Below are 54,707 nucleotides of genomic sequence, written 5' to 3' on the forward strand. Positions count from 1 at the left end.
TGCTCAAGCTCAGCCCCATGGCACCGGCCTACTATGTGGCCGGGCTGTGCGCTGTCGGTCTGTTGGTGGGGCTGTACCTGCTGGCCAAGAAGCGCTGACTGCCGCTCTATCTCCGCCCTTGCAACATCCTGTAAAGGCCATCCTGCGTGAGCAGTGATGGCCTTTCATCCAATTGTCATATTCGAGTCATAGAGTGTTCATGCGGCCTGCAGATACTTGGGCCCGATCCATCTCACACCCCAAATATTCCTGCTAGGAGCAAGGCATGAAACTGAAGCGTTTGATGGCGGCCCTGACATTCGCCGCCGCTGGCGTAGCCACCGCCAATGCGGTTGCCGCTGTCGACCCTGCAATCCCGACCTACACCAAGACCACGGGTGTATCGGGCAACCTCTCCAGCGTCGGTTCCGATACCCTGGCGAACCTGATGACCCTGTGGGCCGAGGCCTACAAGAAGGAATATCCGAACGTAAACATCCAGATCCAGGCCGCCGGCTCCTCCACTGCGCCGCCCGCCCTGACCGAAGGTACCGCCAACCTCGGCCCGATGAGCCGCAAGATGAAGGACGTCGAGCTGCAGGCCTTCGAGCAGAAGTACGGCTACAAGCCGACCGCCATCCCGGTCGCCGTGGATGCCCTGGCTGTGTTCGTGCACAAGGACAACCCGATCAAGGGCCTGACCATGGCCCAGGTCGATGCGATCTTCTCCACGACCCGCCTGTGCGGCGGCAAGAGCGACGTCAAGACCTGGGGCGACCTGGGCGTGACCGGCGACCTGGCCAACAAGCCGGTCCAGCTGTTCGGCCGTAACTCGGTTTCCGGCACCTATGGCTACTTCAAGGAAGAAGCCCTGTGCAAAGGTGACTTCAAGCCCAACGTCAACGAACAACCTGGCTCGGCTTCGGTCGTGCAGTCGATCAGCAGCTCGTTGAACGGCATCGGCTACTCGGGCATCGGCTACAAGACCGCCAGCGTCAAGACCGTGCCCCTGGCCAAGAAGGAAGGTGGCGCGTTCATCGAGGACAACGAAGCCAACGCCCTGAACGGTACCTACCCGCTGTCGCGTTTCCTGTACGTCTACGTCAACAAGGCCCCGAACAAGCCTCTGGCCCCGCTGGAAGCCGAATTCGTCAAGTTGGTCCTGTCCCAGGCTGGCCAACAGGTGGTGGTGAAGGATGGCTACATCCCGCTGCCGGCCAAGGTGGTCGACAAGACCCTGGCTGACCTGGGCCTGTCGCACAACGCCAACGTCGCGGCCAAGCAGTAAGCGGTGAAGCGGAAGGAGTGGGTGCTTTGCGCCGGCTCCTTCCACGATTTCTCGGTCCGCAGCCAGGGCTCCTGAGCGGCGGGCTTTTTTGCGTCACTGCATTGTCATGTTTTTGTCATACGGGACCGCTAGGGTGTGCGCATGAATGATCTGGCCAACTCCACAATGACCCAAAATTCTCCCCCCGTGCGGATTGACTTCAATACGCCCGAGTTGCAACGCAAGCGCCGCCTGCGTGCGCTGAAAGACCGCCTGACCCGCTGGTACGTACTGGTGGGCGGGCTTGCCGTATTGGCAGCCATCACCCTGATCTTCTTCTACCTGGCCTACGTGGTGCTGCCGCTGTTCCAGGGCGCCGAGCTTTCCAGCAAGAAGGCCCTGGAGCCGACCTGGCTGCAGCAGGATGCCGGCAAGCCGCTGATGATCGCGCTCGAGGAGCAGAACCTCGTGGGCATGCGTGTTTCCGACAAGGGCCAGGCGTTGTTCTTCGACACCAAGACCGGTGCCGAGGTCAAGCGCGTCGACCTGGCGCTGCCGGCCGGCGCCGAGGTCTCCTCGATCAGCACCGACCAGCCGGGCAGCCCGCTGGTGGTGCTGGGCCTGTCCAACGGCCAGGCGCTGGTGTTCAGCCACAGCTACAAGATCACCTACCCGGACAACAAGAAGACCATCGAGGCAGCCATCGACTACCCCTACGGCCAGGAGCCGTATGTCCTGGATGACCAGGGCCGCGCGCTGGAGCACGTGAGCGTCAACGTCAATGGCGACACCCTGCTGCTGGCCGGCTCCACCGGCTCGCACCTGCAGGTGGTCGAGCTGACCCGCGAAGAGAACATGATGACCGGCGAGGTCACCAGCGAGCAGAACCGCATCGCGCTGCCGCAGATGTCCGAGCCGGTCAAGGCGATCTTCATCGACCCGCGCCAGCAGTGGCTGTACGTGGTCAATGGCCGCGCCCAGGCCGATGTCTTCAGCCTGCGTGAAAAGACCCTCAATGGCCGCTACAAGCTGCTCGAGGACGGCAAGGCGGAAATCACCGCCAGCACCCAGCTGGTCGGCGGCATCTCGCTGATCTTCGGCGACTCCAAGGGCGGCCTGAGCCAGTGGTTCATGGCCCGTGACCCGGATGGCGAGTCGCGCTTCAAGCTGATCCGCAGCTTCCAGATGGGCAAGGCGCCGATCGCCCAGATCGATGCCGAGGAACGCCGCAAGGGCTTCATCGCCCTGGATACCGACGGCAAGCTCGGCGTGTTCCACAGCACCGCGCACCGTACCCTGCTGGTCGAGCCAGCCGCCGAAGGCGCCGGTGTGATGGCCCTGTCGCCACGGGCCAACCGCATTTTCATCGAGCAAGGCGGCAAGTTGCTGCCCCTGAACCTGGACAACCCGCACCCGGAAGTTTCCTTCAGCGCACTGTGGGGCAAGGTCTGGTACGAGAACTATGACGAGCCGAAGTACGTCTGGCAGTCCACGGCCTCCAACACCGACTTCGAGCCCAAGCTGAGCCTGTCGCCGCTGACCTTCGGTACCCTCAAGGCGGCGTTCTACGCGATGATCCTCGCCGCGCCCCTGGCCATCGCCGCTGCCATCTACACCGCCTACTTCATGGCCCCGGGCATGCGTCGCAAGGTCAAGCCGGTGATCGAGCTGATGGAAGCGATGCCGACGGTGATCCTCGGCTTCTTCGCCGGCCTGTTCCTGGCGCCCTACCTGGAAGGCCACCTGCCAGGCGTGTTCAGCCTGCTGCTGATCATGCCGGTGGGCATCCTGGTGGCGGGCTTCGCCTGGAGCCGCCTGCCCGAGTCGATCCGCCTGCGTATCCCGGACGGCTGGGAAGCGGCGATCCTGATTCCGGTGATCCTGGTGATCGGCTGGTTCGCCCTGTTCATGAGCCCATTCCTCGAGACGTGGTTCTTCGGCGGCGACATGCGCCTGTGGATCACCCACGACCTGGGCATCACCTACGACCAGCGCAACGCCCTGGTGGTCGGTATCGCCATGGGCTTCGCGGTCATCCCGAACATCTACTCGATCGCCGAGGATGCCGTGTTCAGCGTGCCGCGCAGCTTGACCCTGGGCTCCCTGGCCCTGGGCGCGACGCCGTGGCAGACCCTGACCCGCGTGGTCATCCTCACCGCCAGCCCGGGCATCTTCTCGGCGCTGATGATCGGCATGGGCCGTGCGGTGGGCGAGACCATGATCGTGCTCATGGCCACCGGCAACACCCCGGTCATGGAGCTGAACCTGTTCGAAGGCATGCGTACCCTGGCCGCCAACGTGGCGGTGGAAATGCCCGAATCGGAAGTCGGCGGCAGCCACTATCGTGTGCTGTTCCTCGCCGCCCTCGTGCTGCTGCTGTTCACGTTCATCATGAACACCTTGGCCGAGCTGATTCGCCAGCGCCTGCGCAAGAAATACTCGTCGCTTTGATAGAAAGGTAGAGATCCGTGAAAAAGGATTCCCTCAAGGGCTGGTTCAAGAGCGGCGCCCCCGGCGTCTGGATCAGCGGTGGCGCGGTCGCCATCGCGGTGATCATGACCGTGGGTCTGCTGGCAGTGATCGCCGTGCGCGGCCTGGGCCACTTCTGGCCGGCTGACCTGATCCAGGCCACCTACAAGGTGCCGGGGCAGGCCGACCATGTGATCATCGGTGAGGTCGTGCAGAAGGAAGAGGTGCCGCGTGCCCGCCTCAAGGGCGCCGGCCTGCCGGTGCCGGACGAAGGCCCGGAGTTCATGACCCGCGAACTGGTCAAGGTGGGCAACCGCGACCTCAACGGCAGCGACTTCACCTGGCTGGTCGGCGAGTGGCTGGTCGACCAGCAGAAGCCGGCCGAGCTGATCGCCCTGGAGCGCCGCGAATGGGGCAACTTCTATGGCTACCTGGTCAGCGTCAAGGAAGAAGGCCGTGTGGTCGCCGAAGGCCCGGCCGCCTGGCCCGAACTGCAGGCTCGCCTCAAGCGCGCCAACCAGTTGGCCGGTGAGCTGCAGACCCTCGAGAAGAAGGACATCGGTGCCATCAACCATGGCCTGGAGCGCCTGCGCCTGAAGACCCGCCAGCTGGAGCTGCAGGGCAAGCTGGACGCCGCTGCCCAGGCTGATATCGAGGCCGATCGCGCCGAGCTGAACAACCGCTACAAGGCCATCGAGGAGCGCCTGGGTGGCCTGCACCAGGCCTTCGCCCGCGACAGCCTGGTGGCCCGCGATGGCAATGGCCGTGAGGTGGAGATCAACCTGAGCAAGGTGGTCCACGCCTACCAGCCGAACGCCATGTCCGGCCTGACCAAGATGGGCACCTACTTCGCCAAGGTCTGGGAGTTCCTCAGCGACGACCCGCGTGAGGCCAACACCGAGGGCGGTATCTTCCCGGCCATCTTCGGTACCGTGATGATGACCCTGATCATGGCCGTGATCGTCACCCCGTTCGGTGTGCTGGCCGCGGTCTACCTGCGTGAGTATGCCAAGCAGGGGCCGGTCACCCGCCTGATCCGCATCGCGGTGAACAACCTCGCGGGCGTTCCGGCGATCGTCTACGGCGTGTTCGGCCTGGGCTTCTTCGTCTATGTGCTGGGCGGCTCGATCGACCGCCTGTTCTTCCCCGAGGCGCTGCCGGCGCCGACCCTGGGTACCCCAGGCCTGCTCTGGGCCTCGCTGACCCTGGCGCTGCTGGCCGTACCGGTGGTGATCGTGGCGACCGAAGAAGGCCTGGCGCGTATCCCGCGTACCGTGCGCGAAGGTTCCTTGGCCCTCGGCGCGACCAAGGCCGAGACCCTGTGGAAGATCGTCCTGCCCATGGCAAGCCCGGCCATGATGACCGGCATGATCCTCGCCGTGGCCCGTGCCGCGGGCGAAGTGGCGCCGTTGATGCTGGTGGGCGTGGTGAAGCTGGCGCCGTCGTTGCCGCTGGATGGCAACTACCCCTACCTGCACCTGGACCAGAAGATCATGCACCTGGGCTTCCACATCTACGACGTCGGCTTCCAGAGCCCCAACGTCGAGGCCGCGCGACCGCTGGTGTACGCCACCGCGCTGTTGCTGGTGCTGGTGATCGCCACCCTCAACCTCTCCGCCGTGTGGATCCGTAACCACCTGCGCGAGAAGTACAAGGCCCTCGACAGCTGACTTCAGCTTTAAGCCACAGCGGCAAGCCCCTAGCAGATTGCCGCTTTGCCCTAACTTGCAGCTTGCAGCTCGAAGCTGGCAGCTACGAACGGAGTGAGAACATGCAGCAAGAATCCCACGCCCACGGCATCGATATGTCGGCCTTGGGCCGCGACAAGCAGAGCCTGCGCCTGGCCGAGGAAACCGTGGCCATCGAGGTGCCTGGCCTGTCCCTGTTCTATGGCGACAAGCAGGCGCTGTTCGACGTGCAGATGAACATCCCCAAGCAGCGCGTGACTGCCTTCATCGGCCCGTCCGGCTGCGGCAAGTCGACCCTGCTGCGGACCTTCAACCGCATGAACGACCTGGTCGATGGCTGCCGCGTGGAAGGCGCGATCAACCTGTACGGCAACAACATCTACCGCAAGGGCGAGGACGTGGCCGAGCTGCGCCGCCGGGTCGGCATGGTGTTCCAGAAGCCCAACCCGTTCCCCAAGACCATCTATGAAAACGTGGTCTACGGCCTGCGCATCCAGGGCATCAACAAAAAGCGCACCCTCGACGAAGCCGTCGAGTGGGCCCTGAAGGGCGCGGCCCTGTGGGACGAGGTCAAGGACCGCCTGCACGACTCGGCCCTGGGCCTGTCCGGTGGTCAGCAGCAGCGTCTGGTGATCGCCCGCACCATCGCCGTGGAGCCGGAAGTCCTGCTGCTCGACGAGCCCTGCTCGGCCCTGGACCCGATCTCGACCCTGAAGGTCGAAGAGCTGATCTACGAACTGAAATCCAAGTACACCATCGTCATCGTGACCCACAACATGCAGCAGGCGGCGCGTGTCTCGGACTACACCGCGTTCATGTACATGGGCAAACTGGTCGAATTCGGCGATACCGACACCCTGTTCACCAACCCGGCGAAGAAGCAGACCGAAGACTACATCACCGGCCGCTACGGTTAACGGCGCCTGCGGCGCAGCTGCAAGAAAAAGCGGTTGGCACAGGGCCAGGGAACGACACGAACCACTTGAAGCTTGCAGCTTGAGGCTTGCAGCTTACGTGCGGAGCGAAAGCATGATTAACAAAGAAAGTCTGACGCATCACATCTCCCAGCAGTTCAACGCCGAGCTCGAGGAGGTTCGCAGCCACCTCCTGGCGATGGGCGGCCTGGTCGAGAAACAGGTCAACGACGCGGTCACCGCGCTGATCGAGGCCGACTCGGGCCTGGCCCAGCAGGTGCGAGAGGTCGACGAGCAGATCAACCAGATGGAGCGCAACATCGATGAGGAGTGCGTACGCATCCTCGCCCGCCGCCAGCCGGCGGCCTCCGACCTGCGCCTGATCATCAGCATTTCCAAATCGGTGATCGACCTGGAGCGCATCGGCGACGAGTCGACCAAGATCGCCCGCCGTGCCATCCAGCTGTGCGAGGAAGGTGAGTCGCCACGGGGCTACGTCGAGGTGCGCCACATCGGCGATCAGGTGCGCAACATGGTACGTGACGCACTGGACGCCTTCGCCCGCTTCGATGCCGACCTGGCCCTGTCGGTGGCCCAGTACGACAAGAACATCGACCGCGAGTACAAGACCGCCCTGCGTGAACTGGTCACCTACATGATGGAAGACCCCCGCTCGATCTCGCGGGTCCTCAGCGTCATCTGGGCGCTGCGTTCGCTGGAGCGCATCGGCGACCATGCGCGCAACATCTCGGAGCTGGTGATCTACCTCGTGCGGGGTACCGACGTGCGTCACCTGGGCCTCAAGCGTATGAAGGCGGAAGTCGAGGGCGCGGTCGAAAACGCTAATGTTCCGGCCGAGCCTGACGATAAGTAGTAGTGCTCCTGAGTATCGACGCCCGGCTCTGGCCGGGCGTTTTCGTTTGTGCTCGAGCATCCAGCAGGCACCCGCGAGCGATGTGCGCAGTCCCGGCGTGACTCAGGTTTTGGCAAATGGCCATCAGTCGGCGGTATGCTAGTCGGGACTCAAGAGGAGTAGGGATGAGTAAAGTCAATGTGCTGGTCGTGGACGATGCGCCGTTCATTCGCGACCTGGTAAGGAAGTGCCTGCGCAATGCCTTCCCCGGCATAGTCGTCGAGGATGCGGTCAACGGCCGCAAGGCCATGGCCCTGCTGGGCAAGGAGCGTTTCGACCTGGTCCTGTGCGACTGGGAGATGCCGGAGATGTCCGGCATCGAACTGCTGACCTGGTGCCGTCAGCAACCAGAGTTGAAAGCCCTGCCGTTCATCATGGTGACCAGCCGTGGCGACAAGGAAAACGTGATTCAGGCCATCCAGGCCGGTGTTTCCGATTTCGTCGGCAAGCCATTCACCAACGAGCAGCTGCTGACCAAAGTGAAGAAGGCCCTGAGCAAGATCGGCAAGCTCGAAGGCTTGGTGGCCAGCGCGCCTGCACGGGCCAATGCGGCATTCGCCAACGACTCGCTCAATGCCTTGACCAGCGGCCGTCCGGAAACGGTCAAGGCGGCCCCGGCCAAGCCCTTGATCAGTGCGCCGGCGCCCAAGAGTGCGGCGGCGGCGGCCCAGGCCGGCCGTGGGCAGGGCCAGCTGCGCCTGTCCAGTGGCATCCAGCCTTGCGTGATCAAGGCCCTGAGCCTCAAGGAGGCACTGCTGGTGGTGCGCCGCAGTGCAGCCCTGCCACAAGTGCTCGAAGGTGCGGTGCTGGACCTGGAGCAGGGCGAGAATGCCGAAGTCGCTCGCCTCAATGGCTACCTGCATGCCATTGCCGCCCTGGAGCCGAAGCCTGAGAGCGACTGGCTGCAACTGACGTTCAAGTTCGTCGACCAGGATGCGCAGAAGCTCGACTACCTGTCGCGCCTGATCGCCCGTGGGACTGCACAGAAGCATTTCACCCCAGGGGCGTGATTGAAACAGTCACGACTTTCCGCTGCCATTTTGGGGCTGCTTCGCGCCCCATCGCTGGCAAGCCAGCTCCCACAGGTACCCCGTCGGGCTTGAGGGCAGCGGTGAACCTTGTGGGGCTGCTTGATCGACTGGCACCTTCTCCGACCAACTGCCATACCTCCCTGCAAACCGGCTGCTAGGCTTCGACACAACAATAAATGTCAAAAAGCCACCATCATGCCCATTCGCCCGCTGCTGTTCTGTGCCTTGCTCACGGCCTCGGCGCCGAGCCTGGGCATGACCCTCTACACGACCACCGACACCTTCGGCGTGGTGTCCTATTCCTACCAGCCCAGCCCTGGCGCCAGGGCCTTCGTGTTCCGTGAGCCGATGGCCGAGCGCCTCGACAGCCAGGTGCGCTTGCGCGCCGAGCCATTCGCCGCAGGCGTGCGCTTCGTTGCGCACAATGCCTTGTTCGCCCCGGTGGAGGTCGAGCTGCGCCTGGAGCGCCTGGCCAATGCCCAGGGCGGCAATGCACCGAGAATCGTGCGGCGGGTGCTGCAGGCGCGTTCGACCCAGGTGCTCAGCGTGCTGATGGCGAGGCAGGGGGCGCGCCTGAAGTATGCGTCGAAGTTTCGTCATGCCCTGGGCGACCCGGCCCAGCGGCCCCAGGCCTATCGTTATCCCTTTCCCTGGCGCGGCGGCCCGTTCCGTCTGACCCAGGGGCCCAATGGCCGCTTCAGCCACTTCGGCCCCAAGGGCCGCCATGCCATGGATATCGCCATGCCCGAAGGCACGCCCATCGTCGCCGCGCGGGGCGGGGTGGTGGTGAAGGTCGAGAACGACCAGAGCGGGCGCGGCAGCCATCCCTCCGGCAACTTCGTCAGGATCCTCCACCCCGACGGCACCATGGGCGTCTACCTACACCTGATGCGCGGTTCGGTGGTGGTGGGCGAGGGGCAGCGGGTGGCCGTGGGCGAGCTGCTGGCCAAGTCGGGCAACACCGGCAACAGCACCGGGCCGCACCTGCATTTCGTGGTGCAACGCAATGTGGGGCTGGCGCTGGAGTCGATTCCCTACCAGTTCGACCGGCCGATCGGCGGATTGCCGGACTTCACGGCCGGCAATCCTTGAGCGGGCTGGGCTGCCGTGCGGTCAATCGAGCTTGAGCACCTTGGCCAGCACGATCTTCGGCCCTTTCATCTTCTTGATGATGATGCGCAGGCCCTCGACCTCCAGCACTTCCTCTTCCTCGGGCACGCGCTTGAGGGTCTCGTAGACCAGCCCGGCGAGGGTTTCCGCCTCGATGTGGTCAAGGTCCACGCCCAGCAGGCGCTCGACCTTGAACAGCGGCGTATCGCCTCGTACCAGCAGCTTGCCGGGCTGGTAGGCGAGGATGCCGCGTTCGGTCTTGCGGTGTTCGTCCTGGATGTCGCCGACCAGCACCTCCAGCACGTCTTCCATGGTCAGGTAGCCGATCACCTTGCCGTCGGCTTCCTCGACCAGCACGAAGTGCGCACCGCCCTTGCGGAACTGCTCCAGCAACTGGGCCAGCGGCATGTGGCGGGACACGCGCTCCAGCGGGCGGCACAGGTCATCCAGGTCGAGGGTCTCGGGAATGTGGTCCAGGTCGGCCAGCTCCAGCAGCAGGTCCTTGATGTGCAGCAGGCCGATGAACTCCTCGCGCTCGGCATCGTAGACCGGGTAGCGGCTGAACTTGTGGCGCCGGAACATCGCCAGGATTTCCTTGAGCGGCGCACGGGCGTCGAGGCTGATCATGTCCTCGCGGGAGTTGGCCCAGTCGACCACTTCCAGCTCGCCCATCTCCACGGCCGAGGCCAGCACGCGCATGCCCTGGTCGCTCGGGTCGTGCCCGCGGCTGGAGTGCAGGATCAGCTTGAGCTCCTCGCGGCTGTAGTGATGCTCATGGTGGGGCCCTGGCTCGCCTTGCCCGGCGATGCGCAGGATGGTGTTGGCGCTGGCGTTGAGCAGGTAGATGGCCGGGTACATCAGCCAGTAGAACAGGTACAGCGGCACGGCGGTCCACAGCGACAGCAGCTCGGGCTTGCGGATCGCCCAGGACTTGGGCGCCAGCTCGCCGACCACGATGTGCAGGTAAGAGATCACGAAGAAGGCGATGAAGAACGAGATCGCCTTGACCAGCTCCGGCGTGTCGACGCCCACGGCGGCCAGCACCGGCTCGAGCAGGTGGGCGAAGGCCGGTTCGCCGACCCAGCCCAGGCCCAGGGAGGCCAGGGTGATGCCCAGCTGGCAGGCCGACAGGTAGGCATCCAGTTGGTTGTGGACCTTGCGCAGGATGCTGCCGCGCCAGCCGTGCAGGTCGGCGATGGATTCGACGCGGGTGGAGCGCAGCTTGACCATGGAGAACTCGGCGGCAACGAAGAAGCCGTTGAGCAGCACCAGGAACAAGGCAAAGATGATCATGCCGAAGTCGGCGAACAGGGTGGTGAGGCTGATACCAGGGGAAGGGTCCATGATGGAGTTTTTACGGGGTCCGTCTTCAGGAAAGGGAGAAAAAAAGTGCCAGCTCCGGCTGGCACAGGGGGTTCAATGTAGCGGCTGGGGCTGCAAAAGCAAAGGGGACAGGCTTTGGGAGAGGCTGCGCAGCCCCGGCTCAGCCCCTGGCGTTGGCCAATTGTGCAGGCGCGAAGTGACAGGTGAAGGTACTGCCATGACCCGGTACGCTGCTGATCTCCAGGCGGCCACGATGGCGCAGCAGCACGTGCTTGACGATGGCCAGGCCCAGCCCCGTGCCGCCGGTGTTGGAGGCGCGGCTGGAGTCGACCCGGTAGAAGCGCTCGGTCAGGCGTGGCAGGTGCTTGGCATCGATGCCGATCCCCGAGTCCTGCACGGACAGGTGCGCGCCCTGGTCATCGGCCCACCAGCGGATGCGGATGTTGCCTTCGTCGGGGGTGTACTTGACCGCGTTGAACACCAGGTTGGAAAAGGCGCTGCGCAGTTCCGACTCGCTGCCCTTGAGGCGCACGCCGGGCGTGGCATCCAGGCTGATGCGTTGGTTGCGCGGGCCGGACAGGGCCTGGGCGTCGGCCTTGATCGACTGCAGCAGGGCGTCGACCGCCACCGGCTGGTTGTCCGACGGGTAGTCGGTGGCCTCCAGCTTGGCCAGTAGCAGCAGGTCGTTGAGCAGGGTCTGCATGCGCGAGCCTTGCTGGCTCATCTGCTGCAACGCACGGTTCCAGCGCGGGTTGACCTCCTCGACGTTGTCCAGCAGGGTCTCCAGGTAGCCGGTGATCACCGTCAGCGGGGTGCGCAGCTCGTGGGAGACGTTGGCGACGAAGTCCTTGCGCATCTGCTCGAGCTGGTGGATGCGGGTGACGTCGCGCACCAGCATCAGGTGCTCGTTGTTGCCATAGCGGGTGATGTGCAACTGGACGCGCAGGCGATCGTTGATCGGCGAGGGGATCTCCAGCGGTTCGACGTAGTTCTGCGACTCGAAGTATTCCTTGAAGCGCGGGTGGCGGACCAGGTTGGTCACCGGCTGGCCACCGTCCTGTGGGGTCTTGAAGCCCAGCAGGGTTTCGGCGGCGCGGTTCCACCACTCCAGGTTGCCTTCGCTGTCGAGCATGATCACCGCGTCGCGCAGGGCGGCGGTGGACTCCTGTACCCGGTCGATCACCGCCTGCAGGCGGCCGCGTACGCGCTGGTCGCGCCGTTGCAGGTGGTAGATGCTGTCGAACACCTCGCCCCACAGACCGTAGCCGTCGGGCGGTGCTTCGTCGGGCTGGTGGTTGCGCAGCCAGTCATGCAGGCGCAGCAGCTGCTTGAGGGTCCAGCCCAGGTAGAGGGCAAGGCCGATGGCCAGGCTCCAGCCGTAGTAGCCACTGACCAGCCCGCCAACCAGGCAGACGGTGATCAACAGCAGCATGTGGCGAATCAGGGTCGCGTGCCAGTTCTGGTTCAATTGACGAATCCTTCGGATCCAGCTTTGAGCTTCAAGCTGCAAGAAGAAGCGGATCGGTGGTGCTGTTCAGTCCTTTATTTCAAGCCTGAAGCGGCGAGCAGGCTTGACGCTGGCTGCTCTTTCTTGCCGCTTGAGGCTTGGAGCTTGCGGCTAGCTCTTGGTGGAAAAGCGATAGCCGGTGCCCCGGACGGTTTGTACCAGATTCTCGTAGGCTTCACCCAACGCCTTGCGCAGGCGGCGGATGTGTACGTCGACGGTGCGCTCCTCGACGTAGACGTTGCCGCCCCAGACCTGGTCGAGCAACTGGCCACGGGTGTAGGCGCGTTCCTGGTGGGTCATGAAGAACTGCAGCAGGCGGTATTCGGTCGGGCCCATCTCGGCCGGCTTGCCATCGATGGTCACGCGGTGGCTGATCGGGTCGAGCAGCAGACCACCGACCTCGATCGGCGCCTCGCTGTCGCTCGGGCCGGTGCGGCGCAGTACGGCCTTCAGGCGCGCCACCAGTTCGCGGGGCGAGAACGGCTTGGTGATGTAGTCATCGGCGCCGACTTCCAGGCCCTGGATCTTGTTGTCCTCTTCGCCCTTGGCGGTGAGCATGATGATCGGGATGTCGCCGGTCAATTCGTCGCGCTTGAGGCGGCGCGCCAGCTCGATGCCCGAGGTGCCCGGCAGCATCCAGTCGAGCAGGATCAGATCCGGTTTGCGATCGACGATGATGGCATGGGCCTGCTGCGAGTTCTCCGCTTCCAGGCAGTCATAGCCGGCCATTTCCAATGCAACGGCGATCATCTCGCGAATGGGCGCCTCGTCGTCGACGATCAGAATGTTTCTGCCAACCATGCTCAATACCTCTCCCGGGAACGATGTCTTGGCCCGCATTAGATAACGGAATTATTGCAGCTGTGTGACAGGACATTGGCGGTTCTGGCGACATTCCGTGACTGGGCTAGGCTTCAAAGGGCCGTCGAAACGGCACTCGGACCTCCCTCCACCCCCGAAACAATGGTGATTCCAATGACACGACATACGCTGAGCTGGATGGCCCTTTTCGCTGCACTGGCGCTACCGGGGGTGGCGTCGGCGCACCATGCGATGGAAAAGGATGGCATGTGGGTCGACCACGCGGGCATGACGCTCTACACCTTCGACAAGGACGAAGGCGGCAAGTCGGCGTGCAACGGCGAATGCGCCAAGAACTGGCCGCCGCTGCTGGTCAAGGCGGATGATGAAGCGGCCACCGACAAGTGGACCCAGATCACCCGCGACGACGGGAGCAAGCAGTGGGCCTATGATGGCAAGCCGCTGTACACCTTCATCAAGGACAAGAAAGCCGGGGACAAGACCGGTGATGGCGTGAAGGACGTCTGGCATATCGCCAAGCCTTGAGGGCGAAGGGGCTGCAAGGCAGCCCCAGCCAACTCAGCGCAACGCGTAGTCCAGCACCACGCCAACGAAGACCAACAACCCCGCCCAATGGTTGTGCAGGAATGCCTTGAAGCACGATTCGCGATCCAGCCCGCGGGTCGACCAGAACTCCCAGGCAAAGCACAGCGCCGCGCCCAGCAGCCCCAGGTGGAACCAACCCCCCAGCTCGAAGCGGCTGCCAGCCAGCAGCAGGCAACCCAGCGACAGCATCTGCAAGGTCAGGATGATCACCCGGTCGGCTTCACCGAACAGGATGGCGGTGGATTTCACGCCGATCTTCAGGTCGTCGTCGCGGTCCACCATCGCGTAGTAGGTGTCATAGCCCACGGTCCACAGCAGGTTGGCGATGTACAGCAGCCAGGCGCTGGCCGGCAGGTCGCCGCCTGCCGCGGTGAAGGCCATGGGAATGCCCCAGGAGTAGGCGGCGCCCAGCACCACCTGGGGGTAGTAGGTGTAGCGCTTCATGAACGGGTAGCAGAACGCCAGGGCCACGGCGCCGAACGACAGCCACACCGTCCGGGCGTTGGTGCACAGCACCAGCAGGAAGCTCACCCCGACCAGCAGCGCGAACAGCATCACCGCCTCGCGCGGCTTGACCCGGCCGCTGGCCAGCGGCCGGTCGGCGGTGCGCTTGACGTGGCCGTCGACCTTGCGGTCGGCGAAGTCGTTGATGCAGCAACCCGCGGCACGCATCAGCACCACGCCCAGGCCGAAGATCAACACGTTGGCCAGGGTCGGCGAGCCTTGCCCGGCGATCCACACCGCCGACAGGGTCGGCCACAGCAGCAGGTAGATGCCGATGGGACGATCCATGCGGCTGAGCTGGACGAAGTCCCAGGCGCGCGGGTGCAGGCGGTTGAGCGACTTGAGCAGTTGCAGGTACATCAGCGGATCTCCTCCTTGGCCGCTTGCCACAGCGTGGGCAGGAACACCTCGGCCACCAGCAGGTCCAGGCCGCCGCGGGCGAAGCGCGAGCGCCGTGCCCACAGCTCGCCGTGGCGCACCTCGGGCGGCAACCAGGCCTGTGGATAACGGCACACCTCGATGGGATGGCGGACGAAGGCCTGGTCGCAGAACAGCAGTTCGCCCAGCGAGCGACTGCCCAGCGTCTCCAGGTCGAGGCCGCCACGCTCCAGGGCACTGCGCCCGGCCACGCTGCGGGCGAACACCCAGGGTTGGCCATGGCCACGCAGGTAGACCTCGCGCACCCAGCCTTCCTCGCCGGGCGCCAGGCCCAGGGCCTGGCACTCGTCGTCGCGCAGGGCCTGCCAGCCCTCGAACAACGGGGTGACCGAGAAATGATCGTTGGACAGGCGGGTCAGGCGGCGGGTCAGGGAGCCCTGGTCGAAGAGCCAGTCGAGGGTCGGCTGGGCGACGTCGGCCGCCAGCTGTGAAGACGGCAGCCACGCGACAGCGGCTGCTTGCGGGGTTTCGTACGGCACGTCGGTATGCTTGATACAGGCCAGAGAGGTGGCGAGCTTAGCATGTTTGCCCGGATTGCTTGCATACTGCTGGCAGGGCCAGTACAAAGCCCGAGGCTGAGGCCCCCTTCGAGGGCCGGGCGGTCGCGTCAAGCCTGAGTCAGTTCGAGGAAAACCGTGATGAAAAAATGGCAATGCATTGTCTGTGGCCTGATCTACGACGAAGCCGAGGGCTGGCCGGACGACGGCATCGCCCCGGGCACCCGCTGGGAAGACGTGCCGGAAGACTGGCTGTGCCCGGATTGTGGTGTCGGCAAGAGTGATTTCGAAATGATCGCCATCGGCTGATCGCAACCCCCTGTTCGAGAGAGGAAGCACGGCATGACGTCCCCTGTGGTAATCATCGGTACCGGCCTTGCGGGCTACAACCTGGCCCGTGAATTTCGCAAGCTTGATGGCGAAACGCCGCTGTTGTTGATCACCGCCGACGACGGCCGTTCCTACTCCAAGCCCATGCTCTCCACCGGCTTTGCCAAGCACAAGGACGCCGATGGCCTGTGCATGGCCGAACCCGGGACCATGGCCGAGCAACTCAAGGCCGAGATCCGCACCCATACCCGCATCAGTGGCATCGACCCGGGCCACAAACGCCTGTGGATTGGCGAGGAAGCGGTGCAGTACCGCGACCTCGTCCTTGCCTGGGGTGCGCAGACCGTGCAGGTGCCCATCGAGGGCGACGCCGGCGATTTGGTCTTCCCGATCAATGACCTGGAAGACTACGACCGTTTCCGCCGCGCCGCGCAGGGCAAGCAGCGGGTGTTGATCCTCGGCGCCGGCCTGATCGGCTGTGAATTCGCCAACGACCTGACCCTGGGAGGCTACGCCGTCGAGGTGGTCGCGCCCTGCGAGCAGGTGATGCCGACCCTGTTGCACCCGGCCGCCGCCGGTGCCGTGCAGGCGGGCCTGGAGGGCCTTGGCGTGCGCTTTCACCTGGGGCCGGTGCTGACCCGCCTGCAGCGGGTGGGCGAAGGCCTGGAGGCGCATCTGTCCGATGGCCGGGTGATCCCCTGCGACCTGGTGGTCTCGGCCATCGGCCTGCGCCCGCGCACCGACCTGGCCGCTGCCGCCGGCTTGGAAGTCAACCGTGGCGTGGTGGTCGATCGCCAGTTGCGTACCTCCCATGCCAACATCTTCGCCCTGGGAGACTGTGCCGAGGTCAACGGCATCAACCTGTTGTACGTCATGCCGCTGATGACCTGCGCCCGTGCCCTGGCCCAGACCTTGGCCGGCAACCCGACCACGGTCGCCTATGGGCCGATGCCGGTCACCGTGAAGACGCCCGCCTGCCCCCTGGTGGTGTCACCGCCCCCATCCGGCCACGACGGTACCTGGCAGGTGCAAGGGCAGGGCGCCGACCTCAAGGTGCTCTGCCATGACCGCGAAGGCCGGTTGCTGGGTTACGCGCTGACGGGCACGGCGGTCATGGAAAAGCTGGCGCTGAATCGGCAGTTGCCACCCTTGATGGCGTGAATGGCTGGCGTTCTGTCGGATATATCCTGTTCTTGACGCGACAATGGCCGCCCAGGTACTGGCGCGGCTCCGGTGAGCGTGCCATCCTCATTCCCGTCTGCCGCAGTTTAGAGCCTGCGGTGCCTTGAACGCTGCCTATCGGGCAGCACGGCATAACAACAAGAAATCCCGTCCAAGAGGCTTCACTATGCGTAAACCAGAACTCGCCGCCGTTATCGCCGAAAAGGCCGATCTGACCAAGGAAAAGGCCAACCAGGTCCTTAACGCGATTCTCGACAGCATCACCGGTGCGCTCGACAAGGACACCGTCACCCTGGTCGGTTTCGGCACCTTCGAAAAACGCCATCGCGGTGCCCGCACCGGCAAGAACCCGCAAACCGGTCAACCGGTGAAGATCAAGGCCAGCAATACCGTCGCCTTCAAGCCTGGCAAGAACCTGCGCGACAGCGTCAACCAACCCGTCAAGGCTGCCAAGAAGGGCAAGTGATCCACGCCCTACCAGCCAGCGTTATTCGAACGGGCGCCCTTGGGCGCCCGTTGTGCGTGTTGGCATGGCAAAAGCTGGTAAAACAGATTTGCATCGCAGGTTCAATAAAGGGATAAACTGCGCGGCTCAGTCACATTCAAGTCGAGGCGCGTTGATGAAGTTCCGCTTTCTTCTCTGGGCCATGGGTCTGCTGATGGCCAGGGCCAGCCGCAACAATCCGGCCTTCCAGCAGCAATTGCGCGACAAGGACCTGGTATTCCAGATGCAGACCCTGGACGGCAAGGTCGCCCGGCATTTCATCGTCAGCGGCGAGCGCGTCAGCAGCAAGGGCGGCCAGCACCCACAACCTGCCTTTGCCATTGCCTTCAAGGATGCCGCCTATGGCTTCGCCACATTGCAGGCCGCCAACAAGCAACTGGCCTTCATGCAGGGCATCCAGGACAAGAGCATCCAGATCAAGGGCAACCCGGCCCTGGTCATCTGGTTCCAGGGGCTGATGAAGTACCTCAAGCCGAAGAAGAAAAGCTGACGCCGAGGCTTGCTTCTACAAGGAGGCCCCTGCAAACCGCATCACTTGTGATCGACGCGGACCCTGTGGGAGCCGGCTTGCCGGCGATGGGCTGCGCAGCAGCCCCAGTGGCCATCAATGCGGCGCATTGAACTGCGAAGCCAGCTCCCGCAGCAGGGTCTCGGCCGCCAGCACCTTGTCGACCGACTCCTCGGCCTTCTCCCGGCTCAACCCCAGGCGTTCCAGCAAGGCATCCGGGATCGGCGCCTCGGGCCCCGAGCCGATGCCGCGCGTGCGCAACAGGCGTGTCGCCAGGCAGACCAGGTTAGGGAAGGCCGCATATTCGCCGTCATAGGACGGATCGTGCTGGAAGCGCAACGCGGTCGACAGCTCCTCCGGCATGTCCCACAGCTTCATCAGCCAGGCGCCGATCTGTTCGCGGCTGATGCCCAGCAGGTGCTGCTCCACGAAGGTGTGGTTCAGGTGCGGATTGACCTCCAGGTGCCGGCAGATCAGCGAGAAGTGCGGCGGGAAGACATGGGCCAGGAGCAGGTAGCCAAAATTGTGCAGCAGGCCGGCCAGGTAGGTCAGGCCGGCTTCCGGACGCTCCGCCCGGGGCATGGCCCGGGTCAGCCCTTCGATCACCGCGGCGGTGTAGATCGATTGCTGCCAGTACGGCGTGGCCTGCTGCGGATGATCCTTGGGCAGGCTCATGGCCTTGCCCAGGGCCAGGCCCAGGGCGAGGTTGATCACCAGGTCGAAGCCCAGCACGCGCACGATGGCATCCTCCACCGAGCGGATCTTGCCGGGTGAGGCGTAGTAGGGCGACGCTGCCCAGCTGACCACCTGGGCGGCCAGGGCCGGATCGGTCTCCACCACGCCGGTGATGTCATCGATGCTGGCATTGGGGTCGACACGCAGCTTGATGATCTTCTGCGCGGTGTCCGCCAGTGGTGGAATCTCGATCGTCTGCTCCAGGCGTTGCTGGATGCGCCGGGCGGTGAAGGCCTGGACGGCCTGGGTGATTTCCTTGGGGTCGTCGGCTGGGCGATCGAGGTTGGGGCGGATGTCCTTGACCGCTTCGCCGAAGCTGCCCACGCTGGCCTTGTTCAGCATCCGCTTGAACGCGTCGCGTTCGATCTCCAGCAACAAGCCGCTCTCGCCCGACTGGATCAGCAGTTTGTCGGCGTGCAGCAGGCTTTCTTCATAGAGGCAGGGGGAGCTGGTCAGCGCTGGAATGCCGGGCAGGGCCTTGAGGCCATGCTTGTCGAGCATGTGCTTGAGGCGCGCCATGGGCACGGCCACCAGTTTACGGCCGGTCAGCTCGGTCAGGCGATTGAGGTCCAGCAGCTGGCTCTGCGGGAACAATGCCATCAAGGCGCCGACTTCGTCCTCGAGGAGGATCGCCTGAACCCGCGAGGTGGCCGGCAGCGATAGGTGCTCGGGCACTTCGCGGTAGGCCACGCCAAGCTTTTCGAGCAATAGCCGGATGACAGACGGTACGTGTGGGGTTGCGGTGTCCAGAGCAACTTCAGTCATGGTCTGTATCCAAGTTTTTCTTTAAACGCGAAGTATAACCAGCCTATGTAGGAAGCTGGATCCATTCGCAGACGGACGTCACACCTGGCCATACTGCTGGCCGTGCCGCAGCCAGCGTTCGAGCAGCGGGCTGACGTGGTCCGGCCAGCGCGCCAGCAGGGCCTGGGCGGCATCGCGCACTGCCGGCAGCAGGTCGGCGTCGCGCATCAGGTCGGCGACCTTGAACTGCAGCAGGCCGGTCTGCCGGGTCCCGAGCATCTCGCCCGGGCCGCGCAGCTCGAGGTCCTTCTCGGCAATGACGAAACCGTCGTTGGTTTCCCGCATGATGCCCAGCCGTTCGCGGCCGATCTGCGACAACGGCGGATGATAGAGCAGCACGCAATGGCTGACCGCGCTGCCCCGGCCGACCCGGCCGCGCAATTGGTGCAACTGGGCCAGGCCCAGGCGCTCGGGGTTCTCGATGATCATCAGGCTGGCATTGGGCACATCCACGCCGACCTCGATCACCGTGGTGGCCACCAGCAGCTGCAGGTTGCCCTCTTTGAACTCGGCCATGACCGCAGCCTTCTGCGCCGGCTTCATGCGCCCGTGGATCAGGCCCACGCGCAGTTCGCCCAAGGCGCTGCCCAGCTCCTCGAAGGTGCTTTCGGCCGCCTGGCAGGTCAGCTCCTCGGACTCCTCGATCAGGGTGCATACCCAGTAGGCCTGGCGGCCTTCGGCGCAGGCGGCGCGGACCCGCTCGACCACCTCGAAGCGTCGGCTGTCGGCCACCAGGACGGTGTTCACCGGTGTACGGCCCGGTGGCAGCTCGTCGAGGATCGAGGTATCCAGGTCGGCATAGGCGCTCATGGCCAGCGTGCGCGGAATGGGCGTGGCGGTCATGATCAACTGGTGCGGACACAGCTCGCCGGCCACGCCTTTCTGGCGCAGGGCCAGGCGCTGCTGGACACCGAAGCGGTGCTGTTCGTCGATGATCGCCAGGGCCAGGTGGCGGAACTTCACTTCTTCCTGGAACAGCGCATGGGTGCCGACGACCATGGGTACGCCACTGGCGATTTGTTCCAGGGCGCTGGCGCGGGCCTTGCCCTTGAGCTTGCCGGCGAGCCAGGCGACCTCGATACCCAGCGGCTCCAGCCAGCGCTTGAAGGTGATGTAGTGCTGTTCGGCGAGGATCTCGGTCGGCGCCATCAGTGCCACCTGGTAGCCGGCTTCCAGGGCCTGCAGGGCGGCCAGGGCGGCGACCACGGTCTTGCCGGCGCCAACGTCGCCCTGAACCAGGCGCATCATGGGTTCGGGCTGGCTCAGGTCGTAGGCGATCTCGTTGCCGACCCGCTGCTGGGCACCGGTTGGGGTGAAGCCGAGGTTGGCCAGGTACTGCGCCGGCAGCCGGCTGGCCTTCGGCAATACCGGCGCGCGCAGGGTGCGCAGGCTCTCGCGCAGGCGCTGCTGGGAAAGCTGGTGGGTCAGCAGCTCCTCGAAGGCCAGGCGATGCTGGGCCCAGTGATGGCCTTCGGCGAGCTCTTCCAGGTCGGCATCCGCAGGCGGGTTGTGCAGATAGCGGATGGCGTCGTCCAGCGGGGCCAGCCTGTAGTCCCGCGCCAGCTCCTCCGGCAGCCAGTCGGGCAGGCTGCGCGGCCCGAGCATGGCCAGGCTCTGTTGGCAGAGCAGGCGCAGGCGTTGCTGGGTCAGCCCTTCGGTGGTCGGGTAGATGGGCGTCAGGGTCTGCTCCACCGGCGGTGGCGGCTCGCTGCCATTGAGCGCGCGATATTCCGGATGGTAGATCTCCAGGCCCGAGGCGCCGGGGCGTGCCTCGCCGTAGCAGCGCAGGTGGGTGCCGCGCTTGAGGCCCTCTTTCTGCGCATTGCTGAAATGGTAGAAGCGCAGGCTCAGCACGCCGCTGCCGTCCCCGAGGCGCACCACCAGGCTGCGGCGCTTGCCCATGACCACGTCGGCGCCGCTGACCACGCCTTCGATGACGGCATCCTGGCCCGGGCGCAGGGCGCCGATCGGCACCACGCGGGTGCGATCCTGGTAGCGCAGGGGCAGGTGGAACAGCAGATCTTGCAGGTTCTCCAGGCCAACCTTGGCGAGTTTCTCGGCCATGGCCTCGCCGACCCCCTTCAGCACCGTGACCGGGACCTTCGACAACTCCGTCATGGGATCAGGCCGGCTGTTCCACGGGCGGCTTGGCCACCGAGCACAGGCGGATCGAGTCGGCAAGCAGCTCGATGGCCTTCGGCCGCGGGAAGCTGGCACGCCAGGCGATGGCCACGGTGCGGAACGGCGAAGGCGCGGTCAGCGGACGCACTTCGATCACGCCCGGGGCGTAGTGATGGCTGTGTACCGCCGACAGCGGCAGGATCGACACGCCAAGGCCGGAGGCGACCATGTGGCGGATGGTTTCCAGCGAGCTGGACTCCACGGTGGTGTGCTTGGACCCTTCACCGCCCTTGTTGATCGTCGGGCAGGCTTCCAGCACCTGGTCGCGGAAGCAGTGGCCCTCGCCGAGCAGCAGCAGGCTCTTGTCGTTGAGCATGGCCGTGTCGATGGTGTCCTTGGCGGTCCACGGGTGGTCGGCAGGCATCAGGGCGTAGAACGGCTCGTCGTACAGCGGCAGGGTGAGCACGTCGGCCTCGTTGAACGGCAGGGCGATGATCACCGCATCCAGTTCGCCGTTGCGCAGCTTCTCGCGCAGCACGTGGGTGAAGTTCTCTTCGATGTACAGCGGCATCTGCGGTGCCACCCGGTGCAACTGGGGGATCAGGTGCGGGAAGAGGTAGGGGCCGACGGTATAGATGGCGCCGACCTTGAGGGGCGCGGTCAGTTGGTTCTTGCCGGCCTGGGCCAGTTCGCGGATCCCCTGGGCCTGCTCCAGGACCTTCTGCGCCTGGGCGACGATGCTCTCGCCGACCGGGGTCAGGCGCACCGCGCTCTTGCTGCGCTCGAAGATCAGCACGCCAAGCTCGTCCTCGAGCTTCTTCACACCGACCGACAGGGTCGGCTGGCTGACGTGGCAACGCTCGGCGGCATGGCCGAAATGCTGCTCCTGGGCAAGTGTGACGATGTAGCGTAATTCTGTGAGGGTCATAACGTGCGTCCATGAAGTTGCGGCCCCAGCATAGCGGCTGCAATCGATAGACGCACGTTATCAGACTTGCCGTTTTGTGACAGAAACAAAAGTGTCAGCGTCGGTCCAGCGAGTAGACGAACGGCGCTACCACCTCGATCGTGCCATTGTTCAGCAACTCCTGCGGCGGCTTGGGCACAGGCTGCGCCCGACGGATCATCTCCAGGGTCGCCCGGTCCAGCGACGCACTGCCGGAACCTCCGGCCAGGGCGTAGGACAGCACCTTGCCCTCGGCGTCGACCACGAAGCGCAGCCGGTTGATGCCTTGCAGGCCGCGACGGCGAGCGTCTTCCGGATAGCGCTTGTACTTCGCCAGGTGACGCAGCAGGTCGCTCTGCCAGGTCGGCAGGGCATTGCTGTTGGAGGCGATGCTCGGCGCGGGTGCCGCGGACTTCTGCGGTGGCGTGTTGCTCGGCGGCGTATCCGCTACCTCCTCCTTGGCCGGTGGCAGTTCCTTTGGCGGCTCAGGCTTCTTCTCGGGCTTGGGCGGCTGTGGCTTGGCCTTCGGCTTGGGCGGCTTGGGGATGGCGATCTTGGGCTTGGGCGCCTCCACCAGCTTTGGCAGCGGCGGCTCTTCGACCGGCGCCGGTGGCTTGGGGGCGGCTTTCGGTGGTGGCGGCGGCGCAGGTTCGGGGAGCGGTGCCAGCTCGACCATCATGGCGGCCGGCGGCAGCTCGATGGCTTGGGGCACCGACCAGTTCAGCGTCAGCAACACGGCCAGGGCATGCACGCCGAGCACGATCGCCAGGCTGGTACCGTAGCGCGCCAGCAGGTTGGACCGCTTCTTCGTCATTGCTTGGCTGCCGTTTCGAGACCGACCAGACCGACCTTGAGGTAGCCGGCCGCGCGCATGGTGTTCATCACTTCCATCAGGTCGCCGTAGTCGACCCCCTTGTCGGCCTGGAAGAAGATGGTGGTTTCCTTGTCGCCTTTGGTCTTGGCATCGAGTACCGCGCCAAGCTGGTCGTGCTGGGCCACCTCATCGTCGCCGACGTACAGCTTCTTGTCGGTCTTGACGCTGACGAACACCGGTTTCTCCGGCCTAGGGGCCGGCTTGGCGGTCGAGGCCGGCAGGTCGACCTTGATATCGACCGTGGCCAGGGGGGCTGCGACCATGAAGATGATCAGCAGCACCAGCATCACGTCGATGAAGGGCGTGACGTTGATTTCGTGGTTTTCGGCGAGGTCGTCGCCACCTTCGTTGAGATGCAGGCCCATGGCTTACCCCACTTTCACCATGTGCGGGGCGGCGCGCTCGCTGCCCTGATGGTCCAGGTCACGGCTGACCAGCAGCAGGACCTGCGCCGAGGCGTCGGAGACCTGGGCCTTGTAGCCGGTGATGGAGCGGGCGAAGACGTTGTAGATGACCACGGCCGGGATCGCCGCGACCAGGCCCAGCGCGGTGGCCAGCAGGGCCTCGGCGATACCCGGGGCGACGACCGCCAGGTTGGTGGTCTGGGTCTTGGCGATGCCGATGAAGCTGTTCATGATGCCCCACACAGTGCCGAACAGGCCGACGAACGGTGCGGTCGAGCCGATGGTGGCGAGCACGCCGGTGCCGCTGCTCATGTTGCGACCGCTGGCGGCGACCAGGCGCTCCAGGCGGAAGCTGACGCGCTCCTTGATGCCTTCCTTCTCGCGGGTGTTGGCCGACAGGCGCATTTCCTCGAGGGCTTCGTGGACCAGGGTGTGGGCCAGGGTGCCCTCCTTGGTCGAGGCTTCACTGGCTTCCTTGAGGCTGGCGACCTTCTTCAGGACCTCGACCTCGCCACGCAGGCGACGCTTGGCGCCCATCAGCTCGAAGCCTTTGGCGATCCAGATGGTCCAGGTGATGATCGAGGCGATGGTCAGGCCGATCATCACGGCTTTGACGACCACGTCGGCGTTCTTGTACATGCCCCAGGGCGACAGGTCATGGGCCATGCCCAGGGTGGTGTCCTCGACCAGTGCCTCGACGTTCTCGCCGGCTGGCGCCTGGGCGTCCGCAGGGGCCGGGGCAGCGGTGTCAGCGTTGGCGGCAGGCGCAACAGGTGCCTGCGCCTCGCCTGCCGGTGCGACCGAGTCAGCCGGTGCGACCGAGTCAGCCGGGGCGGTGGCGGCCGGTACATTGGCAGCCGGTGCGACAGGCTCTTCGGCCATGGCGACCGGGGCCAGCACCAGGCTGAACATCAGCGCGGCGATGGCGCGCCATGCACGCGGCGTGGTTGGCGAAGCGGAAGGTTGAGTACGAGTCATGCTGGCCGGACCTGATGAAGAAAAAAGAGTGACGTTCTCCACAGCCTCGAGGTGGGCCGAGAACAGATAGGGGCGCCATTATTGCAAGTAATTCTTGTTAGCAGAAGTAATGCCGTTGCTTTTTTTCACCTTTGTATAACCGTTGATCGTGTAATCCCGTTAGCCTGAGCCTTTGGAAGGAGGAGTCTAGCAATGTCAGGTCGTTCTGCATTGATCGTAGGTTGCGGGGATGTGGGCGGGCGCCTGGCGCGCCGGTTGCTCGCTCGTGGCTGGCATGTCGAGGGCCTGAGGCGCTCGGTGGGCGAGTTGCCGCAAGGCGTTCACCCGGTTCCCGCCGACCTGGCCGATGGCCGTATTCCCGATGCCTGGCCGCAGCGCACGCCGGATTACTTGGTGTATTGCGTGGCGGCCAGCCAGCATGACGAGGCGGGGTACCAGGCTGCCTATGTCGAGGGTTTGCGCCATGTGCTCGGGTGGTTGGTGCAGAAGGGGCAGCGGCCGCGCCGGCTGCTGTTCGTCTCCAGCAGCAGCGTCTATGCGCAGAAGGATGGCGAATGGATCGACGAAACCGCCGCCACCGCGCCCCAGGGGTATTCGGGGCGTGTCATGCTCGAGGCGGAGCGGCTGGCGCTGGAAAGTGGCATCCCTGCCAGTGTGGTGCGCTTGACCGGTATCTACGGGCCGGGGCGTGAATGGTTGCTCAGCCAGGTGCGCCAGGGTTATCGCGTGGCCGAGGAGCCGCCGCTGTACGGCAATCGCATTCATGCCGAGGATGCGGCGAGCTTGCTGGATTTCCTGCTGCAGGCCGACGCCGATGGGGTCGCGCTGGAGGATTGCTACATCGGTGTCGATGACGATCCGGCGCCGCTGGCCGAGGTGGTCGCCTGGTTGCGCCAGCACATGGGCGTCACCGAATGGTCCGAGGAGCAGCGGGTACGGCGCACGGGCAGCAAGCGTTGCCGCAATGCCAGGGCCCGGGCGCTGGGGTGGGCGCCGCAGTATCCGAGCTACAGGGAAGGGTATGCGGCGATCCTCGAAGGGCGGGGGTGAGCCAGATGCTGGGGCCGCTTCGGACCCTGTATTGGCTTGCCCACGAATGCGGCGGTACGACCGCCGCAATCCCGGGCCGGGTCAGTCGCGCTCCAGCACCCACTGGCGGGCGCCGGGTACCAGTTGCGGCATTTCGTTCGGCTGGGCGCGGTTGAGCGCCTGGAAGATCTCCAGGGTGTCGTCGTCGCGCTTGAAGATCCACGGCGCACCACGCTGGTTACGCTCCAGCCACAGGCTGTCGTTGTCGCCGCCCATGGCCGCGCAGGCGCCAGCCAGGCACAGCGCATAGCGGTCCGGGCCGGGCAGGCCGGTGACGTTGCCGTTGTCGGTGAAGCGTACCAAGGCGCCTTTGCCCGGGCCTTCGACGATCTTCCAGTCGCCGCCCAGGTACGCCTTGTACAGTGCCTTCTCGAAGCTGCTGCCCAGCGGGGCATTGGCGGGCGCGGCAGGCTTGGCGCGCACGAACGTCTGCCGCTTGCCGGCCTGGTCGGTGGCCTGCAGCTTGCTGCCGTCGAGCTTGAGCTGTCCGTTCTCGTCACCGTTGAAGGTGACCAGCCAGTCCTTGTCGCTGGCGCTCAGGCGCCCGTCGGCCGCCTCGAAGCCGTTGCTGAAGCTGGCCTGCTGGTTGGCGACGTCGATCTTCCATTCGAATACCGGGCCTTGTTCGGACAGGGCCTGGCGCAAACTGCCGCCTTCGGCGGCGGCATCGATGGCCGCCTGGTTGATCCAGGTGCCGTTGTAGTCTTCGGGCTTGTGACTGGCACAGCCGCCCAAGAGCAGGGCTGCCAGTGCAAGGGGCAGGGCATGGCGCATGATGGGAAACCTTGGGGCAGAGGTGACGGGCTGGACGCCCGTCACCAGGGGCGTCACTCGATGACCAGGATGGCGTCCATCTCGACCTGGGAGCCTTTCGGCAGCGCGGCGACGCCGATGGCGGCGCGGGCCGGGTAGGGCTGCTCGAAGTAGCGGCCCATGATCTCGTTGACCTTGGCGAAGTGGCTCAGGTCGGTGAGGAAGATGTTCAGCTTGACGATGTCCTTGAACGAACCGCCAGCGGCCTCGGCCACGGCCTTGAGGTTCTCGAAGACCTGGACGGTCTGGGCTTCGAAGCCTTCGACCAGTTCCATGGTCTTCGGGTCCAGCGGGATCTGGCCGGACATGTACACGGTGTTGCCGGCCTTGATCGCCTGGGAGTAGGTGCCGATGGCGGCGGGGGCCTTGTCGCTGTTGATGACGGTCTTGGTCATGTTGACTCCTTGCTGTTGACGGACTACGTACGCATGCGGGTGATGCGGACCACGCCGGTCAGGGTACGCAGTTTCTTGATCACGCGGGCCAGGTGCACGCGGTCGCGCACGCTGACCACCAACTGGACCACGCTGATACGGCCGTCGCGTTCGTCCATGCTGATTTTCTCGATGTTGCCGTCGGCGGCATTGACGCTGCTGGCCAGCAGGGCGATCAGGCCACGCTGGTGTTCCAGTTCGACGCGCAGCTCGACATTGAACTCGCCGGTGACGTCCTTGGCCCAGGAGAGTTGCAGGCATTTCTCCGGATTGTGGCGGATTTCACTGATGTTGCGGCAGTTCTCCAGGTGCACGACCATGCCCTTGCCCGCCGACAGGTGGCCGACGATCGGGTCGCCGGGGATCGGCGTGCAGCACTTGGCGTAGCTGAGCACCAGGCCCTCGGTGCCACGGATGGCCAGCGGGCCCTCCGGTGCCGGCAGCTGCTCGCCCTCGGCGGACAGCAGGCGACGGGCGACCACGTAGGCCATGCGGTTGCCCAGGCCGATGTCTTCCAGCAGGTCTTCGACCAGCTCCAGGCGGTACTCGGTGAGGATCGCCTGGATACGTTCCTGCGGGATCTTGTCGAGGCTGCTGTCGAAACCGGTCAAGACCTTGTTCAGCAGGCGCTCGCCCAGGCTGATGGACTCGGAGCGGCGTTGCTGCTTGAGCGCATGGCGGATGTGCGTGCGCGCCTTGCCGGTCACCACGAAGTTGAGCCAGGCCGGGTTCGGCCGGGCCCCCGGGGCGCTGACGATCTCCACGGTCGAACCGCTTTGCAGCGGCTCCGACAGCGGCGCCAGGCGGCGGTTGATGCGGCAGGCGATACAGCTGTTGCCGACGTCGGTGTGGACCGCGTAGGCGAAGTCGACGGCGGTGGAGCCCTTGGGCAGCTCCATGATCCGTCCCTTGGGCGTGAAGACGTAGACCTCGTCGGGGAACAGGTCGATCTTCACGCTCTCGATGAATTCCAGGGAGTTGCCGGCGCGTTGCTGCAGCTCCAGGATGCCCTTGACCCACTGGCGGGCGCGGGCATGGTTGCCCTTGGGCTGTTCGTCCTCGTTGGACTTGTACAGCCAGTGCGCGGCGATGCCGTTGTTGGCCATCTCTTCCATCTCGCGGGTGCGGATCTGGATCTCGATGGGCACGCCGTGCATGCCGAACAGCGTGGTGTGCAGCGACTGGTAGCCGTTGGCCTTGGGGATCGCGATGTAGTCCTTGAAGCGCCCGGGCAGCGGCTTGTACAGGTTGTGCACGGCGCCGAGCACGCGGTAGCAGGTATCGACCTTGTCGACGATGATGCGGAAGGCGTACACGTCCATGATCTCGTTGAAGGCGCGGCGTTTGCCACGCATCTTCTTGTAGATGCCATAGAGGTGCTTCTGCCGGCCGCTGACCTCGCCCTCGATACCGTCCGCGGCCAGGCAGTTGGCCAGGGAGTGCTCGATCTTGGCGACGATCTCCTTGCGGTTGCCACGGGCGCTCTTGACCGCCCGGTGGATCAGCGACGAGCGCATCGGGTGCATGGCCTTGAAGCCCAGGTCCTCGAACTCCACGCGCACGTTGTGCATCCCCAGGCGGTTGGCGATGGGGGCGTAGATCTCCAGGGTTTCCTTGGCGATGCGCCGGCGTTTCTCGCCGGACAGTACTTCCAGGGTGCGCATGTTGTGCAGGCGGTCGGCCAGCTTGACCAGGATCACGCGGATGTCGCGGGCCATGGCCATGGCCATCTTCTGGAAGTTCTCCGCCTGGGCCTCGGCCTTGGTCTCGAAGTTCATCTGGGTCAGCTTGCTGACCCCATCGACCAGCTCGGCGACGGTTTCGCCGAACTGCTGGCTGAGGGCTTCCTTGGCGATGCCGGTGTCTTCGATCACGTCGTGCAGCATGGCGGCCATCAGGCTCTGATGGTCCATGTGCATGTCGGCGAGAATGCTGGCTACCGCCAGCGGGTGGGTCACGTAGGGCTCGCCGCTGCGGCGGCGCTGGCCATCGTGTGCCTGCTCGGCATAGAAATAGGCCCGGCGGACCAGGTTGACCTGGTCATGGCCGAGGTAGGTCGACAGCCGTTCGGCGAGGGCTTCTATACCCGGCATGGGTTCACCTCCTGCCGAGGAAGAGGGCCTGGTGCCGCGCGACGTCGACCGGGCATGGATCAGACAGCCTCGTTGTTCTCGTCCTCGAACGCGGCGAAGACCGGATCCTCGGTGACGATCTCTTCGGCGGCGATGAACTCAGGGGTGACGATGCCTTCGGCGATCTCGCGCAGGGCGACTACGGTCGGCTTGTCGTTTTCCCAGGCGACCTTCGGCTCCTTGCCGCCGGTGGCCAGCTGACGGGCGCGCTTGGTCGAGAGCATGACCAGCTCAAAGCGGTTATCCACGTGTTCTAGACAATCTTCAACGGTTACGCGGGCCATGGTCTTCCTCGTAGCGAATGCGGTAAGCGTGCAGCCCAGAATGGGCGGGCGGACTCGATAGTTTAAAAAATCACCAGCCAATAGGGAAGCGCTGTTTTGTCGGGTGCGGGGCCGGCGGCCTTGTGTCCGGCTCTTCGCGGGCACGCCCGGGAGGGGCTGCAAGGTAAAACCTGGACCGATGCCTGACGATAACGGTTCCCTGCGACCTGTTACAACCGTCCTTGACGCATCAGCGCAGCATGGCGTCGCGCAGGCGTGGGGTGAGTTCTTCGAACAGGGTCTGCACCGAGCGCAGGGCACGGCAGTCGGGACGGGTCAGCAGCCACAGTTGGGTGTCGCAGCCGGGCAGGGGGCCGCTCAGCGCCTCGACGCCGGGCATGGCATGCACCATGTAATCGGCCAGGGCGGCCACGCCCATGCCGGTACTGACCAGTTGGGCGATGGTCGACATGCCGCTGCACTGGTAGCGCGGGATCAACCCCGGGTACTGCTGGTTGCGCCAGACCACCGTGGGGTGGTCCTGCATGGCGTCGTCCGGGCCGATCCACGGCACGCTGGCCGGCGATTCGGCCAGGCGTTCGCGAAAGTGCGGGTGGCCGCACAGCACATAGGAGGTCGAGCCCAGGCAACGCCCCACCAGGTGCTCCGGCGGCGTATTGGTCAGGCGCAGGGCGATGTCCGCATCGCGCCGGCTGAGGTTGGCGAAGGTGTTCGAGGTACCCAGCTCCAGGGACAGCGCCGGGTAGTTCGGCATGAAGGTCGCCAGCGCCGGTAGCAACAGGCTGTGCAGCACGGCCTCGGTGCAGGTCAGGCGTACCGTGCCGCTGACCACCTGCTCGCCGCTGGTCAGGGCGATGCGTGCGGCGTCCAGCGCCTGCTCGGCGCGCTCGGCCTGTTCGGCCAGGGCCTGGGCGGTGTCGGTCGGCAGGTAGCCCTTGCGGCTCTTGACGAACAGGGCGGTGCCCAGCGCCGACTCCAGGCGACGGATCGAGCGGAACACGGTCGAGACGTCGACCTTGAGCAGTTCGGCGGCCTTGGCCAGCGACCGACCGCGCTCCAGGGCCAGGACCAGGGAGAGGTCGGCATGGGTGATCTGATATTGCATTGGTGCACGCTCTGCTTGCCGAAATGCCAATGTCTGTTGCGTTGAGGCCATTTTATAGTGGAACGGCCCCCGGGAATCAATGCACCCGGTCGGCACCCGATCCCCACGATGGGAAAGTGAAAAGAACAACAGCAGCAACCATCGCCGCCCGCGAGGCGCCAGCCGTATCCCTCCACATCGCCGCCCCGAACCAAAGGATGTACAGCCATGACGTCGGTCACCCCGTGCGCCAGCTCTTCCAGCGAGATGAATGAATTCCTAGAGGCTCACCCGGATACGCAGTTCGTCGACCTGCTGATCTCCGACATGAACGGCGTGGTACGTGGCAAGCGCATCGAGCGGGCCAGCCTGCACAAGGTGTACGAGAAAGGCATCAACCTGCCGGCCTCCCTCTTCGCCCTGGACATCAATGGTTCCACCGTCGAGAGCACAGGCCTCGGCCTGGACATCGGCGATGCCGACCGCATCTGCTACCCGATCCCCGGCACCCTGGCCGACGAGCCCTGGCAGAAGCGCCCCACCGCCCAGTTGCTGATGACCATGCACGAACTGGACGGCGCACCGTTCTTCGCCGACCCGCGCGAGGTGCTGCGCCAGGTGGTGAGCCGGTTCGATGACCTGGGCCTGGACATCTGCGCGGCGTTCGAGCTGGAGTTCTACCTGATCGACCAGGACAACCTCAACGGCCGTCCGCAGCCGCCTCGCTCGCCGATCTCCGGCAAGCGCCCGCAGTCGACCCAGGTCTACCTGATCGACGACCTCGACGAATACGCCGACTGCCTCCAGGACATGCTCGAAGCCGCCAAGGAGCAGGGCATCCCGGCCGACGCCATCGTCAAGGAAAGCGCCCCGGCGCAGTTCGAGGTCAACCTGCACCACGTCGCCGACCCACTCAAGGCGTGCGACTACGCGATCCTGCTCAAGCGCCTGATCAAGAACATCGCCTACGACCATGAGATGGATACCACCTTCATGGCCAAGCCCTACCCGGGCCAGGCAGGCAACGGCTTGCACGTGCACATCTCGCTGCTCGACAAGAAGACCGGCAAGAACCTCTTCGCCAGCGATGATCCGCTCGAGAGCGCACCGCTGCGCCATGCCGTCGCCGGCGTGCTGGAGACCATGCCGGCCTCGATGGCCTTCCTCTGCCCGAACGTCAACTCCTACCGCCGCTTCGGTGCGCAGTTCTATGTGCCGAATGCGCCGAGCTGGGGCTTGGACAACCGTACCGTGGCCGTTCGTGTACCGACCGACAGCAGTGAGAACGTGCGCATCGAGCACCGCGTGGCCGGCGCCGACGCCAACCCGTACCTGATGCTGGCGGCGATCCTGGCTGGCATCCACCACGGCCTGACCCACACGCTCGAACCGGGCGCGCCGATCGAAGGCAACTCGTACGAGCAACTGGAGCAGAGCCTGCCGAACAACCTGCGCGACGCCCTGCGCGCGCTGGACGACAGCGAGATCCTCAACCAATACATCAGCCCGGACTACATCGATATCTTCGTCGCCTGCAAGGAAAGCGAGCTGGCCGAGTTCGAAGTGTCGATCTCCGACCTCGAGTACAACTGGTACCTGCACACGGTGTAAGCCCATGAGCGCAAATGCGGTTCCTCTGATCGGTGTCAGCGCCTGCCGCCAGCAGGTGGGGAAGAACTCGTCGCACACGGTGGGCGACAAGTATGTCGAGGCGGCCGGTTTCGCCGGGATCCCGCTGATCCTTCCGGCCCGTGACGTGGCCAGCGACCCCGGTGCACTGCTGGCCCACCTCGATGGCATTCTTTTTACCGGTTCGCCTTCTAATGTCGAGCCGCATCATTACAATGGCGCGCCCAGCGTGGAAGGGACCCGCCACGACCCCGCGCGTGACCGCCTGACCCTGCCGTTGCTGCAGGCGGCGATCGCTGCCGGCGTGCCGGTGTTCTGCATCTGCCGTGGTTTCCAGGAACTGAACGTGGCCCTCGGTGGCACCTTGCACCAACGGGTGCATGAGCTGCCCGGCTACCTGGACCACCGCGAACCTGTGGACGCCCCCCTGGAGGTGCAATACAGCCCTCGTCACCCCGTCGGCATCGAGCCGGGTGGGGTGTTCGAGCGCTTGGGCCTGGCGGCGCAGTTCGAGGTCAACTCGCTGCACAGCCAGGGCATCGACCGTCTGGCCCCTGGGCTGCGTGTCGAGGCACGGGCCCCGGATGGCCTGATCGAAGCGGTGTCCATGAGCGACGCGCCGGGCTTCGTGCTCGGCGTGCAATGGCACCCGGAATGGCGTTTCGCCGAAAACCCGGTCTCCCTGCGCCTGTTCCAGGCGTTTCGCGAGGCCTGCATTGCCCATGCTGCACGGGAGGTTTCGCGCCAGAACGCATTCTGACGTTAACCGAAGGTCTTGGATGACCCGCTTCCTGCTGCAGCTTTCAATGAGTGAAAGCGGGCCTTGTTCGCAAGGCCTGTGAAAACAATACCAAGAGCAACGGCACATACTCATGAGCGAATACACAGAAGCCGGCCGCCCACCCGATGGGGCGACCGACGCGGGCAACACTCAGCGCGCCAGCAAAGGCCTGGCCAAGGGCCGCCTGGGCCTGCTGGCCAGCGTGGTGCTGGGCATTTCCACCATCGCCCCGGTCTATACCCTGACCGGCGCGCTCGGCCCGACCGTGCGCGAAGTCGGCGCCCACCTTCCGGCGGTGTTCATCGTCGGCTTCCTGCCCATGCTGCTGGTCGCCCTCGGCTATCGCGAGCTGAATGCGGCCGAGCCGGACAGCGGCACGTCCTTCACCTGGTCGGCCCGCGCCTTCGGCCCGATGATCGGCTGGATCGGCGGCTGGGGGCTGGTGGTCGCCACCACCATCGTGCTGTCCAACCTGGCGGGTGTCGCCGTCGACTTCTTCTACCTGTTCCTCGGACAGATCACTGGCAACTCTGCACTGGCCGCGCTGGCCGACAACCTATTGGTCAACATCACCACCTGTTGCGTGTTCATCGGCCTGGCGGTGTGGATCTGTTGTCGCGGCATGGGCACCACCATGACCGTGCAGTACGGGTTGGTCGCCCTGCAGTTGCTGGTGCTGATCGGTTTTGCCTTCGCCGCTTTCGGCGAGACCACCGCGCCGCCACCGTTGGCGTTCGATTTCGCCTGGTTCAACCCGTTCGGCGTCGAGTCGTTCTCCGCCTTTGCCGCGGGCCTGTCCCTGTCGATCTTCATCTTCTGGGGTTGGGACGTGTGCCTGACGGTCAGCGAGGAGTCGGTGGGCAGCGATGAGGTACCGGGCAAGGCCGCTACCTGGACCGTGCTGCTGATCCTCGGCCTGTACCTGCTGACTTCCATCGCTACCCTGCAATTCGCCGGGATCAGCGACGTCGGCCTGGGCCTTGGCAACCCGCGTATCCAGGAGAACGTCTTCGCCCACCTGGCCGGTCCGGTCATGGGGCCGCTGGCGATCCTGATGTCCATCGCCGTGTTGGCGAGCACCGCGGCTTCGCTGCAATCGACCTTCGTATCGCCGGCGCGCACCCTGCTCGCCATGGGTTACTACGGCGCCGTGCCGCAGCGCTTCGCCAGCGTCTGCCCACGCTCGCAAACGCCACGCTACGCCACCATCTGCGCCGGCGTCGCGGCAGGCCTGTTCTACGTGACCATGCGCACCCTCAGCGAGAACGTGCTGGCCGATACCATCACCGCCCTGGGCATGATGATCTGCTTCTACTATTCGCTGACGGCGTTCGCCTGCGTCTGGTACTTCCGCCACAGCCTGTTCGACAGCCTGCGCCACTTCTTCATGCGTGGCCTGTGCCCGCTGCTCGGGGGTGTCATTCTCTCGGTGATCTTCGTGCGCACCGCGATCGACAGTGCCTCGCCGGACTTCGGCAGTGGCTCGCACGTGGGCGGCCTGGGGCTGGTATTCGTGATCGCCGCGATCATTTCGGCGCTGGGTATCGTCCTGATGGTGCTGTCACGCTGGCGTGCACCGGCGTACTTCCTCGGCGCGACCTTGCGCCAGCAGGCCACCTTGCAACTGCAGGAATAACGTTTGGGGGCGCTTTGCGCCCCTTTTCGCGACACAAGGGCCTCGCAGAGGCCCCGATCAGAAGGTCAACCGATCAGTTGCTTGAGCAGCGCCCCGTGGCGCTGTTGCTGCTTCTGAAGCTGCAGGCGGTTCGCGCGGAACACCGCCTTCAGGTCCTCCAGCGCAACGTCGAAGTCATCGTTGATGATGACGTAGTCGTACTCGTCGTAGTGCACCATCTCGCTGACCGCTTCCTTCATGCGCCCGGCGATGATCGCCTCGCTGTCCTGGCCACGGTTGTCCAGGCGATGGCGCAGCGCCTCCTGGCTGGGCGGCAGGATGAACACCGACAAGGCCTCCGGCATCAGCTCGCGCACTTGCTGGGCGCCCTGCCAGTCGATCTCGAGGATCAGGTCGAAACCCTGGTCCAGGGTCTGCTGCAACGCGCTGCGCGAGGTGCCGTAGAAGTTGCCGAAGACCTCGGCGTGCTCGAGGAAGTCACCCTTGTCGATCAGTACCTTGAACTCCTCGTGGGCGACGAAGTGGTAGTTCACCCCGTGCTGCTCGCCCGGGCGCATGGCGCGGGTGGTGTGGGAGACCGAGACGCGGATCTGTGGGTCGGCCTGGGTCAGCGCCGTGACCAGGCTGGTCTTGCCGGCGCCGGACGGCGCCGAGACGATGTAGAGGGTACCGCTGCTGTGATTCATGGTGGGGTGGCCTTACTCGATGTTCTGTACTTGTTCACGCATCTGTTCGATCAGCACCTTGAGGTTGACCGCCGCTTGGGTGCTGCGTGGGTCGAAGGCCTTGGAGCCCAGGGTGTTGGCCTCGCGGTTGAGTTCCTGCATCAGGAAGTCCAGGCGCCGGCCGGCGGCGCCGCCGGACTTGAGCACCCGTCGCACTTCGGTGATATGGGTGTTCAGGCGATCCAGTTCCTCGGCGACATCGCTTTTCTGCGCCAGCAGGACCATCTCCTGCTCCAGGCGCTGCGGCTCGAGCTCGGCCTGCAGGTCGCTGAAGCGGTCGAGGATCTTCTGCCGCTGGGCGGCCAGCATTTGCGGCACCAGGGCGCGCAGGGTGGTGACCTCGCTGGCCATGCCGTCCAGGCGCTCGTTGATCAGCCGGGCCAGTTCCTGGCCTTCGCGCTGGCGGCCGGCCTTGAGCTGCTCGAGGGCTTCGTCGAACAGCGCCATGGCCTCGGCATTGAGGGCCTGGGGATCGCTGGCGTCGGCGACCAGCACGCCCGGCCAGGCCAGGACCTCCAGCGGATTGAGCGGCGCCGGCTGCTTGATCAGCGCGGCGACGCTCTCGGCGGCGGCGACCAGTTGCGCGGCGCGCTCGCGATCGACCTGCAACGGCTTGCCGGTGCTGTCTTCGTTCAAGCGCAGGGTGCATTCCACCTTGCCGCGTGACAGACCCTGGCGCAGGCCTTCGCGCACGGCGCCTTCCAGGTCACGCAGGGCCTCGGGTAGGCGCAGGTGGGGTTCCAGGTAGCGGTGGTTGATCGAGCGCAGCTCCCAGACCAGGGTGCCTTGGCTGCCGGCGCGCTCGACACGAGCAAAAGCGGTCATGCTATGCACCATGGGGAGTACCTCGCAAAGATGGGGAACGGGGAAGCCTTTCGGCTGCAAGGCGCAGGATTGTAGCGCAGTGCGGCGCGGCCGCCCAATCCGCCCATGCTACAGAAGGGCTTGCCGGTCACCAGGAAAAGTCGACAGGCTGCCAGGGGCGCGACAATAGGCATGTCTTCCCGGGGCGGCGGGCTCTATAATGCTCGGCAGATTCAAATGTCCCGGTACAGGTATCCCAGATGAAACGTCCAAGTGGTCGCGCCGCCGATCAGCTCCGCTCGATCCGCATCACCCGCAACTACACCAAGCACGCCGAGGGATCGGTACTGGTCGAGTTCGGCGACACCAAGGTCGTCTGCACGGTCAGCGTCGAGAATGGTGTGCCCCGCTTCCTCAAAGGCCAGGGCCAAGGTTGGCTGACCGCCGAGTACGGCATGCTGCCGCGCTCCACCGGCGAGCGTAACCAGCGCGAGGCCAGCCGCGGCAAGCAGGGTGGCCGCACCCTGGAGATCCAGCGCCTGATCGGCCGCTCCCTGCGCGCCGCGCTGGACATGAGCAAGCTTGGCGACGTCACCCTGTACGTCGACTGCGACGTGATCCAGGCCGACGGTGGCACCCGTACCGCCTCGATCACTGGCGCCATGGTCGCCCTGGTCGATGCCCTGCGCGTGATCAAGAAGCGCGGTGGCCTGAAGGGCGGCGACCCGCTCAAGCACATGATCGCCGCCGTGTCGGTGGGCATGTACCAGGGCGAGGCGGTGCTCGACCTGGACTACCTGGAAGATTCCGCCGCCGAGACCGACCTGAACGTGGTCATGACCAGCGCGGGCGGCTTCATCGAGGTGCAGGGCACCGCTGAAGGCGCGCCCTTCCAGCCTGAAGACTTCAACGCCATGCTGGCCCTGGCGCAAAAGGGCATGAACGAGATCTTCGAACTGCAGCAGGCCTCGCTGGCCGACTGACCACCACGCCAAGGAGGGGAGGCACATGAGCGATCCGAACCTGCCGATCACCCCGCCCAATGCCGAGATCCGGCAATGGGCGATGTTCTGTCACCTTGCGGCGCTGCTCGGCCTGGTGGTGCCCCTCGGGCACCTGCTGGGCCCGCTGGTGCTGTGGATCTGGAAGCGTGAGCTGGACCCGTTCATCGATGCCCAGGGCAAGGAGGCGCTGAACTTCCAGATCAGCGTGACCATCGCCGGGGTCATCTGCTTCCTGCTGATGTTCGTTCTGGTGGGGATCGTGCTGTTCGCCATCCTCGTGGTGGCGGTGCTGATCCTGATCATTCTTGCCGGGGTCAAGGCCAACGAGGGGCAGCCGTATCGTTATCCGCTGATCTGGCGGCCGCTGAAATAGAAATGAAAAAGCCGACCTCGAGGTCGGCTTTTTCATTTGTGCTGTCCTCTTCGCGGGCAAGTCCGCCCCCACAGGTACGTCGCTGTTCGAAAAATCAGCGGTGCACTTGTGGGGTGGACTTGCCCGCGAAGGACCTGGCCCCACCTTTAGATGGTCAGCGTCCAGTCATAGTCCACGATCAGCGGCGCATGCTGGGAGAAGCGTGGCTGACGCGGCAGGCGCGCATTGCGCACGAAGCGGCGCAGGCCCGGGGTCAGGATCTGGTAGTCGAACCGGTAGCCCAGGTTGAGCATCTCGGCCTGCTCGTTGTCGGGCCACCAGCTGTACTGGTCGCCTTCGCGACTGACTTCGCGCAGGGCATCGACATAGCCCATGTCGCCGATGATCGCATCCATCCACGCGCGCTCCGGTGGCAGGAAGCCCGGCGACTGCTGGCTGTCGCGCCAGTTCTTGATGTCGAGCTTCTGCTGCGCCACGTAGAGCGAGCCGCAATAGATGTATTCGCGACGCTTGCGCCGCTGCTTGTCCAGGTACTTGGCGAAGTCGTCCATCAACTTGAACTTCTGGTTCAAGTCTTCGTCGCCGTTCATTCCCGAAGGTAGCAGCAGGCTGGCGATGCTTACCTTGTCGAAATCGGCCTGCAGGTAACGCCCGTAGCGGTCGGCTGTCTCGAAGCCCAGGCCGGTGATGACTGCCTTGGGCTGCATCCGCGAATACAGTGCCACGCCACCCTGGGCAGGCACTTCCGCGTCGCAGGCGTAAAGGAAATAGCCATCGAGCTGGAAAGCTGGGTCGTCGAGTTCAAAGGCCGAGGCGCGGGTATCCTGAAGGCAGATGACGTCGGCATTCTGGGCTTGCAGCCAGCTGAGCAATCCACGCTCGGCCGCAGCCTGAATGCCATTCACGTTCACACTGATGATCCGCATAAATGGCCCCAAAAATCTCGTGCGTGTATGATACCCGAGCTCAACCCATTTAGCTAAATCCGTGGTGTCCGGGACTCTTCATGCAGCCGTATCAGCGCGACTTCATTCGTTTTGCCATCGATCGCGGGGTTCTGCGCTTCGGTGAGTTCACCCTGAAATCGGGGCGTACCAGCCCGTACTTCTTCAATGCCGGCCTGTTCAACAGCGGTTCGGCCCTGGCCCAGCTGGGGCGTTGCTACGCGGCGGCCATCGTCGACAGCAAGATCCCCTTCGACGTGCTGTTCGGCCCGGCCTACAAGGGCATTCCTCTGGCGGCGGCCACCGCGGTGGCCCTGGCCGAGCAACACCAGCTCGACGTGCCCTGGTGCTTCAACCGCAAGGAAGCCAAGGACCACGGCGAAGGCGGCAGCCTGGTCGGCGCGCCGCTGGCCGGTGAGGTGCTGATCATCGACGACGTGATCACTGCCGGTACCGCCATCCGCGAGGTCATGCAGATCATCAATGCCCAGCAGGCCAAGGCCGCGGGCGTGCTGATCGCGCTGAACCGCGAGGAGCGTGGCAACGGCGAGCTGTCGGCTATCCAGGAAGTAGAGCGCGATTTCGGCATCCCGGTGGTGAGCATCGTCTCGCTGACCCAGGTGCTGGAATTCCTGGCGGACGATCCGCAGCTCAAGCAGCATCTGCCGGCTGTGGAGGCCTATCGGGCGCAGTACGGGATCTGATCCTGACACAGGTAATGAAAAAGGCGACCTCCGAGGTCGCCTTTTTGTGCTGTTGTCTGCAGCGCCCTATCGCCGGTGCAGGCGATCAATGCCGCTTGCGGTTGGTGATCAGGGTACCCACGCCGCTGTCGGTGAAGATCTCCAGCAGCACCGCGTTCGGCACGCGGCCATCGATGATGTGCGAGCTGTTCACGCCACCTTGCACCGCTTCCAGCGCGCACTTGATCTTCGGCAGCATGCCGCCGTAGATGGTGCCGTCGGCGATCAGCTCGTTGACCTGCTCGGTGGTCAGGCCCGTGAGGACCTGGCCCTGCTTGTCCATCAGGCCGGCGATGTTGGTCAGCAGCATCAGCTTCTCGGCCTTCAGCGCCTCGGCCACCTTGCCGGCGACCAGGTCGGCGTTGATGTTGTACGACTCACCGTTGGCGCCCACGCCGATCGGCGCGATCACCGGGATGAAATCGCCCTTGACCAGCATGTTCAGCAACTCGGTGTTGACGCTGACCACCTCGCCCACATGGCCGATGTCGATGATCTCCGGCTGGGTCATGTCCGGTGTCTGACGGGTGACGGTGAGCTTGCGTGCACGGATCAGCTCGGCGTCCTTGCCGGTCAGGCCGATGGCGCTGCCGCCATGACGGTTGATCAGGTTGACGATGTCCTTGTTGACCTGGCCGCCCAGGACCATCTCCACCACGTCCATGGTCGCCGAGTCGGTGACGCGCATGCCATCGATGAAGTGGCTCTCGATCGACAGGCGCTTGAGCAGGTCGCCGATCTGCGGGCCGCCGCCGTGCACCACCACCGGGTTGATGCCGACGGCCTTCATCAGCACGATGTCGCGGGCGAAGCCGGTCTTGAGCTCCTCGCTCTCCATCGCGTTGCCGCCGTACTTGATCACCAGGGTCTTGCCGACAAAGCGGCGGATGTAGGGCAGCGCTTCGGACAGTACCTTGGCGACTTGGGAAGCGGCATCGCGATCGAGGGTCATGCAGGGCTCCAGTAAGGAACAGATAGTCGGTCAGAACGGCAGTTGCAGGGCTGGATCGACCCGCAGCAACTGCGTGCGGAAAACAGCCTGGATACGTTGCAGCTCGGCGTCGCTGTCGGCCTCGAAGCGCAGCACCAGCACCGGTGTGGTATTGGAGGCGCGGACCAGGCCCCAGCCGTGGGCGTAGTCGACCCGCACACCGTCGATGGTGGTCAGGTTGGCTTCGCCCCAGTCGGCGTCGCGTTGCAGCGCATCAATGATGCTGAATTTACTCTCGTCGGTCACATCAATGTTGATTTCCGGCGTGGAAATATCGTTCGGGAACGCGGCGAACAGGGTTTCGGCATCCTGGTCGGCCTTGCTGAGGATCTCCAGCAGACGCGCGGCGCTGTAGATACCGTCGTCGAAGCCGTACCAGCGCTCCTTGATGAAGATGTGCCCGCTCATCTCGCCGGCCAACAAGGAGCCGGTCTGCTTCATCTTCTTCTTGATCAACGAATGGCCGGTCTTCCACATTAGCGCGCGGCCGCCGTGCTGCTCGATCAGCGGGGTCAGGCGGCGGGTGCACTTGACATCGAAAATGATCTCGGCGCCCGGATTGCGCGACAGCACGTCTTGGGCGAAGAGCATCAGCAGGCGGTCCGGGTAGACGATGCTGCCGGTATTGGTCACCACGCCGACGCGGTCGCCGTCACCGTCGAAGGCCAGGCCGATGTCGGCACCGGTTTCCTTGACCTTGGCGATCAGGTCTTCGAGGTTCTCGGGCTTGCCCGGGTCCGGATGGTGGTTGGGGAAGTTGCCGTCGACCTCGCAGAACAGCGGGATCACATCGCAGCCCAGGGCTTCGATCAACTGCGGGGCGATGACGCCGGCGGCGCCGTTGCCGCAGTCCACCACCACTTTCAGCTTCCTGGCCAGCTTCACGTCGCGGGTGATCTGCTGGAAGTAGCGCTCGAGGATCTCGACCTTTTCCACGCGGCCTTCGCCACGGCTGAGGTCGTTGGTCTTCAGGCGGGTCAGCAGGGCCTGGATCTGCTCGTTGGCCAGGGTGTCGCCGGCGATGACGATCTTGAAACCGTTGTAGTCGGGCGGGTTGTGGCTGCCGGTGAGCATCACGCCGGACTTGCCGGCCAGCACGTTGGCGGCATAGTACAGCGCCGGGGTCGGTACCAGGCCGACATCGCTGACCTGGCAGCCGGCATCGGCCAGCCCCTTGATCAGCTGTTCCACCAGCATCGGGCCGGACAGGCGGCCGTCACGGCCGACCGAAACCTGGGGCTCGCCCTGGGCCAGGCTCTGTGCGCCGATGGCGCGGCCGATCCAATAGGCGGTCTCGCCGGTCAGGGTCTTGCCGACCACGCCGCGGATGTCGTAAGCGCGGAAGATGCTGTCGGGCAGTGCGGGTACCAGCTGGGCCATGTCATTCATCTCTGGAACTCCAATAATCAAAGGCTTTTGGGCAGGCGCGAATTGAACGCTTGGACGATGCTTTCGCCAGAGAGTTCGCCATCCATGGCCTGAACGGTCGTCGAGCCGGCTCAGTGGCTGCCGGAATGGCCGAAGCCGCCGGCACCGCGCTGGCTCTCGTCGAAGGATTCGACGATATCGAAATGTGCTTGCACCACGGGCACCAGCACCAGCTGTGCGATGCGCTCGCCGACGGCGATGGTGAACGGGGTGTTGCCACGGTTCCAGCACGACACCATCAGCTCGCCCTGGTAGTCCGAGTCGATCAGGCCGACCAGGTTGCCCAGCACGATGCCGTGCTTGTGGCCCAGTCCCGAGCGGGGCAGGATCATGGCGGCCAGGCCCGGGTCGCCGATGTACACCGACAGGCCGGTGGGGATCAGCAGGGTCTGGCCCGGCTCGAGGACGGTGTCTTCCTTGAGCAGGGCGCGCAGGTCAAGGCCGGCGGAGCCAGGGGTGGCGTATTGCGGCAGGGGGAATTCGTTGCCCAGGCGAGGGTCGAGGATCTTGGCTTGGAGAGCGTGCATGTAGCTTATTGGACCTGGTTGAGCCGTTCGGCGATGAAGGCGACCAACTGGCGGGCGATCTTGCCCTTGCTGGTCTGCGCGAAGAGGGTCTGGTGTTGCTGGCGGTCGATCACGGTCAGGGCGTTTTCCTCGCTGTTGAAGCCGATGCTGGGGTTGGCCACATCATTGGCGACGATCAGGTCGAGGTTCTTGTCCTTGAGCTTGCGCGTGGCGTAGTCGAGCAGGTGCTCGGTCTCGGCGGCGAAGCCGACGCTGAACGGGCGATCGGGGCGGCCAGCGATGGTCGCAAGGATATCTGGATTGCGCACCATCTGCAGCAGCATGCCGTCGCCGGTCGTGGGATCTTTCTTGAGTTTTTGCGGGGCGACGACCTCGGGGCGGTAGTCTGCGACCGCAGCCGAGGCGATGAACAGGTCGCAGGGCATGGCGGCCTCGCACGCGGCGAGCATGTCCCGCGCGCTCACCACGTCGATGCGGTTGACACGATCGGGCGTCGGCAGGTGCACCGGACCGGTGACGAGGGTCACCCGAGCCCCGGCTTCGGCGGCCGCCTCGGCCAGGGCGAAGCCCATCTTGCCGGAGCTATGATTGGTGATGTAGCGCACCGGGTCGATGTTTTCCTGGGTCGGCCCGGCGGTGATCAGCACGTGCTTGCCGGTCAGTGCCTGGCGCTTGAAGCTTTCGGCGGCGCACCAGGCGAGGTCCGTGGCTTCGAGCATGCGGCCAAGGCCCACGTCGCCGCAGGCCTGGCTGCCGGAGGCCGGGCCGAACACCTGGATGCCGCGGCTCTTGAGCAGGTCGAGGTTGGCTTGGGTGGCTGGGTCGCGCCACATGGCCTGGTTCATGGCCGGCGCCACGGCGACGGTGGCGTCGGTGGCCAGCACCAGGGTGGTCAGCAGGTCGTCGGCCATGCCTTGGGCCAGGCGCGCCATGAGGTCGGCGGTGGCCGGGGCGATCAGCACCAGGTCGGCCCACTTGGCCAGTTCGATGTGCCCCATGGCCGCTTCGGCGGCGGGATCGAGTAGATCCATGTGCACCGGGTGGCCGGACAGCGCCTGCAGGGTCAGCGGCGTGATGAACTCGGCGCCGCCGCGGGTCATGACGACGCGCACTTGCGCGCCGTGTTCCAGGAGTCGGCGAATCAGCTCGGCGCTCTTGTAGGCGGCGATGCCGCCACCCACGCCGAGAACGATGCGCTTGCGATACAGCCGCTGCATAGGCTTGCCTTTTTCCAGTGAAAGCGGGCGGCGACGACAACTGCCTGCGGCAGAACGTCGCATCTACGGAGCGGGATAGATTAACACAGGGCTCAAATGTGCCGCAGTACAACGCAAGGAGAGGGGATGAACATCAGGGAGTGGCCGGTGCAGGAGCGGCCGAGGGAGAAGTTGCTGCAGCGCGGGGCTGCGGTGTTGTCGGATGCCGAACTGATGGCCGTGCTGCTGGGGTCGGGGGTTGCCGGGCGTAATGTGCTGGACCTCGCCCGAGGGTTGCTGGTGCGTTTTGGTGGTTTGCGGCAGTTCCTGGAGGCCGATCGTGGGGCGATCCTCAACGAGCCTGGCTTGGGGCCGGTGAAGTACGCCCAGTTGCAGGCATTGCTCGAGATTGGCAGGCGCTACCTGGACGAGAGCATCGAGCGTGCTCCGGCCCTGGAGAGCCCGTCGGCGGTGCGGCGTTATCTCAAGTCAATGCTGCGTCATGAGGCCAGCGAAGTGTTTGGCTGCCTGTTTCTTGATACCAAACACAGGCCACTGGCTTTCGAGATCCTGTTCAGAGGCACGATCGACCGGGCAAGCATCTACCCGCGCGAAGTCGTGCGCCGGGCGTTGTTGCATAACGCGGCGGCGCTGATCCTCTGTCACAACCATCCTTCCGGCCACTGTGAGCCCAGCCAGAACGACGTGCACATGACGCTTTCGCTGAAGCGGGCGCTGGCCTTGATCGATGTGCGGGTGCTCGACCACATCATCGTTGGCGATGGTGAGCCATTGTCCATGGTCGAGCATGGGTGGATCGCGACCTGATGGTCCAGGGGGGCAGTACCGGCCTATTCGCGGGCAAGCCCGCTCCCACAGGGCCTGAGTCGAGCACACATGATGTGGCTTGCAGGGCCATGTGGGAGCGGGCTTGCCCGCGAATAGGCCGGTACAGCCTGCATCATCTTCAGCGGTTTACCGAGACCTTGCTGAAATCCAAGCGCCCGAACGGGCTCACCTGGTACCCCTCGACCCCCTGGCGCAGCAAGGTCGCCGCCGTCGGATGCGCCAGCGGTACCCATAGGGCCTGCTGCTGGATCAGCGTTTGCGCCTGCTGGTACAGCCGGCTGCGCACGCTCTGGTCATTGGTGGTGCGACCGGCGCTGATCAACTGGTCCAGGCGGCTGTCGCAAAAGCGCGCGAAGTTGGTTCCCGACTGTACCGCCGCGCAGGAAAACTGCGGGCTGAGGAAGTTGTCCGGGTCGCCGTTGTCGCCAGCCCAGCCCATGAACAGCAGGTCATGCTCGCCAGCCTTGGCGCGGCGGATCAGTTCGCCCCACTCGATCACGCGGATCTCGGCCTTGATCCCGATTTTCGCCAGGTCGGCCTGGAGCATCTGTGCGCCCAGGTTGGGGTTGGGGTTGAGCAGGCTGCCGGAGGGGCGGGTCCAGATCGTGGTGGCGAAGCCGTCCGCAAGGCCGGCCTTGGCCAGCAATGCCTTGGCCTTCTTCAGGTCCTGCGGATAGCCGGGCAGGTCCTTGGCATAGCTCCAGGTATTGGGCGGGTAGGGGCCGTTGGCGGCGGTGGCGGTGTCCTCGAACACGGCCTTGAGGTAGGCCGGCTTGTCGAAGGCAAGGTTGATCGCCTGGCGCACTTCAGGTTTGTTCAGCGGCGGGTGCTGGCTGTTGATGGCGACGAAGGCGGTCATGAACGCCGGGGTGGTCGCGACCTCGAGGTTGCCATCCTTGCCGGCTTCGGCGACATCCAGTGGCTTGGGCGAGAGCGCCACCTGGCATTCGCCGCGCTTGAGCTTCTGCAGGCGCACGTTGGCGTCTGGGGTGATGGCGTAGATCAGCGGGTCGACCGTGGGCTTGCCGGCGAAGTAGTCGGGGTTGGCGCGGTAGCGCACCACGGCGTCCTTCTGGAAGCGCTGGAACATGAACGGCCCGGTACCCACCGGCTGGCTGTTGAGCTTTTCCGGGGTGCCGGCCTTGAGCAGCTTGTCGGCGTACTCGGCGGAATAGATCGAGGCGAAGCCCATGCTCAGGGTCGCCAGGAAGGTCGCGTCCGGGTGGGTGAGGGTGAAGCGCACGGTGTGCGGCTCCGGCGCCTCGATCAGCTTGATCAGGCTGCCCAGTTGCAGCGACTGGGCATGCGGGTAGCCGCCCGGGGCTGTCTTGTGCCAGGCGTGGGCGGGGTAGAGCATGCGCTGGAAGCTGAACAGCACGTCGTCGGCGTCCAGTTCGCGGCTTGGCTTGAACCAGGGCGTGGCATGGAATTTCACGCCGTTGCGCAGCTTGAAGTCATAGACCAGGCCGTCATCGGACACCGTCCAGCTTTGCGCAAGGCTAGGCACGACCTTGCCCTGGATCGCATCGAACTCCACCAGGCGGTTCATCAGCACGTCGGCCGAGGCATTGGTGGTGGTCAACGAGTTGTACTGGACGACGTCGAAACCTTCGGGGCTGGCCTCGGTGCAGACGGAGAGGGGCGCCGCCTGGGCGAGGCCTGCGGCGAACAGGGAGGTGAACAACAGTGAAAGGGCGGCGACACGCATGCTGGACTCCTTGTGGCCCATCTGACTGTGCAGTGAGGAAACGTCCTACCCTAGTGTGCGCGTCGATAAATGACCACCTTCTTTTTCGTCTTCTCTGCGACGAGCGGTCGACAGTGCGCGAAGCTTGTCGCTATGCTGGCCGGGCGCGCTCGGCCCAGCCAGGATACGTATCATCTATTGTTGTGGCCGAGTCTTTCTGGTATAAAGCAGCGCTCTTTTCTAGGGGCTCGGCCTGTCGCATCAGCGGATCCGGTCGATAAGACCCCCGGAATCACGGCGCCTGGCGCCAAAGACTGAGAGATTAAGCGGCCAACCCATGCCGGGTTGGGCATGTGGTTTTAGAGGGCTGAGGCATGTCGAGAGTCTGTCAAGTTACCGGTAAGGGTCCGGTAACCGGGAACAACATTTCCCACGCAAACAACAAAACCCGTCGTCGTTTCCTGCCGAACCTGCAGCACCACCGTTTCTGGGTTGAGTCCGAGAAGCGCTTCGTGCGTCTGCGCGTTTCCGCCAAGGGCATGCGTATCATCGACAAGCGCGGTATCGATGCCGTTCTGGCCGACATCCGCCGCAGCGGCGCCAAGGTTTAAGGGAGAACATCATGCGTGAACTGATCCGTCTGGTATCGAGTGCTGGCACTGGCCACTTCTACACCACCGACAAGAACAAGCGCACCACTCCGGACAAGATCGAGATCAAGAAATACGATCCGGTCGTCCGTAAGCACGTGATCTACAAGGAAGCCAAGATCAAGTAATTGATCGGCGACCTGAAAAAACCCGCCTCTGCAAGGAGGCGGGTTTTTTTATGCCTGGCGGTCAGCCATTGGCTGCCACTCAGGGCCGCTTTACAGCCCCATGGCCCCAAGTGGCAAAGGCGGGCTTACTTCTGTTCGAACATCACATAGATCTTGCGGCACGGCTCCAGCACTTCCCAGGTGCCCTTGAAGCCCGCCGGGATGACGAACCGATCACCGGCACGCAGGGTCTTGGCATTGCCTGCCTCGTCACGCAGCACCGAGACGCCCTGGACGATCTCGCAGTATTCGTGCTCGGTGTAGTTCACCGTCCATTGGCCCACCTCACCCTCCCAGACGCCCGCGGCGAATTGCCCGCATGGGCTGGAATAGTGGTTGTAGACGGCCTGGTCGGGTTCGCCCTTGAGGATTTTCTCCGCTGCCGGGCGGTAGCGTTCGGCCTCGGTAATGGCCTGGGCGAAGTCGATGATGCTGTCGATGCTCATGGTGAACCCCTCTTGTTGTTTAATAAAATGCACATCAGTAGGCTTTTAGGCCTTTCGTGTCAAATATATTGATAGTTTACACGGGCTGGTTTAGGGTATCGGTTGCCAGTGTGCGCTTGTCGCCCGGCCAGAATTTCTGACAGCGCCCGTGAGTCCTCAGTACGGCGTTGCACCTTAACAAGAGGAGGAGTTTCGTATGACCACCCTGACTCGTGCGGACTGGGAACAGCGTGCCCAACAATTGAAGATCGAAGGTCGCGCCTTCATCAACGGTGAATACACCAATGCCGCATCCGGTGAAACCTTCGACTGCCTGAGCCCGGTGGACGGACGCTTCCTGGCCAAGGTCGCCAGCTGCGACTTGGCCGACGCCAACCGCGCCGTGGAAAACGCCCGCGCCACCTTCGAGTCCGGCGCCTGGTCGCGCCTGGCCCCGGCCAAGCGCAAATCGGTGCTGATCCGCTTCGCTGGCCTGCTGCGCCAGCACGTCGAGGAACTGGCCCTGCTGGAAACCCTGGACATGGGCAAGCCGATCGGTGACTCCTCGACCATCGACATCCCCGGTGCAGCCAACGCCATCCACTGGACCGCCGAAGCCATCGACAAGGTCTACGACGAAGTCGCCCCGACCCCGCACGACCAGCTCGGCCTGGTGACCCGCGAGCCGGTGGGCGTGGTCGGCGCCATCGTGCCGTGGAACTTCCCGCTGCTGATGGCCTGCTGGAAACTCGGCCCGGCCCTGGCCACCGGTAACTCGGTGGTGCTCAAGCCGTCGGAGAAGTCGCCGCTGACCGCCATCCGCATCGCCCAGCTGGCCATCGAGGCCGGCATCCCGGCCGGCGTGCTGAACGTGCTGCCAGGCTATGGTCACACCGTGGGCAAGGCCCTGGCCCTGCACATGGACGTCGACACCCTGGTGTTCACCGGCTCCACCAAGATCGCCAAGCAACTGATGGTGTATGCCGGCGAATCGAACATGAAGCGCGTCTGGCTGGAAGCCGGCGGCAAGAGCCCGAACATCGTCTTCGCCGATGCGCCGGACCTCAAGGCCGCCGCCGAAGCCGCCGCCAGCGCCATCGCCTTCAACCAGGGCGAGGTCTGCACCGCCGGCTCGCGCCTGCTGGTCGAGCGTTCGATCAAGGACCAGTTCCTGCCCATGGTGGTCGAGGCCCTCAAGGCCTGGAAACCGGGCAACCCACTGGACCCGGCGACCACCGTCGGCGCGCTGGTCGACACCCAGCAGATGAACACCGTGCTGTCGTACATCGAGGCTGGCCACCAGGACGGCGCCAAGCTGCTGGCCGGCGGCAAGCGCATCCTGGAGGAAACCGGCGGCACCTATGTCGAGCCGACCATCTTCGACGGCGTGACCAACGCCATGAAGATCGCCAAGGAAGAGATCTTCGGCCCTGTGCTGTCGGTGATCACCTTCGACAGCGCCGAGGAAGCCGTGGCCATCGCCAACGACACCCCGTACGGCCTGGCTGCCGGCATCTGGACCGCCGACATCTCCAAGGCCCACCGCACTGCCCGCGCCGTGCGTGCCGGCAGCGTGTGGGTCAACCAGTACGACGGCGGCGACATGACTGCGCCGTTCGGTGGCTTCAAGCAGTCGGGCAACGGCCGTGACAAGTCGCTGCATGCACTGGAGAAATACACCGAGCTGAAGGCGACCTGGATCAAGCTGTAAGCCAGAGGGGCCGCCTTGCGGCCCAATCGCCGGCAAGCCGGCTCCCCACAAGGATCGCCTCGAACCCTGTGGGACGCTTGCGGTGATTGAGCTGCACAGCAGCCCCAATGACAGCCGGGCCGGTTCACACCGTCCCGGCTGTGTCGTTTCTGCTCTTCAAGAATGCTGCCTGGGAGGCTGTGATGCGTTGGGGAACCTACTTTGCCGTGCTGGCGTCGGTGCTCAGTGTCGGGCTGGCGATCGGCGTGAGCATGCCGCTGGTGTCCTTGCGCCTGGAGGGCTGGGGCTACGGCGGGTTCGCCATCGGTGTCATGGCGGCGATGCCGGCGCTCGGGGTGCTGCTTGGCGCCAGCCTGGCCAGCCGCCTGGCCGGCTGGGTCGGCGTGCCATCGGCCATGCGCCTGTGCCTGTGGGGCGGTGCGCTGTCCATCGGCCTGGTGGCGCTGCTGCCGAGCTACTCGCTGTGGCTGGCGCTGCGCCTGCTGATCGGCATGTCCCTGACGGTGGTGTTCATCCTCGGCGAAAGCTGGATCAACCAATTGGTGGTCGAGCAATGGCGTGGCCGGCTGGTGGCCTTGTATGGCAGCAGCTATGCCCTGAGCCAGCTGGCCGGGCCGCTGGTACTGGGGTTTCTCGGCTCGGACGACGACTTCGGTTTCTGGGCCGCCACCGGCCTGCTGCTGTTGGCGCCGCTGGTGCTGCTGGGCCGTGGTGGGGCACCGACCACCGAGGCTTGCAGCGTCACCTTCAGCGACCTGTTCGCTTTCTGCCGGCGCCTGCCGGTGATCGCCTGGGCCATTGCCCTGTTCGCGGCGTTCGAGGCGATGATCCTGACCTTGCTGCCAGTGTACTGCCTGCAGCAAGGGTTCACCGCCGAGCTGGCGCTGTTCATGGTCAGTACCGTGGTGGTGGGGGACGCCGTGCTGCAATTGCCGATCGGTGCCCTGGCCGACCGCATGTCGCGACGCACCCTGTTCAGCGGTTGCGCCCTGACGCTGCTGGTGTCCAGCCTGGCCATTCCGTTGTTGCTGCATACGCCGGCGATCTGGCCGCTGTGGGTGCTGTTCGGGGCCAGTGCCGGGGGGCTGTTCACCCTGTCGCTGGTGTTGATCGGCGAGCGTTATCGGGATGATGCGCTGGTGCGGGCCAATGCCCACGTGGCGCAGTTGTGGGGGATTGGCTGCCTGGTCGGGCCATTGCTGGCCGGTGCCGGCAGCCAGTGGATCAGCGGGCATGCGCTGCCGTTGCTGATGGCGGCAGGGGCGGCGGGGTTGGTATTGCTGACCCGGCGGCGGGATGCCTTCGAGCCGGCTTCGGTCTGATTGCGCCAGGGGCGGCTGCCCTGCAGCCCATTCGCGGGCTTGCCCGCGAATGGGGCTACACACGTCACGCTTGGGCTAGAGCATCTTCTCCAGCCCCACTGCCTTGCTGATCCAGGCATTGAAGCGCCGCCACATCCCACCCGGTTCGGAGGTCAGCATACGGCGCTGGCCATCGTCCTCGGTCACCCACACGATCTTTCCGCCCACTAGCCTGGGTTGGTAGCTCAGCGCCGGTGCCATCCCCTGCACCGCCAGTTCCCGCGTGTACTCGGCCAGCTCCGGGCTGTCCACCAGCACGCCGACCTCGGTGTTCCACAGCACCGAACGTGGATCGAAGTTGAACGAGCCGATGAAGGTCTTGCGTCGGTCGAAGACGATCGCCTTGCTGTGCAGGCTGGAGTCGGAGCTACCGTGGAAGCTCAGGCCGCGGTTGGCGCTGGGGTCGCCAGGCTGGCGGCGCAGTTCGTAAAGCTGTACGCCATGTTCGAGCAAGGCGCGGCGGTAGGGCGCGTAGCCACCGTGCACCGCCGGCACGTCGGTGGCCTCCAGCGAGTTGGTCAGCAACTTCACCGAGATGCCGGCATCGGCCTGGCTGGTCAGGTACAGCAGGCCTGACTCGCCTGGTACGAAGTAGGCCGACACCAGGATCAGCTCGTGACGGACGTTTTTCAGATCCGGTGCCAGTTGCTGGGTCATCAGCAACTGCGGGTCCGGCTCGTCCTGGGCCAGTACCTTGCTCGGCGCGTCCCACAGGGCCTGGCTGTGGGCCCAGATCAGCTCGTTGCGCCAGACGTCCAGGCGTGGCCGGGCCTGGTAGGCCATCAGCCGGTCATACAGCGCCTTGTGCTGGATCCGCGCCTCGGCCAGGGAAATCTCCAGGCGCTGGCGGCTGGTGCGCAGGTCGCTGGCGTCTGGCTGGCGCCAGAGAAAGTCGCCGATCGGGCGGCTCAGGGCACTGTTCCAGTACTGGTCGAAGCTGTGCCCGAGCTGTTCGGCCACAGGCCCGACGCCGAGCAGGTCGATGTCGGTGAAGTTCAGGTTGGGCTCGGCGTCGAAGTACTCGTCGCCCAGGTTACGACCGCCGACGATGGCCATGCTGTTGTCCACCAGGAACAGCTTGTTGTGCATGCGCCGGTGCTGGCGCGACAGGTTGAACAACCGGCCCACCGCGCGGGTGACGCCGGTACTGCGCCCCAGGTGCAGTGGGTTGAACACGCGGATATGGATGTTCGGGTGGGCGGCGAGGGTGCCCATCAGGCTGTCGAGACCGTCGCTGGTGGTGTCGTCGAGCAGGATGCGCACGCGCACGCCACGGTCTGCGGCGCGCAGCAACTCGTGAACCAGGGCGCGGGTGCTCAGGCCGTCATGGACGATGTAGTACTGCAGGTCGATGCTGGCCTGGGCGTTGCGGATCAGTTCGGCACGGGCGCGGAAGGCTTCGTTGCTGTTGGGCAGCAGGCGAAAGCCCGAGCGCCCTTCGTAGGGGGCCGCCTGGCGCAGCACCGAGCGGCCGAAGGCGGACTCGCTGGCCGGCAGGGCGTGGCTGACGTCGTGGGAAGTGCCGACACTGGCACAGCCCGCAAGGCCGAGCAGCAGCGCCAGCAAGAGAGGCAGAGCTCGCTGGAGTCTCAAGGGAGGATCGTCCTGTACAGCAAAGGCCTATCGATATGGACTGTGGAGGGCGGCGCAAAGTTACCCTGCGTGCGCATCCGCATCCAGTAGACGAAGGGCGGTTTCGCCCACCTTGCGCACGGCCGCCTCGATCTGTGGCGTCGGCCGGGCGGCGAAGTTCATGCGCAGGCAATGGCGGAACTTGCCCGACGCCGAGAAGATGCTGCCGACGGCGACCTGCACGCCTTGCTCCAGTAAAGCGCGATTCAGGCGCAGCGTATCGAAACTTTCCGGCAATTCCACCCACAGCATGAAGCCGCCCTGGGGCCGGCTGGCACGGGTGCCGGGCGGGAAGTAGCGGGTCACCCAGTCGCTCATCAGGTCGCGACCACGCTGGTACTGGCTGCGCATGCGGCGCACGTGCGGGTGGTAGTGGCCGGCGGCGATGAAGTCGGCGATGGCCAACTGTGGCTGGCTGGCGGTGCTGCCGGTGCTGATGTACTTCATGTGCAGCACCCGCTCCAGGTAGCGCCCAGGGGCGACCCAGCCGACCCGCAGGCCTGGGGCCAGGGTCTTGGAGAACGAACTGCACAGCAGCACGCGGCCGTCTTCGTCGAACGACTTGATGGTCCGTGGGCGCGGATAGGTGTAGGCCAGGTCGCCGTAGACATCGTCCTCGAGGATCGCCACGTCGTAGCGCTGGGCCAGCGTCAACAGGGCCTTCTTGCGCGCCTCGGGCATGATGTAGCCGAGCGGGTTGTTGCAGCTGGGCGTGATCTGGATGAGCTTGATCGGCCACTGCTCCAGGGCCAGTTCGAGGGCTTCGAGGCTTATGCCGGTGAGCGGGTCGGTGGGGATCTCCAGGGCCTTCATGCCCAGGCCCTTGAGGGTCTGCATGGCGCCATGGAAGCTCGGCGAGTCGACCGCGACGATGTCGCCGGGCTGGCACACCGCGCGGATGCTGGTGGACAGCGCCTCGTGGCAGCCGGTGGTCACCACCAGGTCGGCCGGGCCCAGGCGGCAGCCGGAGTCGAGCATCAAGCGGGCGATCTGTTCGCGCAGGGCCAGGTTGCCGTGGATGTTGTCGTAGTACAGGCCGGGCATGTCCTGGCGTCGGCTGAGCTGGGCGAGGCTGCGCAACAGAGGCTTGAGGCTCGGGCTGTCGATGTCGGGCATGCCGCGGCCGAGCTGGACCACGTCGGCGCGTGGGGTGCTGCGCACCAGTTCCAGCACCTGTTCCCACTGGGAGATGTCCACGGGCCGCTGGGCCGGCCGGCTGACCGCGGGCAGGGCAGGGAGGCTGCGGTCTTCGGCGACGAAATAGCCTGACTTGGGGCGCGGCGAGACCAGGCCGTTGTCCTCCAGCAGGCGGTAGGCCTGCTGCACGGTGCTCAGGCTGACGCCGTGCTCGAGGCTCAGGGCACGGACCGAGGGCAGGCGCTGGCCGGGGCGGTACAGGCCTTGTTCGATACGGGCGCCGAGCAGCTCGGCGAGGTTGACGTAGAGGGTCACGGCATACTCCTGCCCGGGGTGCGAGCTAAGACCAGTACAGATCGGGCGAAAATACAGCATTCAGCAGGCTTTCTGCCAATGCTGTATGGAAATAATAAAGCTGTATTGAATCTGTATTGCCGGGGGTACAAACCCGCATGCTTTCTCCATGGCTCGATCAGATCAGGAGAACGCAGTGATGGGCGGTTTGAGCGACGTACGTTTGCAACTGTTGGCCAAGGAGTTGGCGGACGGCCAACGCCCCAAGGTCCACGCGGCCCCGGCCGGCCTGGGCCGCTGGGGGTTGATGATGCACCGCTGGCGCACCCGCAGGGCCCTGCTGCAGCTGGATGATGGCCAGTTGCGGGATATCGGCTTGAGCTGGCAGCAGGCCCGGGAGGAAGGGCGCAAACCCTTCTGGCGGGATTAGACCAGCTCCTTGAGGCGATGCCACAGCATGCCCAAAGCCAGCAGTGGCGAGCGCAGCAACCTGCCGCCGGGGAAGGTGATATGCGGGACCTGGGCGAACAGGTCGAAGCGCCCGCTCTGCTGGCCGCTGATGGCTTCGCCGAGCAAGCGCCCGGCCAGGTGGGTGGCGTTCACGCCATGGCCGGAATAGGCCTGGGCATAGTAGACATTGGGCTGGCTGGCCAGGCGGCCGATCTGCGGCAGGCGGTTGGCGCCGATGCCGATCATGCCGCCCCACTGGTAGTCGATGCGCACATCGGCCAGGTGCGGGAACACCTTGAGCATCTTCGGACGCATGTAGGCGGCGATGTCCTGCGGGTCGCGCCCGGAGTAGTGGCAGGCGCCGCCGAACAGCAGGCGATGGTCGGCGGACAGGCGGTAGTAGTCCAGGGCCACGCGTTGGTCGCACACCGCCATGTTCTGTGGCAGCAGTTGGCGCGCGCGTTCCTCGCCCAGTGGCTCGGTGGCGATGACGTAGCTGCCGGCGGGCAGCACCTTGCCGCCCAGTTCGCGGTTGAGGTCGTTGTGGTAGGCGTTGCAGCACAGTACCAGGGTGCTGGCGCGGACCCGCCCCTTGGCGGTGTGGACCTGTACCTGCGGGCCGTAGTCGATGCGGGTCACTTCCGACATTTCGTGCAGTTTCACCCCCAGCCGGGTGGCGGCTTGCGCTTCGCCCAGGGCCAGGTTGAGCGGGTGCAGGTGCCCCGAGCCCATGTCGACCAGCCCGCCGACGTAGCGGTCGGAGCCGACCACGCTGTGGATGTCGCTCTGTGGAACCAGGCGCAGTTCATGGCGATAGCCCAGGCTGCGCAGCTCTTCGGCGTCCTCGGCGAAGCCTTCCAGCTCGCGAGGCTTGTTGGCCAGGTCGCAGTAGCCCCAGGTCAGGTCGCAGGCGATGGCGTGACGCTCGATGCGCTCGCGGACGATGTCCACGGCCTCCAGGCCCATCAGCTTCATGCTGCGCACGCCTTGCTCGCCGATGATCGGCAGGAATTGCTCCAGGCCGTGGCCGACGCCACGGATCAGTTGCCCGCCGTTGCGCCCGCTGGCGCCCCAGCCGATCTTGCGGGCTTCCAGGAGGATCACCGAGAGGCCGCGTTCGGCCAGTTCGATGGCGGTGTTCAGGCCTGAGTAGCCGCCGCCGACGATGCACACGTCAGCGCTGTGTTCGCCTTGCAGGGCAGGGTAATCGGGCTGTGGCGCGCTGCTGGCGGCGTAATAGGAGGCGGCGTGCTGCGCGCTGTGGGTCATGGGGCGGGTCCTGGAGTTGGAGCG

The 54,707-nt window shown here is 65.0% G+C and carries 53 protein-coding genes and 1 pseudogene (1 of these 54 cut by a window edge); 26 read left to right on the top strand and 28 right to left on the bottom strand.

Translation table 11 applies throughout. The features are described from left to right. From ABFA30_RS04810 to ABFA30_RS04845, 8 genes are all read left to right on the top strand, one after another. Positions 1–98, top strand: the end of a protein-coding gene (locus tag ABFA30_RS04810) for an MFS transporter (protein WP_225786793.1). 1,192 nt of this gene lie to the left of the window's left edge; the window shows 98 of its 1,290 coding nt (coding positions 1,193–1,290); the start codon falls outside the window, past its left edge; the stop codon is at positions 96–98. Between the two features lie 167 nt (positions 99–265). Then, entirely contained in the window at positions 266–1,267 is a 1,002-nt protein-coding gene (locus tag ABFA30_RS04815; protein WP_225786792.1) for a phosphate ABC transporter substrate-binding protein PstS, read from the top strand. Between the two features lie 141 nt (positions 1,268–1,408). Then, positions 1,409–3,697, top strand: coding sequence for an ABC transporter permease subunit (locus ABFA30_RS04820; RefSeq protein WP_410045193.1), 2,289 nt, complete (start codon positions 1,409–1,411; stop codon positions 3,695–3,697). A gap of 17 nt (positions 3,698–3,714) precedes the next feature. After that, positions 3,715–5,385: a phosphate ABC transporter permease PstA gene (gene pstA / locus ABFA30_RS04825; protein ID WP_225786790.1), complete on the top strand. Its 1,671-nt coding sequence runs from the start codon at positions 3,715–3,717 to the stop codon at positions 5,383–5,385. A 101-nt stretch (positions 5,386–5,486) separates the two neighbouring features. Then, positions 5,487–6,320 carry a phosphate ABC transporter ATP-binding protein PstB gene (gene pstB / locus ABFA30_RS04830; protein ID WP_225786789.1) on the top strand — a complete coding sequence of 278 codons (834 nt, stop codon included), beginning with the start codon at positions 5,487–5,489 and terminating at the stop codon, positions 6,318–6,320. A 112-nt stretch (positions 6,321–6,432) separates the two neighbouring features. After that, complete coding sequence (gene phoU / locus ABFA30_RS04835) at positions 6,433–7,191, top strand: phosphate signaling complex protein PhoU (protein ID WP_225786788.1); 759 nt, start codon at positions 6,433–6,435, stop codon at positions 7,189–7,191. A gap of 164 nt (positions 7,192–7,355) precedes the next feature. Continuing rightward, positions 7,356–8,240, top strand: coding sequence for a response regulator (locus ABFA30_RS04840; protein WP_368815795.1), 885 nt, complete (start codon positions 7,356–7,358; stop codon positions 8,238–8,240). Between the two features lie 216 nt (positions 8,241–8,456). Beyond that, positions 8,457–9,353 (top strand): M23 family metallopeptidase, encoded by an 897-nt coding sequence (locus tag ABFA30_RS04845; protein WP_225786786.1) that lies wholly within the window; start codon positions 8,457–8,459, stop codon positions 9,351–9,353. A 21-nt stretch (positions 9,354–9,374) separates the two neighbouring features. Here ABFA30_RS04845 and ABFA30_RS04850 read toward each other — a convergent pair whose 3' ends face one another. From ABFA30_RS04850 to phoB, 3 genes are all read right to left on the bottom strand, one after another. Then, positions 9,375–10,715 carry a hemolysin family protein gene (locus tag ABFA30_RS04850; protein WP_225786785.1) on the bottom strand — a complete coding sequence of 447 codons (1,341 nt, stop codon included), beginning with the start codon at positions 10,713–10,715 and terminating at the stop codon, positions 9,375–9,377. A 139-nt stretch (positions 10,716–10,854) separates the two neighbouring features. Further along, the gene (gene phoR / locus ABFA30_RS04855) at positions 10,855–12,126 is read right to left on the bottom strand and encodes a phosphate regulon sensor histidine kinase PhoR (protein WP_253080406.1); all 1,272 of its coding nucleotides are present in this window, start codon (positions 12,124–12,126) and stop codon (positions 10,855–10,857) included. Positions 12,127–12,312: 186 nt separating this feature from the next. Next, positions 12,313–13,002 carry a phosphate regulon transcriptional regulator PhoB gene (gene phoB / locus ABFA30_RS04860; RefSeq protein WP_003253341.1) on the bottom strand — a complete coding sequence of 230 codons (690 nt, stop codon included), beginning with the start codon at positions 13,000–13,002 and terminating at the stop codon, positions 12,313–12,315. A gap of 174 nt (positions 13,003–13,176) precedes the next feature. Here phoB and ABFA30_RS04865 point away from each other — a divergent pair, with 174 nt between their 5' ends. After that, a complete protein-coding gene (locus ABFA30_RS04865) occupies positions 13,177–13,548 on the top strand; it encodes a hypothetical protein (RefSeq protein WP_225786783.1) in 372 nt (123 codons plus the stop codon). A 33-nt stretch (positions 13,549–13,581) separates the two neighbouring features. On the opposite strand, the gene ubiA is transcribed toward ABFA30_RS04865, so the two are convergent. Both ubiA and ABFA30_RS04875 read right to left on the bottom strand, forming a co-directional pair. Further along, the gene (gene ubiA / locus ABFA30_RS04870) at positions 13,582–14,472 is read right to left on the bottom strand and encodes a 4-hydroxybenzoate octaprenyltransferase (RefSeq protein ID WP_225786782.1); all 891 of its coding nucleotides are present in this window, start codon (positions 14,470–14,472) and stop codon (positions 13,582–13,584) included. Beyond that, positions 14,472–15,029, bottom strand: a complete 558-nt coding sequence (locus tag ABFA30_RS04875; RefSeq protein WP_225786781.1) for a chorismate--pyruvate lyase family protein — start codon at positions 15,027–15,029, stop codon at positions 14,472–14,474. Before ABFA30_RS04875 ends, ubiA begins: the two co-directional genes overlap by 1 nt. Before the next feature lie 159 nt (positions 15,030–15,188). Here ABFA30_RS04875 and ABFA30_RS04880 point away from each other — a divergent pair, with 159 nt between their 5' ends. The 4 genes from ABFA30_RS04880 to ABFA30_RS04895 all read left to right on the top strand — a co-directional run bounded on the left by ABFA30_RS04880 (position 15,189) and on the right by ABFA30_RS04895 (position 17,554). Further along, positions 15,189–15,356: a rubredoxin gene (locus ABFA30_RS04880; RefSeq protein WP_011536423.1), complete on the top strand. Its 168-nt coding sequence runs from the start codon at positions 15,189–15,191 to the stop codon at positions 15,354–15,356. 33 nt (positions 15,357–15,389) lie between these two features. After that, complete coding sequence (locus tag ABFA30_RS04885; protein ID WP_410045194.1) at positions 15,390–16,538, top strand: NAD(P)/FAD-dependent oxidoreductase; 1,149 nt, start codon at positions 15,390–15,392, stop codon at positions 16,536–16,538. Between the two features lie 187 nt (positions 16,539–16,725). Further along, entirely contained in the window at positions 16,726–17,025 is a 300-nt protein-coding gene (locus ABFA30_RS04890) for an HU family DNA-binding protein (protein WP_225786779.1), read from the top strand. Positions 17,026–17,179: 154 nt separating this feature from the next. After that, positions 17,180–17,554 (top strand): helicase, encoded by a 375-nt coding sequence (locus tag ABFA30_RS04895; RefSeq protein ID WP_225786778.1) that lies wholly within the window; start codon positions 17,180–17,182, stop codon positions 17,552–17,554. A gap of 114 nt (positions 17,555–17,668) precedes the next feature. Here the strand turns inward: ABFA30_RS04895 and ABFA30_RS04900 are convergent, their stop codons facing one another. The 6 genes from ABFA30_RS04900 to exbB all read right to left on the bottom strand — a co-directional run bounded on the left by ABFA30_RS04900 (position 17,669) and on the right by exbB (position 24,434). Beyond that, the gene (locus ABFA30_RS04900) at positions 17,669–19,072 is read right to left on the bottom strand and encodes an aminoacyl-tRNA deacylase and HDOD domain-containing protein (protein WP_225786777.1); all 1,404 of its coding nucleotides are present in this window, start codon (positions 19,070–19,072) and stop codon (positions 17,669–17,671) included. A gap of 78 nt (positions 19,073–19,150) precedes the next feature. Continuing rightward, positions 19,151–21,229 (bottom strand): ATP-dependent DNA helicase RecG, encoded by a 2,079-nt coding sequence (recG, locus tag ABFA30_RS04905; RefSeq protein ID WP_368816525.1) that lies wholly within the window; start codon positions 21,227–21,229, stop codon positions 19,151–19,153. Between the two features lie 4 nt (positions 21,230–21,233). Further along, positions 21,234–22,160 (bottom strand): hydrogen peroxide-inducible genes activator, encoded by a 927-nt coding sequence (locus tag ABFA30_RS04910; protein WP_225786775.1) that lies wholly within the window; start codon positions 22,158–22,160, stop codon positions 21,234–21,236. Between the two features lie 94 nt (positions 22,161–22,254). Then, entirely contained in the window at positions 22,255–22,992 is a 738-nt protein-coding gene (locus tag ABFA30_RS04915) for an energy transducer TonB (protein WP_225786774.1), read from the bottom strand. Further along, positions 22,989–23,417 (bottom strand): TonB system transport protein ExbD, encoded by a 429-nt coding sequence (exbD, locus tag ABFA30_RS04920; RefSeq protein ID WP_225786773.1) that lies wholly within the window; start codon positions 23,415–23,417, stop codon positions 22,989–22,991. The genes ABFA30_RS04915 and exbD overlap by 4 nt, the downstream gene beginning before the upstream one ends. Positions 23,418–23,420: 3 nt before the next feature. Beyond that, a complete protein-coding gene (gene exbB, locus ABFA30_RS04925; RefSeq protein ID WP_410045195.1) occupies positions 23,421–24,434 on the bottom strand; it encodes a tonB-system energizer ExbB in 1,014 nt (337 codons plus the stop codon). 192 nt (positions 24,435–24,626) lie between these two features. On the opposite strand from exbB, the gene ABFA30_RS04930 reads away from it, so the two are divergent. Continuing rightward, positions 24,627–25,484 (top strand): NAD-dependent epimerase/dehydratase family protein, encoded by an 858-nt coding sequence (locus ABFA30_RS04930; protein WP_410045196.1) that lies wholly within the window; start codon positions 24,627–24,629, stop codon positions 25,482–25,484. 81 nt (positions 25,485–25,565) lie between these two features. Here the strand turns inward: ABFA30_RS04930 and ABFA30_RS04935 are convergent, their stop codons facing one another. The 5 genes from ABFA30_RS04935 to ABFA30_RS04955 all read right to left on the bottom strand — a co-directional run bounded on the left by ABFA30_RS04935 (position 25,566) and on the right by ABFA30_RS04955 (position 30,291). Then, complete coding sequence (locus tag ABFA30_RS04935; RefSeq protein ID WP_253090660.1) at positions 25,566–26,297, bottom strand: hypothetical protein; 732 nt, start codon at positions 26,295–26,297, stop codon at positions 25,566–25,568. Between the two features lie 53 nt (positions 26,298–26,350). After that, positions 26,351–26,731 carry a RidA family protein gene (locus ABFA30_RS04940; RefSeq protein WP_043209898.1) on the bottom strand — a complete coding sequence of 127 codons (381 nt, stop codon included), beginning with the start codon at positions 26,729–26,731 and terminating at the stop codon, positions 26,351–26,353. A gap of 23 nt (positions 26,732–26,754) precedes the next feature. Continuing rightward, entirely contained in the window at positions 26,755–28,863 is a 2,109-nt protein-coding gene (gene spoT / locus ABFA30_RS04945; protein WP_225786769.1) for a bifunctional GTP diphosphokinase/guanosine-3',5'-bis pyrophosphate 3'-pyrophosphohydrolase, read from the bottom strand. Between the two features lie 59 nt (positions 28,864–28,922). Next, positions 28,923–29,186 (bottom strand): DNA-directed RNA polymerase subunit omega, encoded by a 264-nt coding sequence (rpoZ, locus tag ABFA30_RS04950; protein WP_225786768.1) that lies wholly within the window; start codon positions 29,184–29,186, stop codon positions 28,923–28,925. Positions 29,187–29,415: 229 nt separating this feature from the next. Beyond that, on the bottom strand, positions 29,416–30,291 hold the full coding sequence (locus ABFA30_RS04955) for a LysR family transcriptional regulator (RefSeq protein ID WP_225786767.1): 876 nt from the start codon (positions 30,289–30,291) through the stop codon (positions 29,416–29,418). Between the two features lie 207 nt (positions 30,292–30,498). Between ABFA30_RS04955 and ABFA30_RS04960 the strand changes: the two genes are divergently transcribed. From ABFA30_RS04960 to ABFA30_RS04970, 3 genes are all read left to right on the top strand, one after another. Further along, the gene (locus tag ABFA30_RS04960; protein ID WP_225786766.1) at positions 30,499–31,881 is read left to right on the top strand and encodes a glutamine synthetase family protein; all 1,383 of its coding nucleotides are present in this window, start codon (positions 30,499–30,501) and stop codon (positions 31,879–31,881) included. A gap of 4 nt (positions 31,882–31,885) precedes the next feature. Then, the gene (locus ABFA30_RS04965) at positions 31,886–32,659 is read left to right on the top strand and encodes a gamma-glutamyl-gamma-aminobutyrate hydrolase family protein (protein WP_225786765.1); all 774 of its coding nucleotides are present in this window, start codon (positions 31,886–31,888) and stop codon (positions 32,657–32,659) included. A 112-nt stretch (positions 32,660–32,771) separates the two neighbouring features. Beyond that, complete coding sequence (locus ABFA30_RS04970; RefSeq protein ID WP_225786764.1) at positions 32,772–34,316, top strand: APC family permease; 1,545 nt, start codon at positions 32,772–32,774, stop codon at positions 34,314–34,316. A 65-nt stretch (positions 34,317–34,381) separates the two neighbouring features. Here the strand turns inward: ABFA30_RS04970 and gmk are convergent, their stop codons facing one another. Beyond that, positions 34,382–35,002 carry a guanylate kinase gene (gene gmk, locus ABFA30_RS04975; protein WP_225786763.1) on the bottom strand — a complete coding sequence of 207 codons (621 nt, stop codon included), beginning with the start codon at positions 35,000–35,002 and terminating at the stop codon, positions 34,382–34,384. Between the two features lie 12 nt (positions 35,003–35,014). Then, the gene (locus ABFA30_RS04980) at positions 35,015–35,878 is read right to left on the bottom strand and encodes a YicC/YloC family endoribonuclease (RefSeq protein ID WP_225786762.1); all 864 of its coding nucleotides are present in this window, start codon (positions 35,876–35,878) and stop codon (positions 35,015–35,017) included. A gap of 227 nt (positions 35,879–36,105) precedes the next feature. Here ABFA30_RS04980 and rph point away from each other — a divergent pair, with 227 nt between their 5' ends. Together rph and ABFA30_RS04990 are read left to right on the top strand one after the other, a co-directional pair. Beyond that, positions 36,106–36,828 (top strand): ribonuclease PH, encoded by a 723-nt coding sequence (gene rph / locus ABFA30_RS04985; RefSeq protein WP_225786761.1) that lies wholly within the window; start codon positions 36,106–36,108, stop codon positions 36,826–36,828. 25 nt (positions 36,829–36,853) lie between these two features. Further along, positions 36,854–37,222, top strand: a complete 369-nt coding sequence (locus ABFA30_RS04990) for a DUF4870 domain-containing protein (RefSeq protein WP_253080391.1) — start codon at positions 36,854–36,856, stop codon at positions 37,220–37,222. A gap of 146 nt (positions 37,223–37,368) precedes the next feature. On the opposite strand, the gene ABFA30_RS04995 is transcribed toward ABFA30_RS04990, so the two are convergent. Beyond that, a complete protein-coding gene (locus tag ABFA30_RS04995) occupies positions 37,369–38,148 on the bottom strand; it encodes an exodeoxyribonuclease III (RefSeq protein ID WP_368816528.1) in 780 nt (259 codons plus the stop codon). Positions 38,149–38,228: 80 nt separating this feature from the next. Here ABFA30_RS04995 and pyrE point away from each other — a divergent pair, with 80 nt between their 5' ends. Beyond that, positions 38,229–38,870, top strand: coding sequence for an orotate phosphoribosyltransferase (pyrE, locus tag ABFA30_RS05000; protein ID WP_170033799.1), 642 nt, complete (start codon positions 38,229–38,231; stop codon positions 38,868–38,870). A gap of 85 nt (positions 38,871–38,955) precedes the next feature. Here the strand turns inward: pyrE and argB are convergent, their stop codons facing one another. The 4 genes and pseudogenes from argB to coaBC all read right to left on the bottom strand — a co-directional run bounded on the left by argB (position 38,956) and on the right by coaBC (position 43,072). Further along, positions 38,956–39,861, bottom strand: a complete 906-nt coding sequence (gene argB / locus ABFA30_RS05005; protein ID WP_225786758.1) for an acetylglutamate kinase — start codon at positions 39,859–39,861, stop codon at positions 38,956–38,958. A 30-nt stretch (positions 39,862–39,891) separates the two neighbouring features. Then, positions 39,892–41,265, bottom strand: a pseudogene (locus ABFA30_RS05010) (phosphomannomutase/phosphoglucomutase); the annotation flags it as partial. A gap of 134 nt (positions 41,266–41,399) precedes the next feature. Then, entirely contained in the window at positions 41,400–41,855 is a 456-nt protein-coding gene (gene dut / locus ABFA30_RS05015) for a dUTP diphosphatase (RefSeq protein ID WP_225786757.1), read from the bottom strand. A gap of 5 nt (positions 41,856–41,860) precedes the next feature. After that, a complete protein-coding gene (gene coaBC, locus ABFA30_RS05020; protein ID WP_225786756.1) occupies positions 41,861–43,072 on the bottom strand; it encodes a bifunctional phosphopantothenoylcysteine decarboxylase/phosphopantothenate--cysteine ligase CoaBC in 1,212 nt (403 codons plus the stop codon). A gap of 126 nt (positions 43,073–43,198) precedes the next feature. Here coaBC and radC point away from each other — a divergent pair, with 126 nt between their 5' ends. Further along, on the top strand, positions 43,199–43,879 hold the full coding sequence (gene radC, locus ABFA30_RS05025; RefSeq protein ID WP_253101280.1) for a RadC family protein: 681 nt from the start codon (positions 43,199–43,201) through the stop codon (positions 43,877–43,879). A gap of 139 nt (positions 43,880–44,018) precedes the next feature. On the opposite strand, the gene ABFA30_RS05030 is transcribed toward radC, so the two are convergent. Beyond that, complete coding sequence (locus ABFA30_RS05030) at positions 44,019–45,608, bottom strand: ABC transporter substrate-binding protein (RefSeq protein ID WP_253101284.1); 1,590 nt, start codon at positions 45,606–45,608, stop codon at positions 44,019–44,021. Between the two features lie 353 nt (positions 45,609–45,961). Between ABFA30_RS05030 and rpmB the strand changes: the two genes are divergently transcribed. Beyond that, the gene (gene rpmB / locus ABFA30_RS05035; RefSeq protein ID WP_225786753.1) at positions 45,962–46,198 is read left to right on the top strand and encodes a 50S ribosomal protein L28; all 237 of its coding nucleotides are present in this window, start codon (positions 45,962–45,964) and stop codon (positions 46,196–46,198) included. Positions 46,199–46,209: 11 nt separating this feature from the next. Then, on the top strand, positions 46,210–46,365 hold the full coding sequence (gene rpmG / locus ABFA30_RS05040; RefSeq protein WP_012703270.1) for a 50S ribosomal protein L33: 156 nt from the start codon (positions 46,210–46,212) through the stop codon (positions 46,363–46,365). A 125-nt stretch (positions 46,366–46,490) separates the two neighbouring features. On the opposite strand, the gene ABFA30_RS05045 is transcribed toward rpmG, so the two are convergent. Then, positions 46,491–46,850, bottom strand: a complete 360-nt coding sequence (locus ABFA30_RS05045; protein WP_225786752.1) for a cupin domain-containing protein — start codon at positions 46,848–46,850, stop codon at positions 46,491–46,493. 196 nt (positions 46,851–47,046) lie between these two features. On the opposite strand from ABFA30_RS05045, the gene ABFA30_RS05050 reads away from it, so the two are divergent. Then, positions 47,047–48,540: an aldehyde dehydrogenase gene (locus ABFA30_RS05050; protein ID WP_368816530.1), complete on the top strand. Its 1,494-nt coding sequence runs from the start codon at positions 47,047–47,049 to the stop codon at positions 48,538–48,540. 182 nt (positions 48,541–48,722) lie between these two features. After that, positions 48,723–49,862 carry an MFS transporter gene (locus ABFA30_RS05055; RefSeq protein WP_410045197.1) on the top strand — a complete coding sequence of 380 codons (1,140 nt, stop codon included), beginning with the start codon at positions 48,723–48,725 and terminating at the stop codon, positions 49,860–49,862. A 75-nt stretch (positions 49,863–49,937) separates the two neighbouring features. Here the strand turns inward: ABFA30_RS05055 and ABFA30_RS05060 are convergent, their stop codons facing one another. Next, on the bottom strand, positions 49,938–51,494 hold the full coding sequence (locus tag ABFA30_RS05060; protein ID WP_253090662.1) for a phospholipase D family protein: 1,557 nt from the start codon (positions 51,492–51,494) through the stop codon (positions 49,938–49,940). Between the two features lie 60 nt (positions 51,495–51,554). Further along, positions 51,555–52,985 (bottom strand): PLP-dependent aminotransferase family protein, encoded by a 1,431-nt coding sequence (locus tag ABFA30_RS05065; protein WP_253080645.1) that lies wholly within the window; start codon positions 52,983–52,985, stop codon positions 51,555–51,557. A 178-nt stretch (positions 52,986–53,163) separates the two neighbouring features. Here ABFA30_RS05065 and ABFA30_RS05070 point away from each other — a divergent pair, with 178 nt between their 5' ends. Continuing rightward, the gene (locus tag ABFA30_RS05070) at positions 53,164–53,394 is read left to right on the top strand and encodes a DUF1127 domain-containing protein (RefSeq protein ID WP_253080650.1); all 231 of its coding nucleotides are present in this window, start codon (positions 53,164–53,166) and stop codon (positions 53,392–53,394) included. On the opposite strand, the gene ABFA30_RS05075 is transcribed toward ABFA30_RS05070, so the two are convergent. Next, on the bottom strand, positions 53,391–54,683 hold the full coding sequence (locus ABFA30_RS05075) for an NAD(P)/FAD-dependent oxidoreductase (protein WP_225786746.1): 1,293 nt from the start codon (positions 54,681–54,683) through the stop codon (positions 53,391–53,393). The genes ABFA30_RS05070 and ABFA30_RS05075 overlap by 4 nt on opposite strands. Between the last annotated feature and the right edge of the window lie 24 nt (positions 54,684–54,707).

The organism is Pseudomonas sp. HLMP, from assembly GCF_046365545.1.
GTDB classification, from domain to species: domain Bacteria; phylum Pseudomonadota; class Gammaproteobacteria; order Pseudomonadales; family Pseudomonadaceae; genus Aquipseudomonas; species Aquipseudomonas guariconensis_B.

Excerpts from the sequence above, each read along its gene's own strand:
- ABFA30_RS04815 (WP_225786792.1), top strand. The coding sequence starts at position 266 with ATGAAACTGAAGCGTTTGATGGCGGCCCTGACATTCGCCGCCGCTGGC.
- ABFA30_RS04820 (WP_410045193.1), top strand. The coding sequence starts at position 1,409 with ATGAATGATCTGGCCAACTCCACAATGACCCAAAATTCTCCCCCCGTG.
- pstB (WP_225786789.1), top strand. The coding sequence starts at position 5,487 with ATGCAGCAAGAATCCCACGCCCACGGCATCGATATGTCGGCCTTGGGC.
- phoU (WP_225786788.1), top strand. The coding sequence starts at position 6,433 with ATGATTAACAAAGAAAGTCTGACGCATCACATCTCCCAGCAGTTCAAC.
- ABFA30_RS04840 (WP_368815795.1), top strand. The coding sequence starts at position 7,356 with ATGAGTAAAGTCAATGTGCTGGTCGTGGACGATGCGCCGTTCATTCGC.
- ABFA30_RS04845 (WP_225786786.1), top strand. The coding sequence starts at position 8,457 with ATGCCCATTCGCCCGCTGCTGTTCTGTGCCTTGCTCACGGCCTCGGCG.
- ABFA30_RS04850 (WP_225786785.1), bottom strand. The coding sequence starts at position 10,715 with ATGGACCCTTCCCCTGGTATCAGCCTCACCACCCTGTTCGCCGACTTC.
- phoR (WP_253080406.1), bottom strand. The coding sequence starts at position 12,126 with ATGCTGCTGTTGATCACCGTCTGCCTGGTTGGCGGGCTGGTCAGTGGC.
- phoB (WP_003253341.1), bottom strand. The coding sequence starts at position 13,002 with ATGGTTGGCAGAAACATTCTGATCGTCGACGACGAGGCGCCCATTCGC.
- ABFA30_RS04865 (WP_225786783.1), top strand. The coding sequence starts at position 13,177 with ATGACACGACATACGCTGAGCTGGATGGCCCTTTTCGCTGCACTGGCG.
- ubiA (WP_225786782.1), bottom strand. The coding sequence starts at position 14,472 with ATGTACCTGCAACTGCTCAAGTCGCTCAACCGCCTGCACCCGCGCGCC.
- ABFA30_RS04880 (WP_011536423.1), top strand. The coding sequence starts at position 15,189 with ATGAAAAAATGGCAATGCATTGTCTGTGGCCTGATCTACGACGAAGCC.
- ABFA30_RS04885 (WP_410045194.1), top strand. The coding sequence starts at position 15,390 with ATGACGTCCCCTGTGGTAATCATCGGTACCGGCCTTGCGGGCTACAAC.
- ABFA30_RS04890 (WP_225786779.1), top strand. The coding sequence starts at position 16,726 with ATGCGTAAACCAGAACTCGCCGCCGTTATCGCCGAAAAGGCCGATCTG.
- ABFA30_RS04895 (WP_225786778.1), top strand. The coding sequence starts at position 17,180 with ATGAAGTTCCGCTTTCTTCTCTGGGCCATGGGTCTGCTGATGGCCAGG.
- ABFA30_RS04900 (WP_225786777.1), bottom strand. The coding sequence starts at position 19,072 with ATGACTGAAGTTGCTCTGGACACCGCAACCCCACACGTACCGTCTGTC.
- recG (WP_368816525.1), bottom strand. The coding sequence starts at position 21,229 with ATGACGGAGTTGTCGAAGGTCCCGGTCACGGTGCTGAAGGGGGTCGGC.
- ABFA30_RS04910 (WP_225786775.1), bottom strand. The coding sequence starts at position 22,160 with ATGACCCTCACAGAATTACGCTACATCGTCACACTTGCCCAGGAGCAG.
- ABFA30_RS04915 (WP_225786774.1), bottom strand. The coding sequence starts at position 22,992 with ATGACGAAGAAGCGGTCCAACCTGCTGGCGCGCTACGGTACCAGCCTG.
- exbD (WP_225786773.1), bottom strand. The coding sequence starts at position 23,417 with ATGGGCCTGCATCTCAACGAAGGTGGCGACGACCTCGCCGAAAACCAC.
- exbB (WP_410045195.1), bottom strand. The coding sequence starts at position 24,434 with ATGACTCGTACTCAACCTTCCGCTTCGCCAACCACGCCGCGTGCATGG.
- ABFA30_RS04930 (WP_410045196.1), top strand. The coding sequence starts at position 24,627 with ATGTCAGGTCGTTCTGCATTGATCGTAGGTTGCGGGGATGTGGGCGGG.
- ABFA30_RS04935 (WP_253090660.1), bottom strand. The coding sequence starts at position 26,297 with ATGCGCCATGCCCTGCCCCTTGCACTGGCAGCCCTGCTCTTGGGCGGC.
- ABFA30_RS04940 (WP_043209898.1), bottom strand. The coding sequence starts at position 26,731 with ATGACCAAGACCGTCATCAACAGCGACAAGGCCCCCGCCGCCATCGGC.
- spoT (WP_225786769.1), bottom strand. The coding sequence starts at position 28,863 with ATGCCGGGTATAGAAGCCCTCGCCGAACGGCTGTCGACCTACCTCGGC.
- rpoZ (WP_225786768.1), bottom strand. The coding sequence starts at position 29,186 with ATGGCCCGCGTAACCGTTGAAGATTGTCTAGAACACGTGGATAACCGC.
- ABFA30_RS04955 (WP_225786767.1), bottom strand. The coding sequence starts at position 30,291 with ATGCAATATCAGATCACCCATGCCGACCTCTCCCTGGTCCTGGCCCTG.
- ABFA30_RS04960 (WP_225786766.1), top strand. The coding sequence starts at position 30,499 with ATGACGTCGGTCACCCCGTGCGCCAGCTCTTCCAGCGAGATGAATGAA.
- ABFA30_RS04965 (WP_225786765.1), top strand. The coding sequence starts at position 31,886 with ATGAGCGCAAATGCGGTTCCTCTGATCGGTGTCAGCGCCTGCCGCCAG.
- ABFA30_RS04970 (WP_225786764.1), top strand. The coding sequence starts at position 32,772 with ATGAGCGAATACACAGAAGCCGGCCGCCCACCCGATGGGGCGACCGAC.
- gmk (WP_225786763.1), bottom strand. The coding sequence starts at position 35,002 with ATGAATCACAGCAGCGGTACCCTCTACATCGTCTCGGCGCCGTCCGGC.
- ABFA30_RS04980 (WP_225786762.1), bottom strand. The coding sequence starts at position 35,878 with ATGGTGCATAGCATGACCGCTTTTGCTCGTGTCGAGCGCGCCGGCAGC.
- rph (WP_225786761.1), top strand. The coding sequence starts at position 36,106 with ATGAAACGTCCAAGTGGTCGCGCCGCCGATCAGCTCCGCTCGATCCGC.
- ABFA30_RS04990 (WP_253080391.1), top strand. The coding sequence starts at position 36,854 with ATGAGCGATCCGAACCTGCCGATCACCCCGCCCAATGCCGAGATCCGG.
- ABFA30_RS04995 (WP_368816528.1), bottom strand. The coding sequence starts at position 38,148 with ATGCGGATCATCAGTGTGAACGTGAATGGCATTCAGGCTGCGGCCGAG.
- pyrE (WP_170033799.1), top strand. The coding sequence starts at position 38,229 with ATGCAGCCGTATCAGCGCGACTTCATTCGTTTTGCCATCGATCGCGGG.
- argB (WP_225786758.1), bottom strand. The coding sequence starts at position 39,861 with ATGACCCTCGATCGCGATGCCGCTTCCCAAGTCGCCAAGGTACTGTCC.
- dut (WP_225786757.1), bottom strand. The coding sequence starts at position 41,855 with ATGCACGCTCTCCAAGCCAAGATCCTCGACCCTCGCCTGGGCAACGAA.
- coaBC (WP_225786756.1), bottom strand. The coding sequence starts at position 43,072 with ATGCAGCGGCTGTATCGCAAGCGCATCGTTCTCGGCGTGGGTGGCGGC.
- radC (WP_253101280.1), top strand. The coding sequence starts at position 43,199 with ATGAACATCAGGGAGTGGCCGGTGCAGGAGCGGCCGAGGGAGAAGTTG.
- ABFA30_RS05030 (WP_253101284.1), bottom strand. The coding sequence starts at position 45,608 with ATGCGTGTCGCCGCCCTTTCACTGTTGTTCACCTCCCTGTTCGCCGCA.
- rpmB (WP_225786753.1), top strand. The coding sequence starts at position 45,962 with ATGTCGAGAGTCTGTCAAGTTACCGGTAAGGGTCCGGTAACCGGGAAC.
- rpmG (WP_012703270.1), top strand. The coding sequence starts at position 46,210 with ATGCGTGAACTGATCCGTCTGGTATCGAGTGCTGGCACTGGCCACTTC.
- ABFA30_RS05045 (WP_225786752.1), bottom strand. The coding sequence starts at position 46,850 with ATGAGCATCGACAGCATCATCGACTTCGCCCAGGCCATTACCGAGGCC.
- ABFA30_RS05050 (WP_368816530.1), top strand. The coding sequence starts at position 47,047 with ATGACCACCCTGACTCGTGCGGACTGGGAACAGCGTGCCCAACAATTG.
- ABFA30_RS05055 (WP_410045197.1), top strand. The coding sequence starts at position 48,723 with ATGCGTTGGGGAACCTACTTTGCCGTGCTGGCGTCGGTGCTCAGTGTC.
- ABFA30_RS05070 (WP_253080650.1), top strand. The coding sequence starts at position 53,164 with ATGGGCGGTTTGAGCGACGTACGTTTGCAACTGTTGGCCAAGGAGTTG.
- ABFA30_RS05075 (WP_225786746.1), bottom strand. The coding sequence starts at position 54,683 with ATGACCCACAGCGCGCAGCACGCCGCCTCCTATTACGCCGCCAGCAGC.